Below are 57,671 nucleotides of genomic sequence, written 5' to 3' on the forward strand. Positions count from 1 at the left end.
TACGAATCTGGGGGTTAGAGGTTCAAGTCCTTTCGGGTGCACCACACAGCTTTTCCCTGAAAATCAGTGCGTAAGTTCTTCCAGAGCGCGATAGACGTCTTCCCATTCGTAAGGCTTGGGAAGAAAGGCTGTCTTTTCCGGAAGTGTTCTCTGTTCTTTCAGGAATGCGCCTGACGTCAGAACAACCCCGATCTCCGGCCAGCGTTGCACAACTGTCTCTGCCAGATCGAGCCCATTGATACGGCCCGGCATGTTCACATCAGAAAATACGAGATCCACGGTTTCGCCTTTCAGCAGAATATCCATGGCTTCATCGGCAGTGGCAGCAAGAATCGGGTTGTATCCTGCGTCTTCAAGCATGTCTGCAGCAAGAAACCGCAGCAGAGCCTGATCTTCGACGACTAACACATTCTTCCGCGCCGCCAGATAAGCACCTCCAGCATGCATGCCGCGAGACCGCCCGACAGACGTCGTTCCTTTCCCTGACATGACATACATAAAACGCGCCCTCCTGGACCAATATTGATTGGAAAAACCAAAATAAGGTGTTCCCGATCTTTCAAACGTCCGATCTGGAAGATGTTTGCAGAATTATGAAAATTCTTCTTCCTACCCCTATCGAATCAGGGGAGCAGCCAATCCGCCCGGCCCAACATCTGCCCCTACCGCAAGCGCCCCAACACCCCACGCCCCCTCGGGTGCGCGCACCAGCAAAGGGGCGCCGCTGACACCTTTGGTGGCTTCGCAGTCGTGATGCACAAGCCCACTGACCGTGACGCCGTTGATGTGGCATTCCACATCCCCGAACGGAACTTCACTTCTGTCCTGCGGATACCCCACAAGCATGGCGCTCATCCCGTCCCTCACCTCCACGGCCGGAAGCAGGTCAGCCGCGACCGCGACTGGATGATCCATGAGCAGCGTGGCACGGTCATTGCTTGCCGTTCCGGCCTCATTCGCCGGATCATATCCTGCCGGAATAACGAAACGGGCGACTTGTGCATGCTGTCGATACCCGCCGCGGGCATATCCCATGAGAACATGAATGTCTTTCGGCTGGATATAATGATGCGTTGCGGGCAGCCAGAGACAATGAGCTGCCGTCATCACAACCGTCGGGGCCACAGCGAAGCCCGTACACCTTACCCCCAGCTCTGTCTGCACACGCGCCAGAATCCGCCATGGCGCTTTGTTGACGTCTATCAGTTCCCGCCTTGCTCCGTCTCCCAGACCAGGCAGTACGGACTGTGGCCGGGCGAACGTATGTCCTGCCCCACCCAACCCCGCCAGCTCCAGGAAACTGATCAGAAGGCAGGAACGAAATTTCATCCCAGATTATCCGGACCGAAAGCGTCCGGCAGCAGGTCTGCAAGTGTTCGCGTCAGAAGAAGTTTACCCGTAGAAGAAATCATGTGAACTTTCAGATCTGGCTGCCCGAATTCCCGCAGCTTCTGCCGGCACCCTCCACAGGGTGTACAGGGTTGGTCGCCGCCACCAACAATCACGATTTCTTCAATACGCTGACCGCCGCCAAGCACCATTGCGGAAACAGCCCCGCCTTCAGCACAGGTGCCGAGCGGATAGGCTGCATTTTCTACATTGCAGCCGGAATAGATGACACCATCACAGCGCAGCGCCGCGCCCACCTGGTATCGGGAATATGGCGCGTAAGCACGGGAGCGGGCATCAAGGGCCCGGGAGATCAGTTCTTTCATCATAATTCCGACACTAGTGCCTGTGTGAACGGCTTGGAACATCCAAGCGTCCACGATACGGTAGAACCATCATGAACGCTCCCTTTTCCGCCCCCTCCCTTAATGACCTTCTGACAAGCCGCCCTCCTCTTGAGGTCAATGCCCGTGACGGTCTTCTTTTCGAAGGCGTGCCCCTGCACGTCATCGCTGCTGTTGCTGGTACGCCCTGCTGGATTACGGGGGCCGGTACGCTGCGCCGTCGCGCCAATGCGCTGAAAGCGGCTTTCGAAGCTCGCAACTTGCCAGTGCATTTCCATTTCGCCATGAAATCGCAGGATCATCAGGCGACCCTGACAATTCTCCGGGACTGCGGCTACGGCGTCGACATCGTCAGCGGCGGAGAAATGAAGCGCGCACTGCATGCCGGGATCGGGCCAGATGGAATCGTCTTTTCCGGTGTCGGGAAATCAGATCTTGAACTCCGTGAAGCTGTGGAACGCGAGATCCGTCAGATCAACGTGGAGAGCGTGGAAGAGCTTCACCGCCTGAACGAGATCGCCCGTGCCTGCGGCAAGGTGGCCCGCGCGGCCCTGCGTGTGAACCCGGATGTCGATGCACAGACGCACGACAAGATCAGTACCGGCCGTGCTGGCGACAAGTTCGGGATCGAACATCGGCGCGCCGTTGAACTTTATGCCGAAGCGGCTACCCTCGATCATGTGCAGCTTATCGGTCTGGCGGTACATCTTGGCAGCCAGATGCTGACGGCTGAGCCGTTCCGTCAGGGATACAGTCGCCTTGCCGATATGGTTCGGGAAATCCGGGCCGCCGGCCATCCGATCGAAACAATCGACTGTGGCGGCGGTCTGGGTATCCGGTACAAGGATGAAGTTGCCCCTCCCCCGGAAATGCTCGCAGGCGTTATTGCCGAAACACTGGGAGATCTCGACGTGGCGCTCAGCATTGAGCCCGGTCGCTGGCTGTCGGCCCCGACAGGCGTCCTTCTGTCCCGCGTGATCGAAACCAAGGCAGGCAATCCGGATTTCGTCGTGATTGATGCCGCCATGAACGATCTGGCCCGTCCGGCGCTGTATGATTCATGGCATGGCATCCTTCCCGTCGCCCCGGCTGCGTTCAGTGACGCTCTCAAGCCATGGGATGTGGTAGGACCTGTCTGTGAAAGCAGTGATATCTTCGCGAAGGATCGCATCCTGCCTGCGTCCCTCAAACGTGGAGATCTCGTTGCCCTTCTGGATACGGGAGCTTACGGATCCGTCATGAGTTCGACCTATAATTCCCGGCCCTTCGCCGCTCAGGTTCTGGTCGATAATGGTCGCTGGGAGATCATCCGCCAGCGCCAGACCGTGGAAGACCTGATCGCAGCAGAAACCGTTCCGGACTGGCTGCTGCCCGCCCATGGCTGATCCGATTGCCGCAACAGCTCGCCTCGTTTCCATTCGCCGTCGCGCCAGGCGCGTTCTGTGGTGGGAACGTGCCTGGCCAGCTCTGCGCTGGTCGCTGCTTCTTGCGGCATTCTATGGTCTGGCCAGTCTGGCCCGTGTGCCTCAATCCTTGCCCGACTGGCTTCATGCCCTTTTCGAACTGATTGTTCTTGGAACGGCGCTCTGGCTCGGCATCAAGGGACTGCGCTCCATTCCGCAACTTACGGAAGCACAGGTTGACCGCCGGATTGAGCGTGCCTCGCATCTCGCTTACCAGCCGCTTCTGACGCTTGCTGACCGTCCGGCTTATGCCGGCAATGGTGAGCAGGCAGCCATTTGGGCCCAGCACGTTCACCGCGTTGTCGCATCCCTTGGCCCTTTGAAGGTCGGATTTCCAAAGCCGGAAACAACAACGGGCGAAAAGCTGGGTCTTGCGTCTGTCACGGTTGCACTTGCCGCAGCTATGGCTTTAATCGGCCCTCATTCCCTCTCTCGGTTGCATTCAGGTTTTGTGCCCGGCGTGGATGATGATAGTGTTCCCCTTCCATCGGTGCAGGCATGGATTGATCGTCCGTCCTACGCACCCGGTGCGCCTGTTTTCCTCTCCCAAACGCAGCAGGCCAAACCTGTAACCGTTCCGCAAGGGGCCATCCTGAATGCGACGATTACAGGTGCGAATGGTCGCCCTATCCTGCGCGGAGCCACATCTCTCAGTCATGACCGGCTCGATGAAAAAAGCTGGAGCGAGAAGGCAACCCTTCAGCAGAGCGGAACGGTAACGCTCTCCTCACGTGGCCGGATCCTTGGCTCATGGCGCGTCACTGTCGAGCCTGATCTTCCTCCCGTGGTTTCATGGGACGGGAAGCCGGCTCCGCAGAAGGATGACTGGCGGACCAGCCTTCCCTGGCATGTTCAGCAGTCTTACGGCGTCGCATCTCTGGACGCTGAAATCAGACTTCCGGGCATTTCGAAAGGCCGCACGCTTCGTGTGCCCATTCCTCTGGACGGTCATCCCAAGGATGCCAAAGGCGAGGCCCGGCCGGACCTTTCTTCCGATCCCTTTGCGGGCATGGAGGTTGAGGGACGGCTACACGCCACCAGCGTTTCCGGCCATGAAAGCCGCAGCGACGCAATTCGTTTTCGTCTGGGTGCACGCAAGTTCTCGGACCCGCTGGCCCGCGCCATCGTGTCTCTGCGTCGTCGCCTGATGCTCGGGCAGGAACGCCCTCAGCAGGCCGCAGACGAACTGAAGCTCCTGACACAGACGACAGATGTTCTCGCCCTGCTTGCTCCACTTGGTCTGGACATTGCTTCTCTCCAGCACAACGCACCGCAGAAGGCAGCCGAGCAGGTTCCAGACCAACTCTGGGCATTGGCTCTGTATCTGGATGATCTGAGACGGGATGGTCCGGAAATCGCAGATGCAGCCGCTGCCGTTCGTGCTGCCCAACAGAGCGTGCAGCAGCAGCTCGATCATATGCAGGAACTGGGCGAAAAGGGTCATTCTCTTGCCGAACAGGAAGAGCTTCAGCGCCGGACGAAAGATCTCAAGGATGCGTTGAACCGCCGGATGCAGCTTCTGTTCCAGAAAGCGGCGCAAAGCGGCATCATGATGCCTCAGTCCGGCACCAGTTCGGCTGATCCCTGGTCCGACCAGATGCAGCGTCTTCAGAACGATGCATCCCAGGGCCATGGTGATGAGGCTCTCCGCAAGCTTCAGCAAATGGAAGACATGGCCGAGCATATGCGTCAGGCCACGCCGGAAGATCTGAAAGCCCTTGCCGCCCAGATGAAAGCGCAGGAAGAAGCCGGGGCGCAACGGGCCGCCCTGCATGATCTGGTTCATCGGGAAACGACGCTTCTTGATCACGCACAGGCCCGACTGTCCGCCGCACGCAAGGCCGCCCTGCCCCCGGATCAGCAGGATGGACATGAAGATATCAGCCAGATGTCCACAGCCGATCTTCTGCGTCAGCTTGGTATGCAGCCTCCGCCCAATATGGAACAGGCCGCTCCCGGCAAACCAGCAGCGCCGACCGATCCGGCCACCGTTGCCGCACAGTCTCCCGAGCGCCGTGCGGACCATGCGTTCCAGCGCGCTCTGGAACGCATCGACGATATTCTTGGTCGCCGCGTCAAGGATCTCACTGGCAAACCTGCGACGGCTTTCGACAAGGCCAAAGCGGACATGCAGGACGCCCGAAAAGCTCTGGCAGACCGTCATGATGATGATGCTGCGACGGCGGAACAGAAAGTGCTAGCCGACCTGTCCGAAGCCGGAAAACAAATGCGGCAGAACCAGAAATCTGGCGGATCGGGTCAGGGCAAAGGCGGAAGCCTGAGCTTCATTCCGTCCATGGGAAGTGGCGGATCTGGCCAGCAGCAGCATGGTGCAGCCGGTCAGCAGGGCGACGGCGGAGACCAGCCGGACGCGGGCGATGACGATGATGGGGATGAAGACCGCAAGGATCAGGATCCGCTGGGCCGGAAACTGGGCGAAGGCCAGAACGGCAAGGATTCCGACGCGCATATCCCGGATCGCAATGCTCGGGATCGGGCTCGGGATATTGAACGCGAACTTCGCCGACGTGCTTCGGATCGCACACGCCCTCAGGGTGAACTGGACTATCTGGAACGGCTGCTGAAGTCGTTTTAGGCCAGAAAAAAGGCGCTTAGGTGAATGACCTGAGCGCCTTTTTCATATCAGAAACAAGCTTGCCTTACGGCACGCGATAGAACGGGTTCGGCAGCAGAAAGCCCTTCTCCGCATGACCATCAGCGAGATCGGAAGGCTGATCTCCGATACTGGCAATAATGGTGTAGCCCTTGGCTTCAATCGCTGCACGCGCCGGTGCCTTGTAATGCGCAGCATAGCCATGTGAGGTCATGGGACGCAGATCCAGCCCGTCCCAGTGCTTGATCCCGGCCAGATGAAGATTGCGAGCCGTTGCCTCACGCTCGTCTTCATGACGGCCCGTGATAAAGAAAACCGCAACGTGGTTCTTCTCGGTTTCGTTGATCAAAGCCAGCGTGGACGCAAAAGCAGGCGCACGGCCACTCTTCTCCCAGGCAATGGCGCCACATGGCCCTTTGGGTAGAGCATCGCATGGGCCGTTGGGGATATAGCCAAAATTATCTGCCCGGATTTCATCCCAGTTGGACAGGGTCGTTTCGTCAATATCGAGAACGATCGCAGGCTTGTGCACCTTGGGCGCACGCTCGAAGACCCAATGACGCGCCTGGCCTATCACCGTGTCGAAATCGTGCTGATAGTCGCCGCTGTCATGATAGGCGCTGGCCGCCATGACGGCATCACCGACATTGGCAGGCTGCTCGGCGTAAGCGGCAAATGGCGTCAGAGCCGCACTGAAAAGAAGCCCGGTGGCGAGCAGAAAGGAACGGGTCATGGCGGGGCCACCTTTCGCGAGAAGAGAACAAGACCGACCCCAACGAGGGCCAGAGCCGTTCCGATAACGGAAACACCCGCATAACCCAACCCCATTGAGAGCGCGATCCCGCCAAAAGCGGCACCAATCGCGTTTCCAAGATTGAAGGCACCGATATTCACCGAGGATGCCAAAGCAGGTGCATCATGGGCGGCCTGCATAACGCGCATCTGAAGAGCAGGCATCAATGCGAATGTCGCGGCTCCCCAGACAAGCGTAGCGATCAATGCGCCCGGCACCGTTTGAGCTGCCCACGGGAACAGCAGCATGACGGCCCCCAGAATGGGAAAGAACATCAGCAGGCTACCGTCCAGAGAGCGATCTGCACTTCTGCCACCAATCGCATTGCCGATCGAAAATCCCACGCCCGTCAGCATCAGGGCAATCGTAATAACCAGCGGGCTGGCATGGGTGATGTGCTGAAGGATCGGCGCGATATAAGTGTAGAGCACAAACATTGCCCCTGCCCCGATCGCGGTCGTCACCAAGGCCAGCAGAACATTCGCGCGCAAAAGGGCCTTGAGTTCACTGCCAACGTCTGGAACAGGTCCAGCCTCCCGCGCCGGAAGCGCCCACTGTACGGCAACCATTGTCAGAAGGCCGAGGACGGCGGTCACACCAAAAGCCATGTGCCAGCCGAAGTTCATGCCAAGCCAGGTTGCCGCGGGAACACCAATGATGTTGGCGATCGTCAGGCCCATGAACATGGTCGCAACCGCACTGGCCCGGCGCTCGGGTGCAACAACAGCGGATGCTTCAACCGCTCCGAGGCCGAAGAAGGCACCATGAGCCAGGCTCGTTAGCACACGCGAGGCAAAAAGGAGTTCATAGCTTCCCGCGACTGCGGACAGCAAATTGCCAGCGACATAAATCCCCATGAGCAATGTCAGGGCGGATTTACGGCGCAGCCTTGCCAGAAGAAGCGTAATGAAAGGGGCACCAGCCATGACGCCCACGGCATAGGCCGTCACAAGGCCACCCGCCTTCGGTACCGTGACCTGAAGGCCCTGCGCGATAACAGGCAGGAGGCCCATCGGGGTAAATTCGGTCGTACCGATGGCGAATGCGCCCACGGCCAGAGCCAGCAAAGGCCAGTTCACGGGCAATCTCCGGAATAACAGGTGTTCGAGGATGATCGAACCATGCCAGTCCCGGAGCTACAGAACAAGATGAAGGGTTACATCATCCCGTTCATGTGCATGCCCGGCTCCATGCCGTCCATATGCATGGCCTTGTGCTTCGGATCGTCGATCTTGCACTTGTGGTCCTGCACTTCCTCACCAGAAGCCCGGTCCAGAGCATGAGCAACGTCATCGAGGATGACGAAGCCGCCATGATGGCCCGGCGTAACCACAATCGTGTGATCCGCCATCTCCGTATCTCCTATGAGGCGGAACGGAGATGGATCAAGCGTCTGAACAAGCCGGGCGCGGTATGGATGCCCATAGAGCGAAACAGGCGTCCAGGCCTCGCCAATCATGTACTTGTCGATCTCGGCGCGGACGTAAGGTGTCAGGCAATCAATATGAATATGAAGCTGGTCCTGCGTTCGGCCGTCACGGGAATTGATGGCAAGAGACAGGTGCTCGTCCGGCACAGGGAAGCCATACCCTGCCGGAACGCGCTGCCGCTCGGCCCAGGCTTCCGCGAAATAGTTCGGGGTTTCCGCCTGAAGCAGGGAGGCGTCCTCGATGCCGGAAACCTTCTTCGTCGGGATCAGCAGGTACTGACCATGACCATAAAGATCCTTCAGAAGCGCATAACCGTCCTGAGGATCGTAAACCGCACACGGCTGATGCTGCGCATCCTTCGCACAACGGCTTCCCACCAGCTCCCAGAGCTTGTTCCGGTCGTGCCCGGGAAGCTTGCCGCAGGCCGCGAGGCCGCCACCAATCGTGACAGCAGCCATCAGCCCCAAAGCCACTCTGGCGCCGATCTTCATCCTCAAACTCATTCTTCCCTTACCTGACACTCTAACTGCATGGCCGTAGCCAGTCTTTCAAAACGCCGACGAACTGCACTACCTGCAGCACGCACGCTGCGTGCGCCCAGAATCAGCACAAGCTGCTGGTCTTCCACCAAAAGACGACATTCTTCCAGCAACACAGTCGTCCCGGCGCAGAGTGTATAGGCCAGACGGAGAGCCAGACCCAACCTGACCGCCCGCTCGATTTCCGAACGGGACAGAAGCTGACGGGACGGCTCAATCAGGGACGCGTCCATTGCCACTTCATAACGGACTGCAAGGGTGAGCCCGATGAATGCCCGGGCTGCATGTTCGAACCCGACCCCATGGCAATGCATAACGCGCTGGTAAGTCTGCTCCGCGCGATATTCAGGATGATCGTAAGAACCAATATCCGACAATGTACAGGCCAGTTGACGCAGGCGTCGCTGCCACGGCGTCTCGTCGCGAAATAACGGTGCCGTCCATCCTGTGAGGGCATTGGACAGCGTGACACTGCGGGCAAGGCGCCCGGCCATTTCCTCAGCCAGAGCACTCATCGGGTCATCACCAGCAACTGACGATGCCACATGCTTCATGTACCAGCCTTCCCGCAGGCCATCGACACTGAAGACGACCTTGGACGGACGCACGCGCTCCATCAGGCATTTCAGAACAACGGCCGCGAAAGGGGCATCTCCCAGGCGTTTGCGAGGCGCATTCGGAAGTTTTTCAAGCGTGCGCTTGGACGCCCCAATCACCCAATCCGACATCTCCCGCGCTTCCCCTTCAGAGAGCGTGAAAAGATGCACCAGATTGAGCGGATACTGCGTGCGGGCAATCTGCAGGCGGGCCAGAGCCCGGAAAGCCCCACCTACCAGATACAGAGGCCGACCCGTCATGCCGGGAAGCCAGTTGACCTCCTGTAGCAGCTCCGAGGCGATTTCGGCAGCACGTTCAATACTACCCTTGGCGCGGTCCTGAAGGCGGATAACGCCGAGCTTGGTCGTCAGAGCCTCGTAATACTGACTGTCAGCCACGTGGATCAGTTCGAGCGAGCCGCCGCCAATGTCAGCGACAAGACCGTTGGCGTCCGGCAGTCCGCACAGCACACCACGAGCCGCGTAATCCGCTTCTTCCGTACCCTCAAGAACACGGATGGGAACGCCCGGCATCCTTGCCCGTATAGCGGATACAAAATCCGGACCATTCGACGCGTCCCGGACAGCCGCAGTCGCCAGAACTTCGAAGGGGTCCGCTCCCATGGCCCGGGCGACCGTATGAAAACGTCCCAGCACGTCCATTGCCAGCGCAACACCTTCGTCATTCAGGCGACCTGTTGCATCCAGACCGCGCCCCAGCTTGAGGGTGACCTTCTCGTTGAAGATGGGCAGCGGATTACGCGCAACGCCTTCAAAAACCACAAGCCTGACTGAATTGGACCCGAGATCGACAATGGCGGAACGCTGTGCAGATGATGACATGAGGTTCAGTCTTCCAGAATCCGGTCAGGCCGCTCGCGTGGGCGATGGGCCTCCGGAAGAGCTTTCTCCCGTGCGGCCGAACCCCGGCCGGACAGGGATGGATTATTCATGAAGTATTCGTGGGCAGAAAACGGATGAGCGCCAGGGGCAACCCGATGCCAGCGGCCGTCTTTCAACAGCGTCCAGCTCTGAAGGGTGTCCTTGATGTTCATCGTCATGATCTGGCCGAGAATCTGGGCATGAACGGTTGGATTGGTAATGGGCACCATTGCTTCTACCCTCCAATCCATGTTCCGCACCATCCAGTCCGCGGAAGAAATGAAAACTTTTGCCTTATGGGACGGCATTCGATGGCCATTTCCGAATGCAAAAACGCGCGCATGCTCCAGAAACCGCCCGACGATGGACTTGATGTCGATATTCTCCGAGAGCCCCGGAACACCGGGACGGAGACAGCAGATCCCACGGATGATGCCAACGATCTTCACGCCTGCCTGAGAGGCCTCATAAAGCAGATCAATGAGTTCTGCATCAACAAGGCTGTTCATTTTCAACCAGATGCGAGCCGGACGACCGGCCTTGGCGTGTGCGATTTCATCCCGGATCAGTTGCTCGATTGTCGGCCGGATCGTGATCGGAGAGAATGCGAGGGCATCCATTTTCTCCGGTGTGGCGTAGCCGGTCATATAATTAAACAGCTTGGCTGAATCGGAAGCCAGCTTCGGATCGCACGTGAAGAAGGACAGATCCGTGTAAACCCGCGCCGTGATCGGATGGTAATTACCCGTTCCGAAGTGAGCGTAGGACCGCAGCGTCCCGCCCTCGCGACGGACCACAAGGCTGAGTTTCGCGTGTGTTTTCAGGTGCGCAAAACCGAAAACAACCTGCACGCCAGCTGATTCAAGCGCCCGTGACAGACGAATATTGGCTTCCTCGTCAAACCGTGCCCGCAGTTCGACCATGGCTGTGACGGATTTGCCTGCTTCAGCCGCCTCGATCAGGGCCTGAACAATCGGGCTGTCACGTGATGTACGGTACAGTGTCTGCTTGATGGCCAGAACATTCGGGTCCAAGGCAGCCTGACGCAGGAACTGAACCACCACGTCGAAGCTTTCGAAGGGGTGGTGAACGACAATATCCTTCGCACGGATGGCCGCGAAGCAGTCCCCGTCATAATCCAGAATGCGCTCCGGAAAGCGCGGTGTATAAGGCGGGAACACGAGATCCGGACGATCGTCGACAATCAGCTGCTTGAGATCGACGACGCCGACGAAACTTGGAAGAACGAGCACATCTTCTTCGTTGACTCCTAGCTCCTCGCCCATTTCACGACCAAGCGTTTCTGGCAGTTTCTGATCGAGCGCAAGATGAATGCCCACGCCACGGCGACGCTGTTTCAATGCGGTCTCGTAGGAGCGGACAAGATCTTCTGCTTCGTCTTCGAATTCCACGTCCGTATCGCGGATTATCCGCAGGACACCCGCTGCACCGATGGAGAGTCCGGGGAACAGACGATCAGCGAAAAGCTGGACCAGATCTTCCAGCAGTACAAAACGGATCTCGCCGGACGCATCTCCGCCCGACCCGACTTTGGACGGCAGACGCAGGAAGCGCGGAACCTGTGCCGGTAACAGGATCAGACCATCCATGACGTGCTTTGCGGTTGTCGGATCTTTCAGACGCATGACAAGCGCCAGACCCATATTCGGGATGAACGGCAACGGATGAGACGGATCAACAGCCAGCGGCGTCAGAACCGGGAAGACGCGCTCCTGGAACAGTGTTGCAAGCTGTGCGAGGTCAGCATCATCAAGACCATCCGTTGGCAGGATGGAAATCCCAGCATTTTTCAGTTCGGCTTCAAGCTGGCGCCAGACGCGCTGCTGCTCTTCCAGAAGAAAACGCGCTTTCTGACGGACTGCGGCAAGCTGCTGAACAGGCGTCGCGCCGTCAGGACTACGCACCACCATGCCTTCGCGAACCTGCCCGACGAGGCCGGCCACGCGAACAGAATAGAATTCGTCCAGATTGCTCGCACTGATGGACAGGAAACGGACCCGTTCAAGAAGTGGATTACGTGGGCTTTCGGCCTCTTCAATGACGCGCTGGTTGAAATCGAGCCAAGACAGTTCGCGATTGATGAACCGCTCCGGCGAGGTCGGCATGTCCGCATAATCCTTGGCCGTCGGAACAACCATCCGCCGACGCCTCGCCCGGGTGACAGCCGGGGTCATGCTGCCTTCACGAGGCTGGCGGGAAGTGCGGCGGCGCGGAGTCGGTTTCTTATCTTCAGTCGTCACGATGGTCTCTTCCGGGAAGCTCGAACCAAAATCCCGATCAGGATCGGGACTCGGAAGAAGCGTGTCAAACGTCGGTTTTGTGTCATTCGTCCGAATGCTCGGACATCAGGAGATCGGGAAGCATTTCCAGCGCCAGTGCGCGGGTGATGGCCGTGCCACGCGCAAGCGCCGCATCATCCAGGCGCTCAACAGCAGAAACCAGCGCACTTCCGGTCCGGGGAAGATGACGCCACAACCAGTCCGTCACGGGTTGGGACACCACGAGTTGCCGATGCGCCAGAAGCGAAAGGAGCAGCGTTGCCCGCAGATCATCTTCCGGCTCGCCCGTCGCCGTGGTGGCGGTGGCCCGCAGACGACTGGCGAGATCTGCAAGAGCGAAATGACTACGCGATGGCGGCAGCCGCCCAACCATCAGAACGCGATCACCCTGCGCCAGAGCATCATTCAGAAGATGAAGCAGGGTGGCCTCATCCCCCGGCGAATCGGCGTTATCAATGGCGAGATTACCCTGTACGCGGATGCGCCCCCCTGAAGAGGAGCGGGAAAACAGGCGCGCATCTAGAACGGTTGCGTCATATTCCTGCGCCCAGACAGACAGAAGATGGGTTTTACCCGTGCCCGCAGGCCCCCAGAGCCACAGCCGTCCGTCCGGCCATCCCTTGCGGGACAACCACGCTCTCGCAGCCGCATTGGACGGACTCGTAATGAAACGCTCGGCTGTAAATGCCGCCGGCCTCCTTAAGGGAAAAGCCATCTGCGGGCCGCTATCCCCTGCCGCGGGTACCGTCTGTCCGTCCGGTTTTGTCATGCCAGCCCTTTTTCCGTGTCGTTCCGCTCTCAAATAGCGTTCCGCCCGTGCGCAGGATGCTCTAGAACGGCGTCACGTCAACCAGCGGGAAGCTTTCATGATGACCAATCAGCCCGACACCCCTCAGGGCGCCAGCTATGCACAGGCTGGCGTGGACATTGCCGCAGGCGACGCTCTGGTCGATGCCATCAAGCCGGCAGCCAAAGCAACGAACCGTCCGGGAACAATGGGCGGCCTCGGTGGTTTCGGCGCTTTGTTTGATCTGAAAGCCGCTGGTTTCACGGATCCTGTCCTCGTCAGTTGCACGGATGGCGTCGGCACCAAGCTCATGGTCGCCATCGAGGCCGGCAAGCATGATGAGGTCGGTGTGGATCTCGTAGCCATGTGCGTGAACGATCTGGTCGTACAGGGTGCGACGCCACTGTTTTTCCTCGATTATCTCGCAACCGGCAAGCTGTCCGTTGAAGATGCCGCCACCGTTGTGAAAGGCATTGCACGCGGCTGTGCGGAATCCGGCTGTGCCCTGGTTGGTGGAGAAACGGCAGAAATGCCCGGTATGTACGCACCGGGACATTATGATCTTGCGGGCTTCAGTGTTGGTGCGGCAGAGAGGGATAACCTGCTTCCCGCCGGTATCCGTGAAGGTGACGCGCTGATCGGTCTCCCTTCTTCTGGCGTGCACTCCAACGGCTTTTCGCTGGTTCGCGAGATCGTTCGGCGGTCCGGTCTGGGCTGGAACGCGCCCGCACCTTTTGCAGAAGGGCATACGCTCGCAGAAGCCCTTCTGACACCCACGAAGCTTTATGTGCGTACGGTTCTGGACCTGCACGCCAAGGGTCTGCTGCGTGGATGCGCGCACATTACAGGCGGCGGCCTTCCCGGTAACCTTCCGCGCGTTCTGCCCGAAGGACTTGGCGTTCGCATTGATGGCTCGTCCTGGACCATCCCGTCAGTTTTCCGCTGGATGGCGAAGGTTGGTAACGTAGCGCCTGATGAGATGCTTCGGGTCTTCAACTGCGGCATCGGCATGGTTCTGGTCACCCCTGAGCCAGAGCGAGTTCTGACGGAACTGGAAGCTCGCGGAGAAAGCGCCTTCCTGATTGGTGAAATTGTTCGTTCCGATGAAAATTATGCGCTGACAGCGCCGGTTTCCTTTTCATGATTCAAAAGACGCCAATTGCCGTTCTGATCAGTGGTCGCGGAAGCAATATGCGCGCCCTGATCGAAGCCTGCGAACGGCCTGATTATCCCGCTCGTATCGCGCTAGTTCTGAGTAACCGGCCAGATGCGGTGGGTCTTGAAGTCGCCCGTGCTGCGGGCCTTCAGACCATAGCCATTGACCACAAGCCTTTTGGAAAAGATCGGGAAGCGCACGAACGGAAAGTCGATGCAGCCATTCGTGCTTCCGGCGCTCAGATTGTCTGCCTTGCAGGCTATATGCGTGTTTTGACACCATTTCTGGTCAACTCATGGGAAGGACGGATGCTGAACATTCATCCGAGCCTCCTCCCGGCGTTTCCCGGACTTCATACGCACGAGGCGGCCCTGACGGCGGGTGCCAAAGAACATGGATGCACCGTGCATCTGGTCACGGCCGGAGTGGACGAAGGGCCTATCCTTGGACAGGCTGCCGTACCGGTTCTTGCTGATGATACTCCAGACACGCTGGCGGCTCGCGTTCTGGAACAGGAACACGTGCTTTATCCTTCTATTCTCTCCAAATTTATCAGTGATCAGTAGTTACCATCTATGGGAAGATAAAATTATTATTTCTGCTCCATTTCTCCCATAGTCTTAAAAATATCTTCCACCAAAAGAGATAAATTTACCTTATTTCTTGTTTAGTGAACGTTCCCGATTTTTTTCATGTCGGCTATATAGAATAAAATTGTAACACCCAGAGATATAAGCGTCGTAGTTCCCAAGCAATATCTTCCTGGCTTTCCTAAAGGACGGTTATCATGAGTGATTTGAAAATTGCTGTTCTGATACCTTGTTATAATGAAGAAGTAGCGATCGCTCAGGTTGTTTCAGAATTTAAATCGTACCTACCTGAAGCCCAGATCTACGTTTACGACAACAATTCTTCAGATGGCACTGTTGATTCCGCTCGTCGGGCAGGCGCAATTGTTCGTTCTGAAACAATGCAGGGAAAGGGACATGTTGTAAGGCGCATGTTCTCTGACATTGAAGCTGATTACTACGTATTGGTCGACGGAGATGCGACCTACGAAACTGCTGCAGCGCGACGTATGGTCGAGAGAGCGTCCAGCGAAGGCCTGGATATGGTGAATGGCGTTCGTGTGACGGATCGCACTGCTGCCTATCGTCCAGGCCACGTTCTAGGCAACAAAATGCTGACTGGCCTTGTGATGTCGATCTTTGGACGCCGTACAACAGATCTTTTATCCGGTTATCGGGTATTTTCCAGACGTTTCGTCAAATCATTTCCAGTTATGTCAGCAGGATTTGAGATCGAAACAGAGTTCAGCGTTCATGCATTGGAACTCAATATGCCGATCGCCGAAGAGCCAACCCTCTATGTTGAGCGTCCTGTAGGATCGACGTCAAAATTAAATACATATCAGGATGGATTCCGTATCCTCTTAACCATTCTCATGCTTGTCCAACGAGAAAAGCCTGTTCTTTTTTACTTTTCCTCAGGTCTTGCTCTTTTCGTGGTCGGCCTTCTAGTCGGAGCACCGGTAGTCCTTGAGTATACCCGAACCGGCTTGGTCCCTCGATTACCTTCCGCAGTTCTTGCTACTGGCCTCGTCATCCTCTCAGCGCTTTGTATTCTCTGTGGAATTGTCATGAACGGCATCAAACACGGTCGCCAAGAAATGAAGAGACTATCCTATCTGTCTTATGCAATTAGAATTGAGCAATAATTAATTCGTGCAGCAGACAGGTTTGTATCTTGAGAGAAATTCCAGGAAAATCACATTATGAATTATATTAATAATTTTCTTATATTTCTAAAAAGAAATCTAAGGCCGATTGAGGTAATTTATCTTACCTCAATACTTATTATAGGAATTTTTCTTGTTTACAGAGTTACTCCTGTCAGTGGAATAGACGAAGAATTTCATTTTTATCGTGCTCAGCAAATTTCTCAGGGTGACCTGTTTGCGCAACGCTATCCCAATCATATGTTTGGTGGCGGCCTTGATGCGCACATCCTCACTTGGGTTCATTATTTCAATTCAAATAGAGACCGTCATCAGCCCTCTGAAATGAATGTCGCGGCTCAGATTGCAGAAGATGTCCAAAACGCTCCGAAACATCAGGATGTTGTCGTTTTTCCTTCTACTGCTTCTTATTCTCCAATAATGTATATTCCGTCTGCTACAGGTCTACTCTTGGCAAAATTACTTCACAGTAAAGTAGATACAAAATATTACGCAGGAAGATTGGGAAATCTGATCGGGTATATATTACTACTATCTATTGTTGTAGCAATATTACCCGTAGGTCGACTTTATTTTCTTGCAATAATGTCAACACCAACCGCCCTTCATCTAGCAACGACCTATAGCGCCGATCCAGTAACCAACTTGGGGTCCCTTCTATTCCTTGCCTGCTGCCTGAAAATACGCACAGTTACACCTGAAGAACGAAAAATCTGGCTTCGGCTCATCATTGCACTCTCCGTTCCGCTTGGCCTTTTCAAATTAACATGCAGCCTCCTAAGCTTTGGATGTCTATTAGTTCCAATCAGCTATTTCGAAACGCCTAAGAAATATGCGCGTTTCTGCTTCACAGTTGTAGGGTTAAGTATTCTATCCGCCGTCGTCTGGAATGGAATATATCCTTTTAATCCTGCCCATTACTGGAACACAGGAGGAGACCCAAAGATCCAAATCCACACCATGCTCACTAACCCTTTGTCATTCCTACACGAAATTACTGAAACCTATCGTGTTGGACTACATTGGTGGGGAGAAGATGCATGGGGGCGCTTCGGCGGTGGACCCGCTCCTCTATTCTTTAAGATAGGTGAAAAAACCGGCGTCATCGCAGTTGCTCTGATCGTTTTACTGGCATTCTTTGACAAGAGAGGCGTTTCTGGCCGCTTCCCAGCTATGATTTTAATAGCGCTAGGATTATCTTACTCTCTATTCACGATTTTAGCATTTTATGTAGGCTTTACTCATTTCGGCGAGCCTACGGTCAGCGGTCTTCAGGGGCGTTATTTCTTCCTCAGTGCTGCCACCATTTTAGGAGGCATAACAATGCTGCTCCCTAAAACAAAAAACATTCCAGAAAAATTGAATACAATTTTTCTAGGGCTTTATTTTTTATGTGTAATGCACGTCTGCATTGAGGCCACGGGGATCTACGCACACCTCTGGAACTAATGAAAAATTGGATGGTTTATAAGATTTTTCGCGTTAACGCTTGAGCTATGCTTCCATACTTTTCCGGCTTGGAGTTGGGAAAGTATGGAATGAAACAGCCTGCTTTTTTTGGCCCAGGATTGCCTGCCCCCTGAACGAATATGGATGGTCAGCTTGAGATACTTTCCCAGACTGTGACGTTTTGGGGCTTCTCAGGCGAAGTTAAAGAAGTCTCTGGCGCATTCGAAAGGCGTCAAAAACAGCCTTCCTCTTATCGGCCCTTGTTTCTGATGTACAAAATTTGAAAACAGCAGACAGCACATCGTGTCCCCAAGAGAGGTTCCCGCTGCCATTTGCATGCTTCTTAACTAAATCTCAGAGAAATTGAACACTCAGAACTTTCAAGAGGATTGAATAAGATCAGAAATAAAAATCTTGAGGAATATCCTGATTATTAATAATAACCAACCAGATATATTTTTCTTTAAATAACAAAAAATCAGGAAAGCACGATTAATGTGCTTTCCTGATTTGTAATATCTTCCTTACGGAAGAATTTCCGTCTCAGCGAAGAAGAATGCGATTTCGTTCTTTGCATTCTCAAGGCTGTCGGAGCCGTGTACGGAGTTGGCTTCGATGCTCTCTGCGTACAGCTTGCGAACAGTGCCTTCAGCAGCGTCAGCCGGGTTCGTAGCACCCATGACTTCACGATGCTTGGCAACAGCGTTCTCAGCCTGCAGAACCTGCACGACAACCGGCTCGGCAATCATGGAGGACACGAGGCTGCCGTAGAACGGACGCTCCTTGTGAACAGCGTAGAAGGCACCAGCCTGCTTTTCGGTCAGCTGAATGCGCTTCTGGGCGACGATGCGCAGACCGGCTTCTTCGAACACGGCATTGATCTTGCCGGTCAGGTTACGCTTCGTAGCGTCGGGCTTGATGATTGAAAGCGTGCGCTCGAGAGCCATCTTTCTTCTCCTGTTGGACAAAGGGGTAAATCCCGCCGTTCCACTAGAGCAAATTCATCGTTCCTGATAGGTCTGTCGCGGTTTTTTCACTCTTCCCGACTGATCGAGGCGCCTGTGAGCCTGCTCACCATCACTGACCTGACACTCCGCATCGCTGGCCGCACTCTGCTGGACGGCGCATCGCTGACTGTCGACCCCGGTCGGAAAATCGGCCTTATCGGAAAGAACGGTGCCGGAAAATCAACGCTCCTCGGCGCTATTGCAGGTGATATTGCCCCCGATGGCGGTACGATCACACTCGCCAACCGCGCGACAATGGGGCGCGTGAAGCAGGAAACGCCATCTGGTGAGACATCCCTGATCGATACGGTTCTGGAAGGCGATATCGAGCGCGCAAAGCTCCTTGCCGAAGCAGAAACTGCCACAGATCCTGAGCGAATTGCGGACGTTCATGAACGCCTGATCGCCATTGACGCCTACACAGCCCCTGCCCGTGCTGGCGCCATCCTGTCCGGCCTCGGGTTCGATCAGGACGCTCAGCTCCGCTCTGTTTCGGATTTCTCCGGTGGTTGGCGGATGCGCGTTTCCCTTGCTACAGCGCTATTCCTGAGCCCGGATCTGCTGCTGCTGGATGAACCGACCAACCATCTTGATATCGAAGCCACCCTCTGGCTCGAATCCTGGCTGGCCAAATTCCCTGGTGCAGCCATCATCGTCAGCCATGACCGCTCGCTGCTCGACAACACCGTCGATGCCATTGCTCACCTTGATCACCAGAAGCTCAGCCTGACACCAGGCGGCTACGACAATTTTGTGCGTATCCGCACGGAGCAGGCCCTTCAGCAGAATCGCATGGCAGAGCGCATCGCGACCCAGCGCGCTCACATGCAATCCTTTGTAGATCGCTTTCGTGCCAAAGCCACCAAGGCCAAGCAGGCCCAGGCCCGACTGAAAGCGCTGGAACGCCTGCCCCAGATCGACAGTGTCGTGGAAGATACACCAACGCGCTTTTCCTTCCCGGAGCCGCAGCCCCTGCCGCCACCCATGATCACGCTCGACAATGTCAGCATCGGTTATGACGGCCGCGTGGTTCTCAAGGGGCTGAACCAGCGTCTGGATATGGAAGACCGAATCGCGCTTCTGGGTCAGAACGGGCGTGGCAAATCAACCTTCGCCAAACTCCTGGCGGGTCGGCTTGAGCCAATGGTCGGCTCTTACAACCATTCTTCCAAGCTCAGGATCGGATATTTCGCGCAGCATCAGGCGGATGAACTCGTCCTTTCCGAAACTCCAATCGATCACATGGCACGTGCCATGCCTGATGCTACGCCTGTGGCTGTCCGGTCTCAGTTGGCGCGATTTGGTCTGGACGTGAACCGGGCGGAAACACGCGTTTCGGAACTGTCAGGCGGTGAAAAAGCGCGACTTCTTCTGGCGCTCTCCACTCGTGATGCCCCTCACCTCCTGATCCTCGATGAACCGACCAACCACCTGGATCTGGATGCCCGCGATGCCCTGATCCGTGCCCTCTCAGAATTTGAAGGAGCCGTGATCCTGATCAGTCATGACAGCCATCTGGTTGAATCCGTGGCAGACCGGTTCTGGCTGGTAGAAGACGGTACGATCTCTCCCTTCGAAGGAGATATGGCTGAATATAAGGAGTGGCTGGTCGAGCGCGCCCGGAAGGCCCGTGCCGAAAATACCGAACGCACGAAAAGCGCGAGCCGCTCTTCTTCTCAGGATACTCCACAGCCTTCTGCCAGCCAGAAGAGAGTAGATCGTAAAGAACTGACGCGCGCGTTGGCTCCGCTCAGAAGGAAAATTCGTGATGCAGAGGCAAAACTCGCTCAAATCACGAAAGAAAAAGAAAAAATCGAGGCTAAACTTGCAGATCCCACACTGTATCAGTCGGGGAACCCCGGGGAAATTGCGTCTCTGAACGCACATCTCTCTGCGCTCAACGCAACGCAGGAACAGACCGAAGAGCTATGGCTGGAGGCTCAGGCCGAACTTGAAGACGCATCAGCCTGAAAGCAAAATTTCACAAACAGCGACGTGAAAATTAAGGAGTTTGTTTACTTTTGATCCGTAGATTTCTGTCTGGATCTTAAAACAAGAGGCAACTGGCACTCCCAGGGCTGCCTTCAAGTACAGACAGGATGCCTGCGTGCCTCAGAAAACCTCACACGGCTCTAATGCATCTCGCGTCAGATCCTCAAGGCACTTTTCTTCTCACAGTTCATCCGGCAGTCCTCACACTTCGCCTTCTGCACGCCATAATGGCTACAACCACCACCATACCGCCTCACAGCGCCACCATGACAAGCATCCAGCTGCGTGCTCCCCTTCCAGAAGAGCAAAAGAACCAACACACCCCGCAGCCTCGGAGAATTTCACGGAGGCCTGCTTTCTTCCCGGAAGCCTGATTGCCACACCAGAGGGTGAGCGTCGTGTGGAGTCCCTGGCCATCAATGACCTTGTCCTGACCTCTGAAGGGTTACCGGAGAAACTGGTATGGGTCGGGAAAAGTCAGTGTACCGTTCGACCTGATCTTGCCGACGATCTGGCAGGATGGCCAATCCGTATCCGTACGGGCGCGATCGCCGACCATCTGCCTCATACCGATCTGCTTGTTACAGCTGAGCACTGCATTTTCCTGAATGGTGGACTCATTCCAGCACGAATGCTGGTCAATGGAATTTCCATTATGTGGGATAGAAGCATTCGCTCATACGAGTACTTTCATATTGAAACTGAACCACATGCCCTTATCTCTGCCAACGGACTACTGACTGAAAGTTACTTCGATACGGGTGACAGGAAGGTTTTTCAGCAGGCAGGGCAGATTGCAGCGCTTCGTTCAATTCAGAAAGACTGGGAAAAAGACGCCGCTGCCCCGCTTATGACATCCCGTTCCCAAACGGAGGAAGTTTGGAAAGCCATCGCCGCACGGGCTGGTGTCGAAGGGTTCGAGGCCTGCACGACGACAGATCCTTCGCTGCATCTGATTCTTCCTGACAGCACCCGTCTTTATCCAAGCCGTGAGAGCGGCGGATATGTCATTTTTACGTTGCCTCATGCGGTCAGGAGCCTTCGGCTTGTTTCCCGCGCAGCCCGTCCCTGTGATGTAACAGGGCCTTTCATTGATGACCGACGCACTCTTGGCGTCCTGATCCGGGACATCATTCTTTTTGATGCCTCCAGAACCCGAAAAGTTACTGACCACCTTATGCCCCCGGAACCAACCTCTGGGTGGATGGCTGACGAGCCCCCAGGTCAGGGCTGGACTGATGGAGATGCGGCCCTGCATATCAATACAGAAGGTCCAAGCACCCTGGCGCTCGAAATTATCGGCGGTGGTCCCTACATTCTTTCTGAACCCCGCTCGCAGATCCGCCACACTGCATAACCTCTGGTTTCCCTCCAAAGTAAAACACCCGATTGACCCGCCACCCCGAAGTCCATAAGCCGATGCTGGCTTACAGATTCAGGATGGACCGGCTGATGCCTATTTCGTTTTCCGACACGAAGGACCACGACGAAAAGGAGCCGCGGGCGCGCGAGCTTTCCCGGATCGCAGGGCTGATCCGCATAGCCTTAGCCGTTACGTTAATCCTGCTCGCTGTCTGGCTCATGAAAGACGTACTCGCTGTTGTCTTCGCCTCGGCCTTGATGGCTGTGGTGTTGCACGGTCTGGCCCGGATAGTTCGGCGGCACGTCACATTTATCCCCTATCAGGCCGCTGTGGCACTTGTAACTGTTGTGATCCTCCTGGCCGTAGCCGGCCTGGTATGGAGCAGCGGTCCGGCTATCGGGGACCAGTTCATTCGCCTCAAACAGGCACTTGTCCAGCAGTCCGGAGACCTCAAGTCTCATCTTTCCGGATCCACATTGGGCCAGATGGTTCTTGACCATTTGCCAACTGCTGTAGGCGGCAATGATGCGACCTCCGGCAGCCTAGGCTCACTGGGATCAGGCCTCGCCGGGTCTGTCACGGGCATTCTAAGCAGTGCCTTTGGTGTTCTCGGTACGCTGGCAGTGATCTTGATTGCAGGGCTCTATTTTGCCCTGTCCCCAGCCATTTACATTGATGGTTTTCTGCGCCTCTTCCCGACCCAGCATCGCGGTTCAGCCCGCACGCTACTGATGGCTGCCGGGACCACACTCTGGGCATGGACTGCCGGACAGGCTCTGGACATGCTTGTTGTCGGCATTCTGTCAGGGATTGGTCTTTCGCTAATTGGCGTGCCACTCGCGCTGGCTCTTGGTGTCGTTGCGGGACTCTGCAACTTCATCCCTTATATCGGAGCAATCATGGGTGCCGTTCCGGCAATATTGCTAGGTCTCTCCATGGGGACCAAGGAAGCGCTTTTCGTGGCCATTCTCTATAGCGTTATCCAGTTCTTCGAAGGCAACGTTCTCGCCCCGCTGATTCAGCGTCGTGCTGTGCACATGCCGCCAGCAGTCGCCATCCTGTCCCAGACCGTTTTCAGCTCGATTCTTGGTATTCCAGGGCTGATCCTTGCCTCTCCGATCACGGCAGCCCTTCTCGCAATGGGCGACAAGGCCACGGCTCCTCTTGAAGACGAAGATCAGACCAAGCGGGATGTCGGAGAAATTTTTGAAGACCAGGCTCGCAAAGAGTAAATTTTCCTCTTGCTCCTGACGTAACGTCATCATGACAGATAGGGCGTCAGGAGGAAGACCCATGAAACCGCAAACCCTGACCATTGGGGAACTGGCCAAGGCCAGCGCAACCACACCCCGGACGCTTCGACATTTCGAAGCCATGGGGCTTATCAAACCCATCCGCGCAGAAAACGGCAGAAGAGTTTACGATCTGTCTGCCATCAGTGCGCTCGCCCATGTCCTGCTTCTGAAACGCATGGGATTCAGTCTTTCAGAAATCAGAAACATGGAGCGCAGGCCAACGGCTCCAGACGCCATCATAGATGCCCAGTTGGCACTTCTCTCTGTCCGCAAGACCGCGCTGGAACGAACGATCAATCAGCTCAGCGCAACACGCCTACTGCTGAAAGGGAGCGAGGTCTGTAATGGTGCCGTGGATCTTGCTGCGTTCTGCCTACTGCTCCGTGAGGGAGAAGCTGCTCTTCAATGGGAAAACACCCAGCCGGTTTTTGAGCAATATTTCACACCGTCCGAGCAACACACATGGCAGAAGCAGATGGACACTCATTTCGGCTGTGAAGACGAAAAAACGTTCTATCAGATCCGATGGGTAAAACTGATTGCCACTTGCGAAGAAGCCATCGGCCGCAACGTCGCACCTTCAAGCCAGGAGGCGCAACAACTCGTCAATGAGTGGCTGGAGTTGCAAAAACCCTTACAGGACGCCGTAGGGCCAGACCTGTGGCGCAAGGCTGCAACCATGTACGAACATCTTCAGGACTGGCAGACACCCGAACGGCAGGCGCCCTTCAGCCCTGAAGTTTTTAACTTCATCCGTGAGGCTGCAGCTCAGCGGGCTGTAGCGCCTTGAGTGACGCATCTTCAAAGGCGTTCATGCGGTAAGGACCATCATCCTCGAGCTGAATGCCAACGATGTCGGCTTCGTGCTTGTGCTTCCAGATGGAGACGATAACCGGGTGATTTGCGGCGTTGCTCAGACGAAGAATGACCTGCCCTTTCGTCGGCGGCTTTTCGCCACTCGGTCCCCATCCCGTCGTATGGGACTGAAGCCAGAGATTGACGTCATTGACTTCCGCAGATGTCAGATCCCGGCTGACGGGCGCCACAATCTTTCCCTCTGTGACGGGAGGGAATTTCCAGGCATGGATCAACGGCCATGCGACAAACCAGACGATGCCCACGGGAATGAAAACCAGTGCACAAAAGGCCAGAAGCAGCTTTTGTTCGCGCCTCATGCGTTCTCTCCTGCCCAGCTTTTCAGGGCATCAGTAATGCGGGTGACTTCATCATCAGTCAGCTCTGGATGAATGGGGAGTGCTAGCACCCGTGCGCCAAGCCCTTCGGACACGGGCAGTAAAGCACCATCATGATGCTCGCTATAGGCAGGCTGATGATGCAGTGGCTTGGGGTAATAGATCGCCGTTGGGATGCCGGCGACCTTCAGATGCATCTGAAGCGAATCCCGCGCAGCAACGTTCGGCAGCAGAACTGTGTAAATGGCCCAGGCACTCTCACTATCCGCAACACGAGCTGGGGCCTGAATACCCTCTGGCATGGCAGCATCATACGCATCGGCAATGGCATCCCGGCGCTTCAGCTCATCTTCAAAGGCATCCAGCTTTGCAATCAGAACGGCCGCCTGAATGGTGTCGAGACGACCATTGATCCCAATCCGCTCGACTTCATAACGGGTCTTGCCCTCTCCATGGGTGCGAAGTGAGCGGTAGAGAGCCGCCAGATCTGCATCATCCGTCAGGATCGCGCCGCCGTCCCCGTAGCCACCCAGCGGCTTGGATGGAAAGAACGAAAGCGTCGTGGCTCTGGCTTCATGACCGAGGCGACGCCCATGATACGAGGCGCCAAAAGACTGGGCGCAATCTGCAATCAACGTCAGATCTTCCTGGGCTGCTAAAGTTTTCAGCTCATCCCAAGGCGCAGGCTGACCAAACAGATCAACACCGATAACGGCTCGTGGCTCCAGTTCACCGGCTGCTCGGACAGCTGCCAGACGCTCCGCCAGAGACGCCATGCTGATCTGGAACGTATCCGGCTCCACGTCCACAAAGACGGGGGTCGCGCCGAGAAGAAGAACAACTTCCGCCGTCGCCGTATAGGTGAAGGCCGGGAGGAAGACGGCATCTCCTGGCCCGATTTCCTCACCCATCAACACCATCAGAAGCGCGTCCGTCCCGGAAGAGACGCCAATCGCATACTTTGCGCCCCCGAACTCCGCGAGGCGCTGCTCCAGTTCCTCGACTTCCGGCCCCATGACAAAGCGGCAATGCTCGAAAACCGTCTTTACCCGACGGTCGATTGCATCCTTGAGACGGGCCTGCTGTTTCGGAAGATCCAGAAAGGCAATCGGATCAGTCATGCAATCGTCTCCACATCGGGCTGGGAATGGTCTGTCCGGGACGGTGTCTTTCCATCCCGGTTATGATTGAATTCCGGCACAAGCCGTTGAAAAATCGCCATGATGGCAGGAAGGTCTTCGCGCAGGCAGGCTGCTTCAAGCGCATCCATGGCTTCTGCTGCCACATCGAAATCGACCGTGCGAGGAGAGGCCATGCGCAAGCCTGGCGCATCCGTAGGAACAGGCGCTTCACGACCGTGGAACAGCTCTTCAAACAGCTTTTCACCTGGCCTGAGACCCGTAATCTGGATCTCCACATCCGTCTCTGGTTTCAGCCCCGCCAGACGAATCATCTGACAGGCCAGATCCATGATACGAACGGGGTCCCCCATATCGAGTACAAAGATACCACCCTGACGCAGCTTCTGGTCCGTGGTGTCTTCGCCTGACGCTTCCTGTGTTCCACGGACTGCCGCCTGAAGAACAAGACCAACGGCTTCAGGAATGGTCATGAAATACCGGGTCATGTCCGGATGAGTGACCGTAAGAGGGCCACCCTGCTCCAGCTGCCTGCGGAACAGTGGCACAACAGATCCGGTAGAACCCAGCACGTTACCAAACCGCACGGTCACGCAACGCAAACCGCCGTTTCCCGCTCGGGCACGCATATCCAGGGCCTGACCGTAGACCTCGGCACACCGCTTGCTCGCGCCCATCAGGCTGGACGGATTGACGGCCTTGTCTGTTGAAATCATGACCATGGCCTGAGCACCGGAGCGCTCTGCTTCATCCAATACGATACGCGTCCCGATCACGTTGGTCAGAACCCCTTCAATCGGATTGGACTCAACGATAGGGACATGCTTCAGCGCCGCGGCATGGAAGACCAGCGCTGGTCGATACTGATTGAAGACTTCCGCAATCCGGCGTCGATCACGCACATCAGCGACGATCTGATAGCGGGGCACATCGGGATACCGGTCTGACAAATCGAGATTGATCTGCCAGAGGGCATATTCGCTGTTTTCGATCAGCAAAATGGCCTGAGGCGAAAACGAGGCGATCTGACGGGCGAGTTCCGAACCAATACTGCCCCCGGCCCCCGTCACCGCAACCACCTGCCCGGCAATCAGGCGACTCATGCCTTGGGAATTCAAAGCAACCTGAGGACGGTTCAGCAGATCTTCGATCGCAACAGGACGAAGTTCAACGCTTTCCGCGGGCTTCAGGTCTGTCAGGGAAGGTGTTCTCTGTACGTCGAGATGATGCAGACGCGCGACTTCAAGCACACGGGAGAGCGGAGCACCGCGCAATTCTGACGTGGTGATCACCAGCGTATCGGGCAGACGACCGGCTGCGGCCATCTGGTTCAGGATTTCCGGTGTCTCGTCAATGGTTCCCAGAATGGGGCAGCTGTGAATACGCCGTCCCGCCTGCTGGGTGCCGCCTGTCAGCAACCCGACAACCCGACGTCCTGCCTCCTGATCGCGCTCCATCGCACGAATGAAGAGATCTGCCTCATGGTCCGCCCCGAGCAGAAGAACGCGTTCCCGCCCAGCCACCATCAGGCGACGACGTGCGCTCAGCCGCCAGACCATGCGGATGGAGCCGAGGAATGTCAGCAGAACCAGCGCATGGATAAAGGGAAACGTCGGACTAGGGAGCGGATAACCCGCCAGATGCAGCAATGTTGAAAACAGGACGGCACTCAGCGCAGAGGCACAGGCGATATTGAAAAGGTCCGAGAGCCCGGAAAACCGCCAGTACTGCTGGGCCATCCGAAACGGCAACCCGCTGACCAGCAGCGTAATGCCGCCACCTGCGAGAAACCACAGCGGATGAAGCCATCCACCATGCGGGTCTGCCAGCCAGCGGGCCACAGGTGCGGCCAGAGCTGAAACGACTCCGTCCAGCACAACATTGAGAGCAATACGCCTTGCCTGCACGGTGGTACGACCAGTGCGGCTGACGGAAGAAGACTGGGCCGGAAAATGAGGGCCGGAAGGTGGTGTGACTGTCACGCCTCCCTTATAGCGCCAAAACACCTGTTCCCATAAAGTCGATCCATGCCCTTTTCTTTACAATCTCTTCTCTCGGGCTTCACGCTGCCTGACCTTCCCGCTGCACTTCTGTGCATGGTGCTTGTTGCACTCATGATCCGTGCAGGCGTCATGGATCATCCGGTTCATCGAAGCTCCCATACACGACCGATTCCAAAAGGAGGCGGCATCGGCATTATCGGGGCTTTCCTGCTCTGCCTTCCCCCTGCTCTTTACCTGACGCATCAGTCGTTTTTCACGGGGCCTATTCTTGGATTGATAGGTGGCGTCGTCCTTCTGGCAACGGTTTCATGGCTGGATGATCTCTATTCCTTCCCTGCGCGCTACAAGCTGGCAGCACAGTTTGTAGCAGCAGCATTGGCAGCGTTCGGGAGTGGAGCATCGCTTCCCCTGACCGTCCTGTTCGTCCTGGGTGCCGTTTTCATTACAAATGCACTGAACTTCATTGATGGAATCAACGGCCTGGCGTCTGGCGTCATGGCCCTGTCAGCGCTGTTTCTGGCCGCATCTGGAATTCAGCCTGTCGTCTTCGTTTTATTCGCGATCTGCCTGTTAGTGTTCCTTCCATGGAACTTCCCGAAAGCACGCATTTTCATGGGAGACGTCGGCAGCCAGTCGGGTGCCCTGATCATAGCCTGGGGTGCCATGCAGCCTCATCCTCTCGCAGGAACGCTGACGCTGGCACTTCTGTCAGGCGTTTTGTGGGACGTGCTGTTTACTCTGGCGCGCCGTGCACGGGCGGGAGACCATCTGGCGCAGGCGCATCGCGGGCATCTCTATCAACTGGCCGTCCGCTCCGGGATGCCAATGCCGCTGGTCACAGTCATTTATTGGGGATTTGTGCTCTGGGGAGCCATAGCCTGCATCGCAGGACAGCCATGGGAAACAGGGCTGCTTGTTCTTCTGCCTCAGCTCTGCTGGACAGGATATGTCTGCACGCGAGCCAAAGCCCGCGTGCAGGATCACTGGTGATTAGCCAGCACGACGTGTAGTGATACGCTCGACAGAAGCGGAAGCGCGCTCAGCACGTGCAGGACGCGTGCCGGAAGCTTCAGCCATGACAGCGCGCATTTCACGAAGGAAGGAAGACCCCTTCAGCGTGCGCTGAACCAGCACGGAACGACGATCCAGCGGATCGACCTTGCGGCGGGCCAGATCGAGTTCGCCGAGACGGTCCAGAGCGCGCGTGATGGCAGGCTTGGAAACCTTCAGTTCCGATGCCAGACCACGAACGGTGTGCGCACCGTCCCGCAGGTAGCAGGTCAGGAACACGGCAAGCTGGCGGGCAGACAGATCCGGACCGTCACGGCGCACCATGGAAACGACGGTGTCGCACAGAAGGTGAAGCATCTGGTCGTTGTTAGCCTGAGGCATTTCTCTCTCCTTACGGTCTGCCCCCCTGTTACCTGATCAGGTAACAGGGAAAAGAACAATCGAGCCATTCAGACCCGACGGGGTTATGTATGTCGCTCAGCCCGGCATGGGTCTGAACCTTGGTCTTCTACATCTGGTGTTTTGAAACGCATCCGCAAGTATGCGGGTTTCAAAACGATTTATGCTGCGGGTGGCAGCTTTCGAACATGGAAGGCCGTATGCCCTATCAGACGCAGATTTACACCCCATAGTTTTAAGACAATCATATTACGGTTCGTTAAGGATCGTCCCGCAGTCTGGTTGTTCACTTCACGAAGACCTGCCCAGTCTTGCAATCATTTTAAGAAGCGCACGAAGCGCGAGGGTCTCTCCCCCTTCCGGACGACCTGGTGAATTCGCGTCATTCCAGGCGTAAGTGTCTATATGGAGCCATTTTTGTCCGTCCGGAACGAACCGCTGAAGGTAGAGAGCAGCCGTAATCGCCCCTGCCATCGGTTTTGACGTTATATTTCCGAGATCCGCTATTTTACTATCAAGCCATGCGTCATAGCCATGCCAGAGCGGCAATCTCCACAAAGCATCCGCAGTATCCAGACCCGATTCGAGCAGTAATTGAGCAAATTCATCACTGTTGCTGAACACGGCTGGAAGGTCGGGACCAAGAGCTACGCGCGCAGCGCCGGTCAGGGTTGCGGCATCCACAATGTAATCTGGAACACTTTCAGCAGCTTCCGTTATCAGATCACACAACACCAGACGCCCTTCCGCATCCGTATTCCCGATCTCCACGAACTTGCCACTGCGCGTCTTCAGAACATCTCCCGGGCGCATGGCGTGACCCGACACACTGTTCTCGACACAACCCAGTCGAAGCTCCAGATCAATATCGAGCTTCAGATCAATCGCCGCGCACATGACAGCAAGCATCAGGGCCGCCCCGCCCATGTCCTTTTTCATGCGCAGCATTCCGGCCGCAGGCTTCAGGTCATACCCGCCCGTATCAAAGCAGACCCCTTTCCCGACCAGTGACAGGCGCGGCGCACCCTCCCGCGCCGTCCAACGAGCAACGACAACAGCCGGTTTGCGCTCAGATCCCTCGCCGACTTCAGCCAGACAGGGGTAAGCTGCTTTCAGATCATCTCCTTCAACAATCCGAACTTCAGCGCCTCGCCCATCCAGAGCCCGGTAAGCAGACTGCGCGAGATCCTGTGGGCCAAGAAGATTGGCTGGCGTATTGATGAGGTCACGACCGAACCAGTTCGCCTTTGCAATGGCACTTGCCGCTTCAACGGTATCAGGAACCACCATGCGGGTCGCAGCGTCCTGATCCTGACCCACACGATAGCAATAGGCTCCCATCGCGAACCCAAGGAGCGCGGTCTCCTGAACGCCATCTTCAACCCCGTGCAGGACAGCCAGCCAGTCACCGGCGGGAAGAGCGGTTCCCAACAGACCGAAGGCCGTCGGATCATTCAGTCGCGCCGCATCGACACACAGCAACGCCGCACCAGCTCCGTTTTCACCCGGAAGCAGCGTGAAAGCGCCGTTTCGGGACGAAAAGCCCTGCGTCTTCAGAAAAGCACCATGTTCCCCCAGCAGACGATCAATCGTCTCCGTGTCCTGAGAGCGCACCAGATGGACAGTCCGGGGTGCAGGCGCATCAGAAACAGACACAAAAGGGAGTTGAATATGAAAACTCATGAACCTCTTTCCTGAAAAGTGTCGAACCTAGAGGCCCGAACGCTTGCTTTTGTTCCGCAGGCACCCGACCATTCAGGCATGAAGGGTGCACACCGCGGTAACCATTCCGCTCATCATATCATGCCGGCAAGCGTCCGTGCGGCGCTGGGTCCAACCAATACCGGCAAGACGCATTATGCCCTCACGCGCATGATGGCTCATTCCTCCGGCATCATCGGCTTTCCGCTGCGGCTGCTGGCGCGGGAGAACTATGAGCGGCTGGTGAAAGCCAAGGGAGAGCGGTCCGTCGCGCTCATCACCGGTGAGGAAAAAATCGTTCCTCCCGGTGCCCGCTGGTTTGCCTGCACGGTGGAAGCCATGCCGCTGGACCGGAAAGCCGAGTTCGTCGCCGTCGATGAAATCCAGCTCGCATCCGACCCGGACCGTGGACATATCTTCACGGACCGACTCCTGCATGCCCGCGGCACGGTGGAAACGCTCTTTCTTGGCGCTGAAACCATCCGACCGCTTCTTCAGAAGCTGGTTCCCGGCATCGAAATCGACACCCGGACGCGCCTGTCCAGCCTGGTCAGCACCGGCCCAACCAAACTGTCACGCCTGCCACCCCGCTCCGCGATCGTCGCGTTCTCCATGGCTGAGGTTTACGCGCTAGCTGAGGTCATCCGCCGCCGCAGGGGCGGCTGTGCCGTCATCATGGGGCAGTTAAGCCCCCGCACCCGAAACGCACAGGTTGAACTCTACCAAAACCGGGAAGTCGATTATCTCGTCGCCACGGATGCGATCGGCATGGGTCTGAACATGGATGTGGACCATGTTGCCCTTGCCCAGCTCTCGAAGTTTGACGGCACCTCTCCGCGTCCGCTGTTTCCGCAGGAGATTGCGCAGATCGCCGGACGTGCTGGCCGTGGCATGAAGGATGGAACCTTCGGCACCACGGCGGACTGCCCGCCCATGTCTGCTTCCACCATAGAAGCCGTAGAGCAGCATCGCTTCGATCCGATCCAAAGACTCTACTGGCGAAACCACGAGCTGGATTTCACCAACCCGCGCGCCCTCCTTGCCAGCCTGACAGTCGCGCCCCCCTTCCGTGGCCTGACCGCAGGCCGGATGGCATCAGACGTTACAACCCTCGAATCCCTCGTCCTCGATCCGGAGATCCGGGAGGTCGCAAAAGGACGTCGCGCCACATCCCTGCTCTGGGAAGTGTGCCAGATCCCGGATTTCCGGAAACTCGGGGACGACAGCCACACCAGACTCTGCGCGCGCCTTTTCCTTCATATTCTCAAGGAAGGCGCTGTCCCGGCCAACTGGATGGAAGGTCACATCAAGGGCTTTGCACGCGTTGACGGGGACATCGACACCCTGATGCACCGCCTGACCGGTGTGCGCGTGTGCTCCTACGTCGCCGCCAGAACGGAATGGAGCCGTCATTCCGCCACCTGGCAACAACGGGCCCGCGAAGTGGAAGACCTTCTTTCGGACGCCCTTCACGAGCGTCTGACAGCACGATTCGTGGACAGGCGGGCGACCTCCCTGCTTCGCCGCCTTGATGCAGAGACAGATCGGAACATTCTTTCTGCCGTCACAGCGGATGGAGATGTGATCGTTGAAGGCCACAGCATCGGAAAAATCCGGGGCTTTGCGTTACAGACCGATACGACAAGCGGCCCCGATCACCAGATTATCATGCGCGCGGGGCGGAAGGCCCTCCTTCAGGAAATCCCCCGCCGCGTTCGCCTGTTTCAGGATGCTCCCGACAGTGCACTATCTCTGGATAGTGACACAGGCACCCTCTTCTGGGAGGGAGTTGCGCTTGGAAAGCTGATTGCAGGGAAGACATTCCTTCAACCTGCCGTCCGTCTGTTTTCCGGGGAATTCGCGGATATCAATCAGCGCACTCAGGTTGAAAACAGGCTGCTGCGTTATATCCGAACGATGATCGAACGGGACATGGCCGTTCTCTTCAAGGCAGAACAGACTGTTACGAACCAGCCTGAACTCAGAGGTATCGTTCATCGTCTCCATGAAGATGGCGGGATCACAAGCCTTCTCCCCACTGACAGGACGCTGCCACAGCAAGTCAGACGATCTCTGCGCAAGGTTGGCGTGGAAGTCGGGCGCTTTGCCATTTTCTTCCCTGCGCTTCTGCGTCCTCGCCCTCTTGGACTGATGACACTCCTGACGCAGCTTCGCCTGGGCGAGTCCCTCACCATACCTGCTCCCGGCCGGGTCTCGCTTCCCTGGGATCTTGTGGCAGGTGTGCCAGGCTGGCTGCAGGCTGGGCAGACCGGGATCAGACTTGATATTGCGGAACGCTGTGTCGCTGAACTGGCGCATCTGACCCGCAAACAGGATCATCCTGCGCCGTTGAGTCTCGCCTCCCGGTTTGGTGTGAAGACAGACATGCTCTCGGAAATTCTCACCGCTCTCGGGATTGCTCATCGGCCGCCCTCCGCTGTCAGCCCATCTCATGCAGGGCCGCCTGCCCCACTCATGATCCTCTCGGATCGGCGTACCCGTGCGGGCCGCAGGAGGCCCAAGGCTTCTGGTCAGCGCACCAGCCGACCTACGGCTGTACGGCAGGATAGCCCTTTTGCAGCGCTTGCTATTTTAAGAGAACGGTCTACCCCATGAGTGATGACTACCAACGCCTGGATCAATGGCTGTATTACGCACGGGTCGCTAAAACACGCCCTCTCTGTGCAACGATCGTCAGTAAGGGGCGTATTCGCGTGAACCGGCAGCCGACCAGCAAGCCTCATGCCAAACTTCGTGTGGGAGATGTGCTGACTCTTCCGCCTGCGAACCCCACTGAAGACGTGCGTGTCTGGCGTATTCTGGACCTCGGGGAGCGTCGCGGTCCCGCGAAAGAAGCATCCCTGCTATACGAGATCGTTAAAGAAGAGCCTAAGAAGCTTGCTTCCTAGGCCAATCCTTCGCATATCATCCCGCACAATTGAAAAATGGGCCGCACAGCCGGGCCCGAATGAGGATCGGAGACACCAATGAGCTATGTGGTCACGGAAAACTGCATCAAGTGCAAGTTCATGGACTGCGTGGAAGTTTGCCCCGTAGACTGCTTCTATGCCGGGGAAAATTTCCTCGTCATCAATCCGGACGAATGCATTGACTGCGGCGTGTGCGAACCTGAATGCCCGGCTGAAGCCATCTTCCCGGATAGCGACAACCGTGCAACTCCGTGGATCGAGATCAACTCCAAGTTTTCTGCCCAGTGGCCGAACATCACCCGCAAGGGCGAGCAGCCAGCTGATGCGGAAGAATGGAAAGATAAGCCAGGCAAGGCTGCCATGCTCTCCGAAGCTCCTCACAAGGACTGAACCTTCTCCTCATTTGAAGGCTCGAAGCCCGGCACACTGTGTCGGGCTTTTTTTATGCCGTTGCGGCTGGATTGGTGGATCGAGACGAGGACTGTCTATCTTTCATAGTGTGGTGGCTCAAAGCCGATCACCTTCAAAAGTGATACCCTACCTACTTCACACCCGAACGCATTCGCTGGCTGCATCACTGCTCTCCAAAATTTTTGGCGATTGAATGTCAGGAAGTCTGGGGAGGAGATTATTTCTCCCGAACGGACTGGAGTTACGCACACTCCCCAAGATGCTTCCCCTCTCTCTCTGGATTGGAGAGAATTTTCGGAAAGCCATTCAGTCCAGCGAGTATTTTACCAAGCTTACAGAAGACCCTCCTGCAGACCCTATAAATTCGCAGGGAAATGGAAGAAGCATCCAACAAACTTCGAATAGCGTTCTGGAACGAGGTTGCCGCCACCTACGGCTACAAAAACCGTGAACAGGTGGATCATGCTGCAACATGGTTTTTGTCGGCTGGCACTATCTTGTCGATGATTTTGTCATTCTTGAACCCAGCCAGCGCAGCACCACTTTGCCTGGCTGGCGAATACCAAGCAGAACGAAGAAGAAATCATGAACGTGCCGTTATCAATCTCAGATGAGGAACTCGGTCTGGCTGTTCATGGAAGCATTCTCTGGATGTGAAATTTCGAAGCGGCAAACGGTTAATATGCACAGGGCCTAAGTGTCCTCGTTATTACACGACTGGATCATAAAACATCCTTCGCTCTGCGCTTCAGGCATCCGAAAGGACGCCGGAAGTCGCCGTATCTTCAAACCTACCAGAAGACAACCGGACACAAAAAAACCGGCAGGATTTCTCCTGCCGGTTTCTTCAACCTTGATCCGGAAAGGATCTTAGCGGGACATCATGTTGATGGCCGTGTCATGCATGATGAACAGCGTGCCGCCGACAATAATGATCACTGATGCTGCTGCGAAGATGAAGCACATCAGGTTCCAGCTCTGCTCGTTGCTGGTGTTCAGATGAAGGAAGAACACCAGATGCACGACGATCTGAACGACCGCCAGAACACCAAGAGCTGCAAGTGCCATCCCGGGAGCCAGTGCGTGGGTCATGACTGCTGCGAAAGACGCAACAGTCAGGACGACCGCAAGAACGAACCCGATGATGTAGGACTGATAGGAGCCGTGGCTACCATCGTGGGTTGTATGTGCCTGGGCCATTACATCACACCTGCGAGATAGACGAAGGAGAAAACACAGATCCAGACGATGTCCAGAAAGTGCCAGAACAGGCTGAGGCAGGTCAGCTTGTCCATCATCCGCTGGGACAGATCCTGCGGGCCCATCATCTGGACCATCAGAACCGCCATCCAGATCAGACCACAGGTCACGTGCAGACCGTGCGTTCCAACCAGCGTGAAGAACGCGGAAAGGAATGCAGAGCGGTCAGGACCGTTACCTTCGGCGATCATGTGTGAGAACTCGCTCACTTCAAGACCAACGAAGGACAGACCCAGCACGAAGGTGATGGCCAGCCAGACCAGCACCATGGTCTTGTTCTTTGCCAGCGCGCTAAGCGAGGCAAAGCCATAGGTAATGGACGAGAACAGCAGGATTGCCGTTTCGATCCCTACATTCGTCAGGTCGAACAGTTCCTTGCCCGAAGGGCCCCCGGCAAACTGGTTCCGGAGGACTGCGAACGCAGCAAAGATCGAACCGAACAGAATGCAGTCCGTCATCAGGTAGAGCCAGAAACCGAAAACATTCGGCGTCTCGTGATGATGATCGTGACCGTGGTCGTCAGCGTGTGCCAGAGGCGACATGGTTGCTTCGTGAGCCATTGACTATGCCCCCCTTACTCTGCTGCCTGCGCAGCGGCGATACGACGGGAATAGACTTCCTCGTTGTGCTCGATTTCGCTGACAGGGACGTAGTAGTCGACGTCACGGTTTGCACTGCGCATGATCATCGTAACGGCGATACCGATCAGGCCAAGACCTGCCATCCACCAGATATACCAGACGGCACCAAAGCCGAGGATGAACGAGAACGCACCGATGATGGCACCCGCAGCCGTGTTCTTCGGCATGTGGATCGGAGCCAGCGGCTTGTTGTGTGCACGACGGCCAAGCTGCTTCTCGGTGTGGAACGTGTCCAGACCGTGGATGTCCGGGATAACTGCGAAGTTATAAGCCGGCGGCGGAGAGGAAATGGACCACTCCAGCGTACGGCCACCCCACGGATCGCCCGTCAGGTCCAGGTTTTCCGGCAGGTTACGGTCACGGATGGAGACGTAAAGCTGCGTGAGCTGGCAGACGATACCCAGAGCGATAACAATCGCACCAGCTTCTGCAATCAGCAGCCACGGACGCCAGTCCGGATTGTCGTAGTGGTTCATACGACGCGTCATGCCTTCGAGACCGAGGACATAGAGCGGAACGAAGGCAAGATAGAAGCCAACGAACCAGCACCAGAACGCGCGCTTGCCCCAGGCTTCGTTCAACTTGAAGCCGAAAGCCTTCGGGAACCAGAAACCCATACCTGCAATGTAACCGAAGTACACACCACCAATGATGACGTTGTGGAAGTGGGCAATGAGGAACAGGGAGTTGTGAAGGATCCAGTCAGCAGCCGGCATGGCCATCATGACGCCCGTCATGCCACCGATGGAGAAGGTAATCATGAAGCCGATCGTCCAGTACATCGGAGCCGTGAATTCAACACGTCCCTTATACATGGTGAACAGCCAGTTGAAGATCTTCACGCCAGTCGGAACTGCAATGACCATCGTCATGATACCGAAGAAGGTATTGACGTTGGCGCCTGCGCCCATGGTGAAGAAGTGATGCACCCACACGACGAACGACAGCACCATGATGGAGCACGTAGCGTAAACCATCGTGTTGTAGCCGAAGAGCGGCTTGCGGGAAAATGTTGAAGTGACTTCAGAGAACACGCCGAAAGCCGGGATAACCAGAATGTAAACTTCCGGATGGCCCCAGGTCCAGATCATGCTCAGATACAGCATGACGTTGCCGCCGGCATCATTCGTAAAGAAGTGCATGCCGAGGTAACGGTCGAGGCTGAGCAGAGCCAGCGTCACGGTCAGAACCGGGAACGAAGCCATGATCAGAACGGTCGTGCAGAAAGCAGTCCAGGTGAAGACCGGCATCTGCATCCAGCCCATGCCAGGAGCGCGCATCTTCACGATGGTGGTGAAGAAGTTCACACCCGTCAGAAGCGTACCGACACCGGAGATCTGAACGGCCCAGATGTAGTAGTCAACGCCAACGCCCGGGCTGAACTGCATCTCGGACAGAGGCGGGTAAACCAGCCAGCCGCACTGAGCAAACTCACCGATGAACAGCGAGATGTTGATCAGAAGGGCACCGACCAGCGTCATGTAGAAGCTGAGCGAGTTCAGGAACGGGAACGCAACGTCGCGCGCACCGATCTGAAGAGGCACCACCAGGTTGAGCAGACCCGTCATGAACGCCATGGCCATGAAGAAAATCATGATCGTGCCGTGAGCGGAGAAGACCTGGTCGTAATGGTGCGGCGGAAGGTAACCGGGATTACCGGCATAGGCCAGCGCAAGCTGGGTACGCATCATGATGGCATCCGCGAAACCACGGAACAGCATGACAATTGCCAGGATGATGTACATCACGGCAAGGCGTTTATGGTCGACTGTCGTCAGCCATTCACGCCACAGGTAACCCCACTTACCGAAGTAAGTAACGGCACCCAGCACGGCAAGGCCGATAACAACCACACCCAGGAATGTGCCGACAAGGATCGGCACATCAAAGGGTATGGCTGAAAGGGAGAGTTTTCCGAGCATCTGTCGGTTATTCCTTCATGCCAGTGTCGGACGGTGCAGCGCTGGAAGCGGACTGCATATGCATGACCTTGCCCGTCGTCTTCTCAACCATCATGCCATTGTTGTACTTGGCGACGATGCCGTCGAAGAGATCCGGCTGGACATGCGCGAAATACTGAACCGGCGCAGCTTCCTGCGGGGCGGCGTACTTCGGATAAGTCGTGTCATCGAGGTTTTCGCTGCCGTTCTTCACCTTCTCGACCCAGGCGCTGAATTCTTCAGGTGCCATGGCGAGGGTGCGGAACTTCATGTCAGAGAAACCGCGACCACTGAACTGGGAAGCTTCACCCAGATAGTCACCCGACTCAGTTGCAAGAAGATGCAGCTGTGTCTGCTGACCCGGCATGGAGTAGATCATTGATCCCAGACGCGGGATGAAGAACGACGTCATGACAGTGTCAGAGGTGATCTGGAAGTTCAGCGGCGTGTTCGTGGGCACATCCAGCTGGTTGATCGTGGCGATCCCCAGATCCGGATAGATGAACAGCCATTTCCAGTCGAGAGAGACCACCTGAACGTTCAGCGGCTTGACGTTGTCAGCCGTCTGGATCGGGCGGTACGGGTCATAAGCATGGGTGCTGTACCAGCTGATCGCGCCGAGAGCGACGATGATCAGGGAAGGAATGCCCCAGATGACATATTCGATCTTCGTTGAGTGATCCCAGGTCGGCAGATATTCGGCCTGGGTATTGGAAGCGCGATACTTCCAAGCAAAATAAAGCGTTGCGATACAGGTCGGAACCACAATCGCCATCATGATGGCAAATTCTGCCACCATAACGTCGCGGTTCATTTCTGCGATCGGACCGCGCGGCTGAAGCAGATCAACCGTGCAACCCGATAGCATCAGCGCCGGCAACGCTGGGAGATATCGCCAGAGTTTTTTCATCGGTCCTGCTTTCATCATCCGTTCCGGCATGGAGTATTCGCCGGGAAACGGTTTGACACGATAAGGGTCGCATCAGAGCTGCCGAACGCTGCCATAGTCTGCTGCCTTTCTCGTTCGTATCCTGACGTCAGGAACCGGATCAAAGATCCGACCCTGAAATTCATTCAGCATGGGACACGACTGTCCCGGTTCCTCAGGTTTTTTCTGCCTGAATCGCCCGGAAGACAAGGCTTATCACGGATTTCGTGAGGAACAGGGCATATCCCCCACACCCCCATAAATGGCTGTTTTTCGCCATATTTGATTTAATTACGGCTTTCATTAAGTACGAAAATTACATTTTTTTAATGTAAACCAATTCGAATAAGCGGAAAATAATTCCAGACCTTTTTAGTCCAAAAACAAGAAAGGGAGCGACATTAACTGTCGCTCCCTCAGAAACATCAACAATACTTGATAGGTAATATCAGTCGCTATTACTGGAGCGAACACCAGTGAACTGAATAAGAAACTGAAACAGGTTCACGAAATTGAGATACATGGTCAGCGCATCGTAGATGCTGAGCTTCCCAATATCGTCCTGTGAAGCAAAAGACATATATTGCTGGTAGTTAATCTTGATGCGCTGCGTGTCATAGGCTGCAAGACCTGTGAAAAGAGCGACACCGATTAGAGAAACAAGCATTGCCAATGGTGCGCTGTGGAGAAAAATGTTCACAACCATCGCAATCATGATGCCGATCAGCCCCATGAACAGGAAGGAACCGAGTCGAAGGAGGTTCGCTCCCGTGGTGTATCCCCACAGAGCCATTCCACCGAACATCACAGCACTGATGAAGAACGTTCTGGCGACAGAAACGCCAGTGTAGCTTAGCAGCAGACTGGACATGCTTGCGCCCATTGCTGCGCTGAACAGCAGAAAAATCGCCTGAACTGCAGAACGTGAAAGACGATTGATCCCGAAGGACAGTACCATCACGAAAGCCAGCGGGGCAAAAATCGCTACCCCACCCAGAAAGGTGGGGCGCAGAACAAACGCGCCGTTCGGCGTTTCTGCCAGATGAAAGAAGAGCGCGCGCAGAGAGGTCTCTGCCACGCCATACGCAACAAGCCCCGTCACGACGAGGCCGATCGCCATCCAGTTGAAGACACGGCACATATAGGAGCGAAGACCAGCGTCAAGACTGCCGACCCCTGCCTGTGTACCGGCCCTGCCGAAATTGGAATTGAAAGCCATGATACCTTTTCCAGTAAAAGGCCCTTTCAAAAAGGGCGCTTGACGAACCTTGCAAGCTCGCCCGTACTTTCCCTGAATGTGGGGCTTTTCACTGCACGGTCAAGAAGACCCTTCATATCTGTGTTCCATTTACCCGGGAAACGAGCCTCTTGAGACTTTTTGTCGCACTCGACCTCTCCCCCGCCCAGCGCGAAGCGCTTGCTCTTCTCAGAGGTTCACTGCCGGGCGTGCAGTGGGTTCCTTCCGAGAACTATCATCTGACCCTCCGTTTTATCGGTGAGATTACCGATCGCTACGTGATGGAAGAGATTGATCTTGCTCTTTCGCGGCTGGCCTGGAAGCCATTCGATGTCTCTTTCCACGGCGCAGACCTCCGCGAAGGCATGACTGCTGACAGCCTCATGATCGGCACTGAACGATCCGAAGCACTCACTACACTTCAGACGCAGGTTGAAAGCGTTCTACGCAAAGCCGGATGCGCACCTGCAAAACGCCGTTTTCAGCCCAGCGTAACTCTTGGGCACCTTGCAACGACCCAACGTGCCGATGCAGCCCGCTGGGTTCAGAGGCATAATCTTTTCAGAAGTGAGCCAATGCCCGTTCACCACGTTACGCTCTTTGAGAGCCTGCGTGGGTACGATCAGCATGTCTATGTTGCCCGCGCAGAATATGCCTGGCACCCGGACATGCCACTTCTTCCTGAGGATGAATGATTTCCAATCCCACTACGCAGGATCGACTGAATGCTCTGGTTCAGGAGGTCCGCTCCTGCCGTGTCTGTGAAGACCACCTTCCTCTTGGCGCGAGGCCGCTGATCCATGTTTCAGCAACGTCCCGGCTACTGATTGCCAGTCAGGCGCCGGGAACCAAAGCCCATTTCAAAAATACATCTTTCAAAGATCCATCAGGCGTTCGGCTGAGGCAATGGCTCGGCCTGACAGAAGACGTGTTCTATGACACCCGTCACGTCGCCATTTTGCCAATGGGCCTCTGCTACCCCGGTCGCTTACCCAAGGGCGGAGATTGCCCTCCCCGACCCGAATGCGCGCCCATCTGGCGAAAACGGGTTCTCTCGCTGATGCCAGCCCTCCGGCTCACCCTGCTGGTCGGCAGCTATTCACAACATCACGTATTAGGAAAAGGCTCGGTCACGGAACGGGTCAGGAATTTCCGGGACTACCTGCCTGACAACTATTTCCCCCTGCCCCACCCGTCATGGAGAACAGGGGTATGGGAGAAGAAAGCGCCCTGGTTTCAGGAAGAAGTCATTCCTGCCCTTCGCGAAAAGGTGCAGGCCATTCTGGCTCTCAGTGATGAGCAAGCCTCAGGGTCTCAACCAGAAAACCCTGAACACCGGAAATCAGGATCTGGATTCCGATAGCCAGAAGGATAAGTGCAGCCAAACGGCTGACAATCCGCGCACCGGTAACACCCAGCATGGAAACGATGCGTTCCGCATAAGCATAGGCAACCGCCACAACAATCCCCATAGCCGTTGCCGCCGCAGATACCCCCATGAAATAATCCGGTGCCGGCATATGCGGAGGGCAGGATGAACTCAGGGCAATCGCGACTGAAATACTGCCCGGCCCCACCGTAAAAGGCATGGCCAGCGGGAAAAACGCACGCTCTTTCAAATCCGGCGCCGCAACAGTACGGCCGCCCTGCAAAGCCTGCTTTTCCTTGCGGGCCTCACTTGTTTCCGGCTGCTGAAGCATGACCCAGGCACGGGATGCCACAACCAGCCCACCCGTAATGCGCAGGGCATTCATACTGATGCCAAAAAAGCTGAGAATCCAGCTTCCGAACCATATGGAAACAAGAAGGATGGCGAGCGAATTCAGGGCGACCAGTCGCGCCAGCTCGATCACCTCTTTGCGCGTCCGCCCCTGTGTTGCCTGAGCGAAAATAAGGGATGCACCAAGAGGATTGATGATCGAGAACAGTGCCGGGAATGCAATCAGCGAGCTATTGATCGCATTTCCCAGGCTGGGCGGCAAACTCATGAACCTGTGGCACCTGAAACGGTTTCGGAACGCCCCGCCGCACGCTTCTTGCGAGCCTGCCGTTCTTCTCCACTCAGGAAAGCCCGGATCATACGATAATCCTCAGAAAAACAGCAGATGGTCCCAGCCTTTCCGTCCGGACAGACCGTCAATCCAAGATCATTATAGACTGCCATAAGGGACTGACCAACACGGACAAACGCAAGTTTGCGTCCTTCCTGAAGGGCAAGGTCCCTCAACCGCCATATCGCGGCAATGCAGTTCCGCTCCGAACCAGCCGGATCGCCCAGACCAATGATAAACTGACCCGTACGAAGGAATGGAATGGCCGCGCGACCAGCTTCATCATGCAGCAGGCCGCTGGGCCGACGACGCCCAAGCTCCTGCAAGGCATGTGGGAGGCTACGATACAGCTGTTCATTTTCTGAATTCCACGCTTCGAAGCGGATACGTGTCCGGCGCATTCCAAACCAAAGCGCAAAAAGTCCACAAAGCGCAGAAATAGCCAAGAACCAGCGCCCGATCGCCGTGTGTGCATCGTAGATCATCGAACGCCACCAGATGGGTCCAAGATGACGTTGCAGCGCCACCCACCCCACACCGAGCAAGCCCAATGCCCAAAGTGACACCGGAGCGAGCATGGCAGGCGTCAGAGGCGCGACGAGGATCTGCGCGCGACGATAATAGCAGTTCCGGAACGGCGCGATCAGCAGCATCACCAGCGCGAGTGCAACCGGAGCCTCCCAGGGTGCATGACGCAGGACCAGCAGAACAACCGAAGCCCCCAGAACACCCAGCGAAACTTTCCAGGCCAGAGCCACGCGCTGCGATAGCCCTAGAGCCAGACCAACCAGCGCAACACCACTAACTGTCAGGAAAAGATCAGCGATCTGCGACACAGCCGCGCCCAGTGACGTCCGCAGCGGCGGCAGTTCAGCAGCCAGCGCATAAAGCACCAGAAGAATGCCCGCGACAGCCTGTACGCTCGTTGCAACCGTGACGGAGAAATCGGCTTCCGATTCCCGCACCACCTGGCTCGGCCGGATGCGACGCGGTGCCTGCCCTGCTGACATGAGCGCCTGTTCACCCCGCAGAAACAGCTCATGTCCTGCAAACATCAAACCAGCCAGTACGAGTGGAATGATGTAGTAAAAGAGGCGAAAGACCAGAATGGCGCTCATGATTTCCGGAACCGGAAGATATGGGCGCAAAGCCAGCAACATGGCACTGTCAAACACACCGAGACCACCAGGCACGCTGGCAACCAGACCCGCCGTATATGACGCGATGTAGATGGCCAGAAACGTGCCGAAGCCGAAATGCGCTTCTGGCGGCAGGGGCGGAAGAACACCGTATGCGATCAGAGCCGTTGCAGCCATATCCGCAGCGCTGACGGCAATCTGGGAAATGGCAATGCCTGTCCGGGGAATTTCGATGGTGTAGCGCCAGATCCTGACATGACGGCGGACACGGGACAAAACGATATAAGCCGCCAGAACACCCCAACATCCTAACCCTGCCAGCCTCAGAAGGATGGAAGGGAGATGAGACAATATGGGAATGGCGTGCGGCTCAAGGGTCAGTATTCCTCCCACAAGCGCCGTGGTTCCAAGCAGATAAGTTGCCGAACAGAAAGCAATAATCTGGGCTATATCGCCCGGTGCGACCCCCCAGCTCCGATAAAGCCTGAACCTGACGGCGGCCCCTGAAATCGCGGCACACCCGAGATTATGAGACAGAACGTAGGAGCAAAAAGCCGCAAAGGCCGAGCGCTGAAAGGACACCTTCGCACGGACATGCAGGCAGGCCAGTCGGTCGTAAAACGACAGGATGAAATACGACAGGAACGTCGCACCTGCCCCCGCCAGCAGTGCGCCTGAGGGAATAGCCCCAAGACTTTTGATAATGTCGTGTAAGGACAAATGGCGCAGTTCGCGCCAGATCACGACAACAGCAGCCACCAGAAGCACGAGCCCGACAACAGCGGGCGCACGCGTCAGCAGAAGCTGCCAGCGATTCTTGACGCACTCGCCCTCGTCTTCAAGATCGAGAGCGAGACTGTCATCGTGCCAGTCGTCTTCCCTGTGAGGGCACATCGGCGTCAGGCCTGAACTGTCCCGGATGCCGGGCGGGCCAGTGCGCCCCGAATAAGGGCAACCGTTTCCGGCAAACCGAAGAGCGAAGCAAAAATTCCGAACCGCGGTCCTTCGCTCTGCCCAAGCAGAACCTCATAGAGGCAGCCGAACCAAGACCGAAGCTCGGATTTTTCAAAGTAGCGCTTGCCCACTTCGAACACGACATCCTGAACTTCAACCGGCGGCGTATGAACCGGAAGTTTTGCCAGTTCCGTCGCCAGATCCTCAAGGCCCTTACGCTCTGTTTCAGACGGATCACGGTAAGTCTTGTTGGGGTAAACCTGCTCCTGGAAATAGGTCAGAGCGCAGCGGACGAGTTTGTCCACATACGGATGCGTTTCCGGCGACAGCGTCTCGTCATAACGACGCAGGAACTTCCAGAGTGTTTCCGGATTGTCCGCATTCGCGACGTTCGCAAGGTTAAGAAGCGCCGTATAGGATACTGGGCTAGTCTCTTCCGAACGCACCGTTCCGCCATGAATGAACCAGACCGGATTGGCCATCAGGTCCATCGGCTCCTGCGTTTCAGCCTTCTGAACCAGCGTCAGATAATCATCCGTTGCACGGGGAATGACATCAAAGAACAAACGCTTGGCGCGCGTAGGCTGCTGGTACATGTACTGCCCGAGGCTTTCCGGCGTGCCGTAACGCAGCCATTCCTCGACAGACAGACCATTGCCCTTGGATTTGCTGATCTTCTGCCCCTGTGCATCAAGAAACAGCTCATAGGTCAGTCCAGCAGGCGGTTGCTTGCCCAGAATGCGGCAGATCTTTGAGGACAGCTTCACACTGTCAATCAGATCCTTGCCAGACATTTCATAGTCGACACCAAGAGCATACCAGCGCATGGCCCAGTCGGCCTTCCACTGCATCTTGGCATGCCCACCCAGAACGGACGTTTCGAACGTCTTTCCGGCTTCATCCTTCCAGACAACCGTTCCGGCGTCCGGATCAACCTTGATGATCGGAACCTGCATCACCTGCCCTGTTTCAGGGTGGATCGGCAGAACCGGGGAATATGTTGCACGACGCTCAGGGCCAAGCGTCGGAATAATGGTCGCAACAACTTCGTCATGCACTTCAAGCATGCGACGAAGAGCGGCATCGAATGTCCCGCCGGTATAATAATCCGTCGCGGAAGCAAATTCGTAGTCAAAACCAAAGCTGTCCAGAAACTGGCGCAGACGGGCATTATTATGGGCGGCGAAGCTTTCATACTCGCCAAAAGGATCCGGAATACGCGTCAGCGGCAGGCCAAGATACTTCGCAAGCATCTCTTGCTGCGGCACATTCGTCGGAACCTTGCGCAGGGCATCCATATCATCCGAAAACGCCAGCAGGCGTGTCGGGCGGCCAGTCAGTGCCTCAAAGGCCTGACGAACCCATGTCGTCCGTGCGACTTCGCCAAACGTGCCGATATGCGGCAGCCCGGACGGCCCGTACCCTGTTTCAAGCAGGGCCGGGATTTTCGGATCGCGCTCACCCACATGCGCGGCGATTTTTTTCGCTTCTTCGAATGGCCATGCTTTTGGCAACGGCGCATCAGGTGCGAGGGACGGAAAGGTTTGTGTTCTGGAATTGTGCATGATTGCTGGAAAACGTAGGCAGACACGTATCCCGGGTCAAGCAATACGAGAGTGTACGAAGTTTCTCCGAACGCCCTAAATAATTACGAAATATGTCAAATACCTGTTGCCAGAAACACGAACACCGCAGCAGACCTGCCTTTTCACGATCTGTTCCAAAAGCTCTCGCCCCTTTCCCCCCTTCCCGCTAGACTGAACAGAATGCCACCAGCTCCCTCTTTTCCGTCGCCATTTGATGCTCCCGCCCTGATTGCGCGGCGCGGCCTGTCGTCTCTTCTGACGCCAGACGGAGAACTTCTGGATCTGTCAGCCGAAGAGGCACGGGAAAAATTATCGCAGCTTCCCCCACCCCTTCTGGTGCACGGGCCGGCGGCTCTCCGGGCACTGGACCTGACACCCCTTTCACAGCCTGTTCCTTGGTTCGATCTTCTGGACCTGTTCCTGTTTGTCCTTCCAGCGACAACCGTGGCCCCAACTCCGCGGGGACTGGCCATCGCGCTCGGGCTAACGCCCCCCGAAGACATTACTGCCGATCTTCTGCCCCTGCTGTGCGAAAATCTTCTTGGCCGATTGCGCGCCAAAGCGGACACGCCAGAAGGCACGCGCCTTCGTGCGCTCCTGCTTCCCCTTACTCGCGCAGGCTGGATCTGGAGTGGCGAAGTCGCAGATGCCATTGGCTCCGCCTCAGACCCGGGAAGTGCACATCCTTTCGATGCCGTGCGCATCTGGAGACGCTTGCCTCGCTGGGAGGAAACAGCTCCCCGCCCGGCTCCCAGCAGCCAGCCCGTTTCGTCACGTGCCGCACGCGAAAGACTGCGCCAAATTCTTGGTGAAGGTGCAGAAGAACGACCGGGACAGGCCGACTTTGCATCTGTCGCAACGGCCGCTTTTGAGCCGCGAGAAACGCTCGGTTCACCCAATGTCGTTTTAGCGGAAGCCGGAACCGGGACTGGCAAGACACTGGGTTACATCGCCCCATCCAGCCTCTGGGCCGAACAGAATGACGGTGCCGTCTGGGTCAGCACCTATACGCGCCATCTTCAGCGGCAGATCGAACAGGAACTCCACCGCCTTTATCCGGACGAAGCCACTCTTCGACAGAAGGTGGTCGTCCGCAAAGGCCGGGAAAACTATCTGTGCCTCCTGAACATGGAGGATCTTCTCAATACCGCCACCTCCCGTGGAAATGACAGTGCAGCAGCACTGCTGCCTCTGGCCCTCCTGGCACGTTGGGCAGAGGCGAGCCGGGATGGCGACCTGATGGGTGGCGATCTGCCAGGCTGGTTTGGAGAACTTTTCGGGCATGGCACGCTCTATGGCGTGGCCGATCGACGCGGCGAGTGCATCCATGCCGCCTGCCCACATTATCAGGCCTGCTTTGTAGAACACGGCATCCGCCGGGCGCGACAGGCCGATCTTGTTGTGGCCAATCATGCTCTCGTCATGTCCCAGGCAGCCTGGGCCTCCCTCGCCCCCCCGGGTCTACCGGACGAAGACGCAGCCCCCACTCGCTATGTGTTTGACGAAGGCCACCACGTCCCCGAAGCCGCCGATAGTGCCTTCGCAACAGTTCTATCCGGACTTGAAGCCGCTGAACTGAGACGATGGCTTCTAGGCGCAGAAGGCAGCCGGTCACGTGCGAGAGGCCTCTTGCGGCGTCTCGATGACCTAGTCGAACGCATTCCTTCCATTGATGCACCACTTCATGCCGTCTTACAGGCCGCACGCGCTCTTCCAGCCCCCGGCTGGAGCACGCGTCTCAAAGGATCAGACGCACCTGCTGCTGAAGAAGACACTTCATCCCTTCTTCCGCTAGAGGAACCAGAACTCGACAATCCCTCAGAGCTGTTCCTTCAAGCCCTGGATCAACAGTTAAAGGCGCGTCGATCTCAGAACCCACAGCATGAGACTGGATATATTTCCACGGAGTGCGATCTTCATCCGACGACTGATACCGTCAGGAAAACTGCCGAGGATCTTTCACGCGCCCTCCGCCGCCTGCAGGATCCACTGCTTCTTCTGACCAAGCGCCTTGAAGCCCAGGTCGAAGATGATCCCGAAATGGAAGCCCCAACGCGCCAGCGTATCGAAGCCTTCATCCGCACGCTCCATCGGCGCGCCATCAGCCGTGTTACGGGATGGGTTGGAATGCTGGATGCGCTGCAAACACCGCCAGAACCCGGCATCACACCGGTCCATATCGACTTTATCCGCACCGAACGACTACCCAGAACACGCGGCACGCAGGGAGATCATGACGTCGGCCTGTATCGGCACTGGCTCGACCCGACCATCCCATTCGCATCCACTATCCAGACGCCCGCTCACGGCCTTCTGCTGACCTCCGCCACCCTCCGCGATCAAACAGGTCCTGAGGACGGGGAAGAAAGCTGGCACGCCGCCGAACTTCGCTTGGGCGCTACCCATTTCATGAAGCCGCCGATCCGGGCGTCTCTCATGAGTCCGTTCAACTACGCAAAACAGACACGCGCTTACGTGGTCACGGATGTCTCTGTAGAAATCGCTTCTCTGGCCCATGCATTCCGTGCGCTGTTTGAAGCCGCTGGCGGGGGCGCACTTGGACTATTTACAGCCATCCGCAGGTTGCGCGAAGTGCATCGGCGCATTAACGAGCCACTGGAAGCACAGGGTTTCCCCGTATACGCCCAGCATGTGGATGCGATGGACAATGCAACACTGGTGGACGTATTCCGTACCGAGACCCATAGCTGCCTGCTTGGAACAGACGCCATGCGCGATGGCGTGGACGTTCCCGGAGAGGCCCTCCGAATGGTCGTGTTTGAAAAGACGCCCTGGCCTCGCCCCGACATTCTCCACCGGGAACGCCGACGTCTGCTCTCGGAAGGTCGCCCTGGCGACTATGACGACCGCATTACCCGAATGCGTCTTAGACAGGCTTTCGGGCGCCTCATCCGAAGGGGCGATGACAGAGGCGTTTTCGTCATGCTGGATCGCCGCATGCCCTCCCGCCTCCTTTCGGCTTTCCCCGAAGGAGTCGAAGTCCGACGCCTCAGCCTTGCCGAGACATTGAAGGATATTGAGGAATTTCTGGCCCCCTCTTCTCCGGTTTCCTCGGAAAACTGAAATCAATCAGAGCACAAAAAAAGGCGGTGGAATTTCCACCGCCTTTTCCGTCTCCTCTGGCAAAGCCAAAGATCAGAAGTTCACGCCTGCCTGCAGGAAGACGTTACGTCCCATGTAAAGGTTGCCATAAAGGGCAGCCGCGCTGTTGTCTGTCCCACCAGAAACAAAGGGAGGCTTCTTGTCGAGCAGGTTGTTCACACCAGCTTCGAAGTTCCACTTTTTCCAACGATAAGTCACCGTAACATCATGAGAGAAGATGCCAGGCGTCTTGATGCGGCCCGAAGCTGAACGGGTCACATCAGTTTCCGAGTCGTTCCAACGCATACCACCCATATAGCTCATCATATATGTGACGCCAATTGCACCATGCTGCCAGCCAACGGTCGCATAATCACGAACGCGGGGGTTGCCAGTACCGTTTTGGTAGAACATGCGACCTGCATAATTGTACCACTTTCCGCCGAGCTCGTTCTGCTGAAGATAGCTCACAAGTTGCTGAAAGTTGTTGGACAATGTCAGAACGTCGCGAGATGTAACGCGGATACGGTAGTCAAGGTCAAAGTCGATGCCGCTCGTCTTCAGTCCACCGATGTTGCCATACAGAGCTGTCACGGAGTTTAGCTGGTTCGTGCTGCCAACGCGGGTAATGTCATTGCAATATGACGTGTTTGCACCCGTGTAGCACTGGTTCATGATGTACTGACTGCTCAGGTACGAAATCATGTTCTTGAGCGTGTAATGCCAGTATTCCACGGAAGCCGAGAGGCCTGGAATCCAACGCGGCGTGACCGTTGTACCAAACGTGTAGGTACGGCCAGTTTCAGGCTTCAGCTTGGGATTGCCACCAAACAGGGTCGGAACCTGACTGGAGGAAGCAGACACGAAATTACTGCTGTTAATCCCCTGCTTGGCGCAATTGGCCGCCACAATTGGCGTCAGACTGCCATATGTGCCGACCTGCCCGCTGTCGCATGGGTCAGTTGCTGATGCATAGCCGAGAGACTGACCGCCATACAGCTCATAGACGTTAGGCTGACGGTAGGACGTGCCAAGCGTTGCACGGAAGCGGATGTCCTGAACCGGTGCCCAGTTGATGGACGCCTTCCAGTTCTTCGTGCTGCCGAACGTGTTGTAAGACGAGTAACGGCCCTGACCGTCAATCGTCAGATCCTTGGCAAGGAATGCATTGTGCAGCAGCGTGGCTTTACCTTCGAGGTAGCCTTCCGTGACGTTGAATCCACCACCCGTGTAGGAAGCAGAGTTCGTCAGCGTCTGGCCAGATTCAACGAGGGCATCCGGATGATAGGCAAGCTGCTCACCACGATGCTCCATACCCAGCGCGATACCTAGATCGCCACCGTTCTTCCACGGCATGTGAACAACATGGTTATTGTTAATACGCAGGTTCAGATCACGCAGCTGATAGTAGTAGTGATCGTGCGACGTGTAGTTCGAGTAATCAGCCGCTTGCGGCGAAAGCTTGTTGAAAGGGTTGGACAGTGTGCAGCCAGCCGCTGCAGTGCAGATCGACGGGTTGTAAACCAGCGCACTGTCAGGATTGCCCGGCTCTTCAGCGGATAGACCGTAGCTCTGAAGCAGCTTGGAATAATTACCAACGCCAGAAGTCTGGGACATGACCTGGTTCCACCCGTAGGTATAGGACAGGTCATATTTCCAACCGTGGGTGATATCACCCGAAGCGCCAATCTTTGCCGTGTATGTGTCGGTAGCAGTCTGACTGACGCGATCACCCCATTCACCCATACGCTTGTACATCGTGGCATCTTCGCCAAGCGAATTGTACGGCGCACTTCCTGGAATGGTGATGGCTACCGGCAGAGTGGATGGATAGATGCTACCAGACACCGGAATCGGCGCCATCTGCGTATTAGAGTTACGATGCGAATACAGGAAGTTGCCATACGGCGTGAAATGACGGTTCACATCGTAATGTGCATCGAACGACAGCGTGGCATCCTGCAAGGAGTTCGTCAGGCTCTGATCATTACCGTAGTTGTAGCGATCTTTCTTGCTGAAATTGTGGAACGATCCATCACCATTGGGAACATTATCCGCAGTATCAGTGATGAAACGACCCGCCGTCGGGATGGACGATCCGTAAGTCGGCGAACCACCCGGTGCAATCAGACCAGACACAACCGGGTTGGCCCAGTCACGGCTGTTCTGACGGATCCCGCTCTGGGTCATGTAAGATCCGGAGACCGTCACGTTGCCGCGGCCATGATCAAAATTCCAGCCCTTGTAGCCAGAAATCATGCCGGACTGGCCATCTCCACGGTCAGTGATGCCTCCACGAACCGTCAGGTTCGCGTCATCCAGATTGTGTTTGAGCTTGATGTTGATGACACCGGAAACGGCATCAGCACCATACAGCTCAGAACCACCATCCTTGAGGATTTCGACACTCGCCACCTGGTGAATATTGATCGTGTTCAGATCAAAGCAGCTTGACGAGCCGTCAATTGCTGCACGCTTGCCATCAATCAGAACCAGAACACGGCTTTTGCCAAGGTTACGGATATCCGTGCAAGAAACACCCGCCGTATTGTTGGTTTGGCTGTTCGTCGTACCCGAAGAACCGACAGACGGCAGGCGCTGCAGGTAATCACCCAGAGTGTTGATGCCAGTCTGCTCGATCTGCTTGCTGGTCACGATTTGGACCGGGTTCGCGTTCTGATTGTTAGACGTGCTCAGAGCAGACCCCGTGACCACAACGCTTTCCTGCGTTCCGGAATCAATGGAACGAACGGCATGGGACCGGTTGACCGCTACAGGTGCAGAAAACTGCGGAGCTGCCACCGGACGAGCCACCGAGACCGGAGCTGTTATTGCAGGCGTCGCAGCAGAACGCACCGGACCATGAGTCACAGTCTTGTGGCGCACATGTGAGGACGTGTGAGTGCTTTCGGTTGCCGCATGAGCAACACTCGAAAGCGCCCCCATCCCCAGCACCGATGCGCAAAGTAACGTATTGCGACGCGATACGATCATAGTGAAACGAAATCCTTCTAAAGGCGGTGAAGTCCTTTAGACGGGTCGTTACGCGCATGTCACCCCAAGTTACCGTGGTTACGGTGGTTACATGATAGTTCTGCGACAGGCGTTGCATAAGGGTCACATATGCATCCTGCACATACCAAAAAAAAGGCCGTTCCACCTGCGTGAAACGGCCTTTTTGCAATCTTTCGACGCAATTTCCGGCTCTGAAACGAGCCGGAAATCAGGTGCAACCGGATCAGAAATCCATATCGCCCATGCCGCCCATTCCACCCGGAGCGGCCGGAGCCTTCTTCTCTGGGCGCTCTGCAACCATGGCTTCCGTTGTGATCAGCAGACCACCAACCGAAGCGGCATCCTGCAGAGCCGTACGAACAACCTTCGTCGGGTCGATGATACCAGCAGCAACAAGGTCCTTGTACTCAGCGTTCTGAGCATCAAAACCGAAGTTGTAGGTGTCGTTCTCGAGCACCTTGCCAGCGATCACGGCGCCGTCTTCACCAGCGTTCTCAGCGATCTGACGCAGCGGCGTCTGGAGAGCCTTGCGAACGATCTCGCCACCAATGCGCTGATCATCGTTGTCGAAGGTCAGCCCCTTCAGAGCAACCGAAGCACGGGCCAGAGCCGTACCACCACCCGGAACGATGCCTTCTTCAACAGCAGCACGGGTTGCGTGCAGCGCATCGTCAACGCGATCCTTGCGCTCCTTCACCTCAACCTCGGTGCTACCACCGACGCGGATGACGGCAACGCCACCAGCCAGCTTGGCCAGACGCTCCTGGAGCTTCTCACGGTCGTAGTCAGATGTGGTTTCTTCGACCTGTGCGCGGATCTGGTTGCAACGACCCTTGATGTCTTCGCTGTTGCCAGCACCTTCGACGATCGTGGTGTTTTCCTTCTCGATGTGAACCTTCTTGGCGCGGCCCAGCATGTCGAGGGTAACGGACTCCAGCTTGATCCCGATGTCTTCGGAGATAACCTGGCCACCCGTCAGGATCGCGATGTCTTCCAGCATGGCCTTGCGGCGATCACCGAAGCCCGGAGCCTTGACGGCAGCGATCTTCAGACCACCGCGCAGCTTGTTTACGACTAGCGTAGCAAGGGCTTCGCCATCAACGTCTTCCGCGATGATCATCAGCGGACGACCGGACTGCACAACGCTCTCAAGCAGCGGCAGCATCGGCTGAAGCGAAGACAGCTTCTTCTCGTGGATCAAGATGTACGGCGCATCGAGATCGGCCGTCATCTTCTCCGGGTTCGTCACGAAGTACGGGGAAATGTAGCCGCGGTCGAACTGCATGCCCTCGACCACGTCGAGTTCCGTGTGCAGACCCTTGGCTTCTTCAACCGTGATGACACCCTCGGAGCCGACCTTCTGCATGGCAGAAGAGATCATCTCACCGATTTCGCGCTCACCGTTGGAAGAGATCGTACCGACCTGAGCGATTTCCTCCGGGGAGGTCATCTTCTTGCTGTTCTTCTTCAGCTCTTCAACGACAACACCAACAGCCTTGTCGATGCCGCGCTTCAGATCCATCGGGTTCATGCCAGCGGCAACAGCCTTGGCACCTTCACGAATGATAGCCTGCGCGAGAACCGTGGAGGTCGTCGTGCCGTCACCGGCGAGGTCGTTCGTTTTGGATGCGACTTCGCGCACCATCTGAGCGCCCATGTTCTCGAACTTGTCAGCCAGTTCGATTTCCTTGGCGACAGAGACACCGTCCTTGGTGATGCGCGGTGCGCCGAAGCTCTTGTCGAGAACAACGTTACGACCCTTCGGGCCCAGCGTTACCTTGACGGCATTTGCAAGAATATCAACGCCACGCAGCATACGGTCGCGGGCATCGGCACCAAACTTTACGTCCTTGGCAGCCATGTTCTTATCTCCTGTTGAGGTCTTTTAATGAGAGGAAACGGGGACGGCTGTTCAGCCGATCACACCCATGATGTCGCTCTCTTTCATGATCAGCAGCTCTTCGCCGTCGATCTTCACCTCGGTGCCGGACCACTTGCCGAACAGCACCTTGTCACCAGCCTTGACGTCGAGAGCCACGATCAGGCCCTGCTCGTTCCGGGCGCCTGGGCCTACGGAAACGACTTCGCCTTCGGTCGGCTTGTCCTTGGCGGTGTCAGGGATGATGATGCCGCCAGCGGTCTTCTCTTCACCGGTCAGGCGACGGACCACAACGCGGTCATGCAGGGGACGAAAAGTCGTCATGGATCGCTCCATTTTAGGCCGTGCCCTTCTCAAAAGCGACGCGGCCGGGTTACGCGCTCAATGACTGCAGCGCAGTTAGCACTCCCGTATCGAGAGTGCCAAGAGAGGTAGTCCCAACGACCGGTTTCGTCAAGAACCATCGTCCTTCAGGGAAAAAATATTCTTGCCGTCCAGAAGGGTTTTGAGACGCTGTTTCTCAAGAGAATCTGCCATTTTTTGCCCTTTAGTCCGACCAAAGAGACGACGATTGGTTTCAGCGTCCTTCGCATCCTCAACAGACTTGCGGCGTTTGCGTTCCCGACGGAGATTGATGACGTCGCTCATGGCACCTGCCTTTCCGGCGTTACAGAGACTGGACAGAAATCAATGGACCACAAGCATTCCCAAGAGAAGACCAAGGGTCACATGATCCGCCTCAGGGCGACTGACGGGCATGAATTTGAAGCATGGGAAACCGGCTCCCCCGAGTCCCCACGGTCAATCGTTGTTGTGCAGGAAATCTTCGGCCTGACCGGGCATATCCGGGAAGTCTGTTCGGAACTGGCGCAACAAGGCTTTCATGTTCTCGCCCCCGCCCTTTTCGATCGGGTCAAACCCCATACGGTTCTTGCCTATAATGAAGCGGGCCTGAAGGAAGGTCTGGAGTTCCGCAGCGGAATTTCGCCGGACCTGATCCAGCAGGACCTCGCAGCCTGCGCTGAAAAACTTCGCGAAAATGACGACCAGCGCCCTGTGGGGGTCCTTGGCTTCTGCTGGGGCGGATTGATCGCCTGGCTGGCAGCAACACGAACGCATCATTTCAATGCAGCGGTCGGCTGGTATGGCGGCGGCATTGCCAATCATTGCGATACGGCTCCCCATTGCCCGACACAGCTTCACTTTGGCGGTGAAGACGCATCAATCCCACCAGGTGACGTCCAGAAGATCCGGGCCGAACGCCCAGAAGTTGAGGTCTTCCTCTACGATCAGGCAGGTCATGGTTTCGGCTGCCCTGAACGGTCCAGTTTCAATCAGGATGCACGTGACCTCGCCTGGAGCCGCAGCACGGCATTCCTGAAACACCACCTCAAAAGAACATGAGGCCTCATCATGGAAGGCATTGCAGGAAAAATCGTCCTCATCACCGGCGGTAGCAGTGGTCTTGGTGAGGCAACTGCGCGCTACCTCGCGGCCCGTGGCGCCTATGTCGCCATCGCCGCCCGACGCCGGGATCGGTTGGACGAAATCGTCTCCGAGCTTGAAGCGCTGGGTCAGACTGCTCGTGCCTATACGCTGGACGTCACAAACCGGCTGCAGGTGTCTCAGGTTGTCGAAGCCGTCGAGCGCGAATTCGGTCGCCTGGACGTCATCATCAACAATGCAGGCCTGATGGCAATCGCCCCCATAAAACGACTGATGGTCGATGAATGGGACCGGATGATCGACATCAACATCAAAGGCGTTCTCTACGGTATCGCTGCGGCTCTCCCAATCTTTGAACGCCAGCGTTCGGGGCACATCATCAACCTGTCCTCGGTTGCTGGAATCAAGGTTTTTGCCCCCGGTGGAAGTGTATATTCAGGAACAAAATTCGCGATCCGTGCCATCAGCGACGGCCTGCGCCAGGAAGCAGGTAATACTCTCCGCGTGACGTGCATTGAACCCGGTGCCGTTGAAAGCGAACTCAAGGCCGGAAGTGGCGACAAAGAAAGCCGCAAGGCAGTGGAACAGTTCTACAACATCGCTATTCCGGCAGAGTCCGTAGCCCGTGCCATCGCCTTCGCTATCTCCCAACCTGACGACGTGGACATTAACGAGATTGTCCTGCGCCCAACCCTTCAGGAGTTTTAATCATGAGTAGCAATCCACTCGAAACCGCCCCCAAACGTGATGCAGCCATCCGCCATGAAGCCCGGCTTCTCTGGGAAGCAGATGGCAAGCCTGACGGAGGACCGGAAGCCTATCTTGAAAAGGCGACGGACCTGATCTCCATCAAAGGCGTCCCTGAAGGCACCCCCGTTGAGGATCTCCCTCCGCCGGAACTGGCAGATGTTCAGATCGAAGATCCGCGCCTTCAGGAAAATCTTGGAGAGTTTCCCGAGCGCAGCACGGATCAGGGTGATCAGCGTCACTTCCCCGTAGCTGACCGCAAGGAAGAGCGCGAACTGATGAACGATCCCAGCACCGATGCCGGTCAGCCGGGTTACGCCCAGATCGATGAGAAACAGGAAGGGCCCTGATAGCCCTTCCCTATTGCCGCCCGCGTTTACACGGGCGGCAAGTGCATCAGGCCTTGTTCAGAACACGACCTGCAACGGCATCAAGCTTGGCAACAAGTGCCGGATCGCGCTTCTCAGGTGCGGTGATGATCGCAAAGTCGAGCGCACGCTCCGCAGACAGATCCGGTGGACGCTTCTGCCCCAGAACCGGGATCACAGCTTTCACGAGACGGCGGGCGTTATCCGCATTCCCCTTCATAACCTTCACGACGGCCTCAACCGTGACGCTGTCATGTTCGGTGTGCCAGCAGTCATAATCCGTGACCATGGCGACCGTCGCATAGGTCATCTCGGCTTCACGGGCGAGTTTGGCTTCCGGCATATTGGTCATGCCAACGACCGAGCAACCCCATGACCGATAGAGCTCACTCTCGGCACGCGTTGAAAACTGCGGGCCTTCCATGACGATATAGGTTCCGCCACGCGTCACCGGAATATCAAGCTTGCGGGACTCCGCTTCCAGCACATCCAGCAGACGGCCGGATACCGGATCGGCCATACCGACATGCGCCACACATCCCGTTTCGAAGAAGCTCTTTTCGCGTGCAAAGCTGCGATCAATAAACTGGTCAACGAGCACGAAACGACCCGGTGGCAGCTCTTCCTTCAAAGAGCCCACGGCTGAGAGCGACAGAATATCCGTCACCCCCGAGCGCTTGAGAGCATCAATGTTTGCACGAAAATTGAGGCGTGACGGCGGGATCGGATGCCCACGGCCATGACGCGGCAGGAAGACGCACTTTACGCCCTCGAACGTCCCAAAAAGGAGTTCGTCAGACGTCTCACCCCAAGGCGTTTCAACCCGACGCCATTCCTTGTTTTCCAGACCGTCAATGTCATACAGGCCGGAGCCGCCGATAACGCCGATAACCGGCTGAATTTCTGTTTCCGAAGACATGGGTGTTCCATCCGCCCCTGATGAACATGTTTGAGGATCGTTCAGGAACACGAGACAGAAGCCAGGCGCAAGCCTCTGCTTGTCAGCCCGCTGCAAAAAACGGTTTCATCTTTACAAAGCAGAAAGGCACTCTCTGCCATCATCGCGCCACAGAGCGGCAGCAGACATGCAACCAACCAACTGTTCGTATCAAGTGCGATTTGCTAGGACATTCCGCGTAACGCGATTTTGTTCCTAGGATGGTAGGGGAGAGAAAAATGGACCAGATCAGCCCCGATTTTGCTGAACTCGTTCGCCCGGATGTGCCTCATGATACGCTGAAGCGTGAGGCGAAGGCCTGGTTTGCATCTCTCCGGGACCGGATCTGCGCGTCCTACGAGCAGCTTGAAGATGAAGCTGTCGAGGGAGGCTCGCAGGTTCTGCGAGACCGCACTGAAGCCGGCCGCTTTACCCGTACCGCATGGAGCAGGCCGGAAGGCGGCGGTGGCGTCATGTCGGTCATGCGCGGACGCGTATTCGAGAAGGTTGGCGTCAA

The 57,671-nt window shown here is 56.4% G+C and carries 50 protein-coding genes (1 of these 50 running past the window's edge); 22 read left to right on the forward strand and 28 right to left on the reverse strand.

What is annotated here, in order from left to right:
* Nucleotides 1-63: 63 nt before the first annotated feature.
* The 3 genes from B7444_RS04130 to B7444_RS04140 all read right to left on the reverse strand — a co-directional run bounded on the left by B7444_RS04130 (nt 64) and on the right by B7444_RS04140 (nt 1,718).
* Nucleotides 64-498, reverse strand: a complete 435-nt coding sequence (locus B7444_RS04130) for a response regulator (RefSeq protein ID WP_007282318.1) — start codon at nt 496-498, stop codon at nt 64-66.
* 117 nt (nt 499-615) lie between these two features.
* Nucleotides 616-1,329: a trypsin-like serine peptidase gene (locus B7444_RS04135; RefSeq protein WP_007282319.1), complete on the reverse strand. Its 714-nt coding sequence runs from the start codon at nt 1,327-1,329 to the stop codon at nt 616-618.
* Complete coding sequence (locus B7444_RS04140) at nt 1,326-1,718, reverse strand: cytidine deaminase (RefSeq protein WP_007282320.1); 393 nt, start codon at nt 1,716-1,718, stop codon at nt 1,326-1,328. The genes B7444_RS04135 and B7444_RS04140 overlap by 4 nt, the downstream gene beginning before the upstream one ends.
* Nucleotides 1,719-1,786: 68 nt before the next feature.
* Here B7444_RS04140 and lysA point away from each other — a divergent pair, with 68 nt between their 5' ends.
* On the forward strand, nt 1,787-3,118 hold the full coding sequence (lysA, locus tag B7444_RS04145) for a diaminopimelate decarboxylase (protein WP_007282321.1): 1,332 nt from the start codon (nt 1,787-1,789) through the stop codon (nt 3,116-3,118).
* Nucleotides 3,111-5,792: a DUF4175 domain-containing protein gene (locus B7444_RS04150; protein WP_007282322.1), complete on the forward strand. Its 2,682-nt coding sequence runs from the start codon at nt 3,111-3,113 to the stop codon at nt 5,790-5,792. Before lysA ends, B7444_RS04150 begins: the two co-directional genes overlap by 8 nt.
* 64 nt (nt 5,793-5,856) lie before the next feature.
* Here B7444_RS04150 and B7444_RS04155 read toward each other — a convergent pair whose 3' ends face one another.
* The 6 genes from B7444_RS04155 to B7444_RS04180 all read right to left on the reverse strand — a co-directional run bounded on the left by B7444_RS04155 (nt 5,857) and on the right by B7444_RS04180 (nt 13,119).
* Nucleotides 5,857-6,543, reverse strand: a complete 687-nt coding sequence (locus tag B7444_RS04155; RefSeq protein WP_007282323.1) for an HAD family acid phosphatase — start codon at nt 6,541-6,543, stop codon at nt 5,857-5,859.
* Nucleotides 6,540-7,682, reverse strand: a complete 1,143-nt coding sequence (locus B7444_RS04160; protein WP_007282324.1) for an MFS transporter — start codon at nt 7,680-7,682, stop codon at nt 6,540-6,542. Before B7444_RS04160 ends, B7444_RS04155 begins: the two co-directional genes overlap by 4 nt.
* A gap of 77 nt (nt 7,683-7,759) precedes the next feature.
* Entirely contained in the window at nt 7,760-8,524 is a 765-nt protein-coding gene (locus tag B7444_RS04165) for a CDP-diacylglycerol diphosphatase (RefSeq protein ID WP_007282325.1), read from the reverse strand.
* 8 nt (nt 8,525-8,532) lie between these two features.
* The gene (locus tag B7444_RS04170) at nt 8,533-10,011 is read right to left on the reverse strand and encodes a Ppx/GppA family phosphatase (RefSeq protein WP_007282326.1); all 1,479 of its coding nucleotides are present in this window, start codon (nt 10,009-10,011) and stop codon (nt 8,533-8,535) included.
* Between the two features lie 5 nt (nt 10,012-10,016).
* Nucleotides 10,017-12,209: an RNA degradosome polyphosphate kinase gene (locus tag B7444_RS04175; RefSeq protein WP_007282327.1), complete on the reverse strand. Its 2,193-nt coding sequence runs from the start codon at nt 12,207-12,209 to the stop codon at nt 10,017-10,019.
* A 184-nt stretch (nt 12,210-12,393) separates the two neighbouring features.
* Nucleotides 12,394-13,119, reverse strand: coding sequence for a DnaA/Hda family protein (locus B7444_RS04180; protein WP_035730068.1), 726 nt, complete (start codon nt 13,117-13,119; stop codon nt 12,394-12,396).
* A 100-nt stretch (nt 13,120-13,219) separates the two neighbouring features.
* Here B7444_RS04180 and purM point away from each other — a divergent pair, with 100 nt between their 5' ends.
* The 4 genes from purM to B7444_RS04200 all read left to right on the forward strand — a co-directional run bounded on the left by purM (nt 13,220) and on the right by B7444_RS04200 (nt 17,480).
* Nucleotides 13,220-14,281: a phosphoribosylformylglycinamidine cyclo-ligase gene (gene purM / locus B7444_RS04185; protein WP_035730078.1), complete on the forward strand. Its 1,062-nt coding sequence runs from the start codon at nt 13,220-13,222 to the stop codon at nt 14,279-14,281.
* A complete protein-coding gene (gene purN / locus B7444_RS04190) occupies nt 14,278-14,859 on the forward strand; it encodes a phosphoribosylglycinamide formyltransferase (RefSeq protein ID WP_007282330.1) in 582 nt (193 codons plus the stop codon). Before purM ends, purN begins: the two co-directional genes overlap by 4 nt.
* Before the next feature lie 221 nt (nt 14,860-15,080).
* Nucleotides 15,081-16,010 (forward strand): glycosyltransferase family 2 protein, encoded by a 930-nt coding sequence (locus B7444_RS04195; RefSeq protein WP_007282331.1) that lies wholly within the window; start codon nt 15,081-15,083, stop codon nt 16,008-16,010.
* A gap of 57 nt (nt 16,011-16,067) precedes the next feature.
* Entirely contained in the window at nt 16,068-17,480 is a 1,413-nt protein-coding gene (locus tag B7444_RS04200) for a DUF2142 domain-containing protein (protein WP_007282332.1), read from the forward strand.
* A 524-nt stretch (nt 17,481-18,004) separates the two neighbouring features.
* Here the strand turns inward: B7444_RS04200 and ndk are convergent.
* Nucleotides 18,005-18,427, reverse strand: a complete 423-nt coding sequence (gene ndk, locus B7444_RS04205) for a nucleoside-diphosphate kinase (protein WP_007282334.1) — start codon at nt 18,425-18,427, stop codon at nt 18,005-18,007.
* Nucleotides 18,428-18,541: 114 nt separating this feature from the next.
* Here ndk and B7444_RS04210 point away from each other — a divergent pair, with 114 nt between their 5' ends.
* The 4 genes from B7444_RS04210 to B7444_RS04225 all read left to right on the forward strand — a co-directional run bounded on the left by B7444_RS04210 (nt 18,542) and on the right by B7444_RS04225 (nt 23,927).
* Nucleotides 18,542-20,458 carry an ABC-F family ATP-binding cassette domain-containing protein gene (locus B7444_RS04210; protein WP_007282335.1) on the forward strand — a complete coding sequence of 639 codons (1,917 nt, stop codon included), beginning with the start codon at nt 18,542-18,544 and terminating at the stop codon, nt 20,456-20,458.
* A gap of 136 nt (nt 20,459-20,594) precedes the next feature.
* Nucleotides 20,595-21,836, forward strand: a complete 1,242-nt coding sequence (locus tag B7444_RS04215) for a Hint domain-containing protein (RefSeq protein ID WP_035730065.1) — start codon at nt 20,595-20,597, stop codon at nt 21,834-21,836.
* 62 nt (nt 21,837-21,898) lie between these two features.
* On the forward strand, nt 21,899-23,074 hold the full coding sequence (locus B7444_RS04220; protein ID WP_007282337.1) for an AI-2E family transporter: 1,176 nt from the start codon (nt 21,899-21,901) through the stop codon (nt 23,072-23,074).
* A gap of 61 nt (nt 23,075-23,135) precedes the next feature.
* The gene (locus B7444_RS04225) at nt 23,136-23,927 is read left to right on the forward strand and encodes a MerR family transcriptional regulator (RefSeq protein ID WP_007282338.1); all 792 of its coding nucleotides are present in this window, start codon (nt 23,136-23,138) and stop codon (nt 23,925-23,927) included.
* On the opposite strand, the gene B7444_RS04230 is transcribed toward B7444_RS04225, so the two are convergent.
* From B7444_RS04230 to B7444_RS04240, 3 genes are read right to left on the reverse strand one after another with little or no spacing between them, the layout of a single operon-like run.
* Nucleotides 23,887-24,312 (reverse strand): hypothetical protein, encoded by a 426-nt coding sequence (locus B7444_RS04230; protein WP_007282339.1) that lies wholly within the window; start codon nt 24,310-24,312, stop codon nt 23,887-23,889. The two genes, B7444_RS04225 and B7444_RS04230, sit on opposite strands and share 41 nt — an antisense overlap.
* Nucleotides 24,309-25,451, reverse strand: coding sequence for a DegT/DnrJ/EryC1/StrS family aminotransferase (locus B7444_RS04235; protein ID WP_007282340.1), 1,143 nt, complete (start codon nt 25,449-25,451; stop codon nt 24,309-24,311). The genes B7444_RS04230 and B7444_RS04235 overlap by 4 nt, the downstream gene beginning before the upstream one ends.
* Nucleotides 25,448-27,451 carry a polysaccharide biosynthesis protein gene (locus tag B7444_RS04240; protein WP_007282341.1) on the reverse strand — a complete coding sequence of 668 codons (2,004 nt, stop codon included), beginning with the start codon at nt 27,449-27,451 and terminating at the stop codon, nt 25,448-25,450. The genes B7444_RS04235 and B7444_RS04240 overlap by 4 nt, the downstream gene beginning before the upstream one ends.
* A 45-nt stretch (nt 27,452-27,496) precedes the next feature.
* On the opposite strand from B7444_RS04240, the gene B7444_RS04245 reads away from it, so the two are divergent.
* Complete coding sequence (locus tag B7444_RS04245; RefSeq protein ID WP_007282342.1) at nt 27,497-28,462, forward strand: glycosyltransferase family 4 protein; 966 nt, start codon at nt 27,497-27,499, stop codon at nt 28,460-28,462.
* Here the strand turns inward: B7444_RS04245 and B7444_RS04250 are convergent, their stop codons facing one another.
* Together B7444_RS04250 and B7444_RS04255 are read right to left on the reverse strand one after the other, a co-directional pair.
* Nucleotides 28,463-28,864 carry a MarR family transcriptional regulator gene (locus B7444_RS04250; RefSeq protein WP_007282343.1) on the reverse strand — a complete coding sequence of 134 codons (402 nt, stop codon included), beginning with the start codon at nt 28,862-28,864 and terminating at the stop codon, nt 28,463-28,465.
* Nucleotides 28,865-29,173: 309 nt separating this feature from the next.
* Complete coding sequence (locus B7444_RS04255; protein ID WP_007282344.1) at nt 29,174-30,565, reverse strand: M17 family metallopeptidase; 1,392 nt, start codon at nt 30,563-30,565, stop codon at nt 29,174-29,176.
* An 18-nt stretch (nt 30,566-30,583) separates the two neighbouring features.
* Here B7444_RS04255 and B7444_RS04260 point away from each other — a divergent pair, with 18 nt between their 5' ends.
* From B7444_RS04260 to B7444_RS16725, 4 genes are all read left to right on the forward strand, one after another.
* Nucleotides 30,584-33,199, forward strand: a complete 2,616-nt coding sequence (locus tag B7444_RS04260) for a helicase-related protein (protein WP_007282345.1) — start codon at nt 30,584-30,586, stop codon at nt 33,197-33,199.
* Nucleotides 33,196-33,492, forward strand: coding sequence for an RNA-binding S4 domain-containing protein (locus B7444_RS04265; protein WP_007282346.1), 297 nt, complete (start codon nt 33,196-33,198; stop codon nt 33,490-33,492). Before B7444_RS04260 ends, B7444_RS04265 begins: the two co-directional genes overlap by 4 nt.
* Nucleotides 33,493-33,570: 78 nt before the next feature.
* On the forward strand, nt 33,571-33,903 hold the full coding sequence (gene fdxA / locus B7444_RS04270; RefSeq protein WP_007282347.1) for a ferredoxin FdxA: 333 nt from the start codon (nt 33,571-33,573) through the stop codon (nt 33,901-33,903).
* Between the two features lie 395 nt (nt 33,904-34,298).
* Complete coding sequence (locus B7444_RS16725; protein ID WP_035730062.1) at nt 34,299-34,538, forward strand: hypothetical protein; 240 nt, start codon at nt 34,299-34,301, stop codon at nt 34,536-34,538.
* 256 nt (nt 34,539-34,794) lie between these two features.
* Here B7444_RS16725 and cyoD read toward each other — a convergent pair whose 3' ends face one another.
* The 5 genes from cyoD to B7444_RS04295 form a co-directional block, all read right to left on the reverse strand.
* Complete coding sequence (gene cyoD / locus B7444_RS04275; protein ID WP_007282349.1) at nt 34,795-35,124, reverse strand: cytochrome o ubiquinol oxidase subunit IV; 330 nt, start codon at nt 35,122-35,124, stop codon at nt 34,795-34,797.
* Nucleotides 35,124-35,744 (reverse strand): cytochrome o ubiquinol oxidase subunit III, encoded by a 621-nt coding sequence (cyoC, locus tag B7444_RS04280; RefSeq protein ID WP_007282350.1) that lies wholly within the window; start codon nt 35,742-35,744, stop codon nt 35,124-35,126. Before cyoC ends, cyoD begins: the two co-directional genes overlap by 1 nt.
* A gap of 14 nt (nt 35,745-35,758) precedes the next feature.
* Nucleotides 35,759-37,747 (reverse strand): cytochrome o ubiquinol oxidase subunit I, encoded by a 1,989-nt coding sequence (gene cyoB / locus B7444_RS04285; protein WP_007282351.1) that lies wholly within the window; start codon nt 37,745-37,747, stop codon nt 35,759-35,761.
* A 7-nt stretch (nt 37,748-37,754) separates the two neighbouring features.
* Nucleotides 37,755-38,693, reverse strand: coding sequence for a ubiquinol oxidase subunit II (cyoA, locus tag B7444_RS04290; protein ID WP_035730060.1), 939 nt, complete (start codon nt 38,691-38,693; stop codon nt 37,755-37,757).
* Between the two features lie 448 nt (nt 38,694-39,141).
* Entirely contained in the window at nt 39,142-39,912 is a 771-nt protein-coding gene (locus tag B7444_RS04295) for a Bax inhibitor-1/YccA family protein (protein WP_007282354.1), read from the reverse strand.
* A 149-nt stretch (nt 39,913-40,061) separates the two neighbouring features.
* Here B7444_RS04295 and thpR point away from each other — a divergent pair, with 149 nt between their 5' ends.
* Together thpR and B7444_RS04305 are read left to right on the forward strand one after the other, a co-directional pair.
* Nucleotides 40,062-40,625, forward strand: coding sequence for an RNA 2',3'-cyclic phosphodiesterase (gene thpR / locus B7444_RS04300; RefSeq protein ID WP_007282355.1), 564 nt, complete (start codon nt 40,062-40,064; stop codon nt 40,623-40,625).
* Nucleotides 40,622-41,293: a uracil-DNA glycosylase family protein gene (locus B7444_RS04305; RefSeq protein WP_016737732.1), complete on the forward strand. Its 672-nt coding sequence runs from the start codon at nt 40,622-40,624 to the stop codon at nt 41,291-41,293. Before thpR ends, B7444_RS04305 begins: the two co-directional genes overlap by 4 nt.
* Here the strand turns inward: B7444_RS04305 and B7444_RS04310 are convergent.
* Genes B7444_RS04310 through B7444_RS04320 form a run of 3 tightly spaced genes read right to left on the reverse strand, consistent with a single transcriptional unit; the run spans nt 41,220 to nt 45,639 of the window.
* Nucleotides 41,220-41,918 carry a MarC family protein gene (locus B7444_RS04310; protein ID WP_007282357.1) on the reverse strand — a complete coding sequence of 233 codons (699 nt, stop codon included), beginning with the start codon at nt 41,916-41,918 and terminating at the stop codon, nt 41,220-41,222. The genes B7444_RS04305 and B7444_RS04310 overlap by 74 nt on opposite strands.
* Entirely contained in the window at nt 41,915-44,014 is a 2,100-nt protein-coding gene (locus B7444_RS04315) for a lysylphosphatidylglycerol synthase domain-containing protein (RefSeq protein ID WP_007282358.1), read from the reverse strand. The genes B7444_RS04310 and B7444_RS04315 overlap by 4 nt, the downstream gene beginning before the upstream one ends.
* 5 nt (nt 44,015-44,019) lie before the next feature.
* Nucleotides 44,020-45,639, reverse strand: coding sequence for a lysine--tRNA ligase (locus tag B7444_RS04320; protein WP_007282359.1), 1,620 nt, complete (start codon nt 45,637-45,639; stop codon nt 44,020-44,022).
* Nucleotides 45,640-45,840: 201 nt separating this feature from the next.
* Between B7444_RS04320 and B7444_RS04325 the strand changes: the two genes are divergently transcribed.
* Nucleotides 45,841-48,744, forward strand: coding sequence for an ATP-dependent DNA helicase (locus B7444_RS04325; protein WP_007282360.1), 2,904 nt, complete (start codon nt 45,841-45,843; stop codon nt 48,742-48,744).
* Between the two features lie 72 nt (nt 48,745-48,816).
* Here B7444_RS04325 and B7444_RS04330 read toward each other — a convergent pair whose 3' ends face one another.
* The 4 genes from B7444_RS04330 to B7444_RS04345 all read right to left on the reverse strand — a co-directional run bounded on the left by B7444_RS04330 (nt 48,817) and on the right by B7444_RS04345 (nt 54,304).
* Nucleotides 48,817-51,756: a TonB-dependent receptor domain-containing protein gene (locus B7444_RS04330; protein WP_048855120.1), complete on the reverse strand. Its 2,940-nt coding sequence runs from the start codon at nt 51,754-51,756 to the stop codon at nt 48,817-48,819.
* Between the two features lie 244 nt (nt 51,757-52,000).
* Complete coding sequence (gene groL / locus B7444_RS04335) at nt 52,001-53,638, reverse strand: chaperonin GroEL (RefSeq protein WP_007282363.1); 1,638 nt, start codon at nt 53,636-53,638, stop codon at nt 52,001-52,003.
* Between the two features lie 51 nt (nt 53,639-53,689).
* Nucleotides 53,690-53,980 carry a co-chaperone GroES gene (locus tag B7444_RS04340; protein WP_035730058.1) on the reverse strand — a complete coding sequence of 97 codons (291 nt, stop codon included), beginning with the start codon at nt 53,978-53,980 and terminating at the stop codon, nt 53,690-53,692.
* A 129-nt stretch (nt 53,981-54,109) separates the two neighbouring features.
* Entirely contained in the window at nt 54,110-54,304 is a 195-nt protein-coding gene (locus B7444_RS04345) for a DUF4169 family protein (RefSeq protein ID WP_007282365.1), read from the reverse strand.
* A gap of 42 nt (nt 54,305-54,346) precedes the next feature.
* On the opposite strand from B7444_RS04345, the gene B7444_RS04350 reads away from it, so the two are divergent.
* Genes B7444_RS04350 through B7444_RS04360 form a run of 3 tightly spaced genes read left to right on the forward strand, consistent with a single transcriptional unit; the run spans nt 54,347 to nt 56,199 of the window.
* A complete protein-coding gene (locus tag B7444_RS04350; protein ID WP_015072140.1) occupies nt 54,347-55,060 on the forward strand; it encodes a dienelactone hydrolase family protein in 714 nt (237 codons plus the stop codon).
* A 9-nt stretch (nt 55,061-55,069) separates the two neighbouring features.
* The gene (locus B7444_RS04355) at nt 55,070-55,810 is read left to right on the forward strand and encodes an SDR family oxidoreductase (protein WP_007282367.1); all 741 of its coding nucleotides are present in this window, start codon (nt 55,070-55,072) and stop codon (nt 55,808-55,810) included.
* A 2-nt stretch (nt 55,811-55,812) separates the two neighbouring features.
* Entirely contained in the window at nt 55,813-56,199 is a 387-nt protein-coding gene (locus B7444_RS04360) for a DUF2934 domain-containing protein (protein WP_007282368.1), read from the forward strand.
* Between the two features lie 46 nt (nt 56,200-56,245).
* On the opposite strand, the gene B7444_RS04365 is transcribed toward B7444_RS04360, so the two are convergent.
* The gene (locus tag B7444_RS04365) at nt 56,246-57,136 is read right to left on the reverse strand and encodes an S-methyl-5'-thioadenosine phosphorylase (protein WP_029495691.1); all 891 of its coding nucleotides are present in this window, start codon (nt 57,134-57,136) and stop codon (nt 56,246-56,248) included.
* Between the two features lie 257 nt (nt 57,137-57,393).
* Between B7444_RS04365 and hemF the strand changes: the two genes are divergently transcribed.
* Nucleotides 57,394-57,671: the 5' portion of an oxygen-dependent coproporphyrinogen oxidase gene (hemF, locus tag B7444_RS04370; protein ID WP_007282370.1), read on the forward strand. 640 nt of this gene lie beyond the right edge of the window; only the first 278 of its 918 coding nucleotides appear in the window; its start codon is at nt 57,394-57,396; its stop codon lies off the right edge, out of view.

This window comes from Gluconobacter thailandicus F149-1 = NBRC 100600 (assembly GCF_000964465.1).
In the GTDB taxonomy this organism is placed as follows: Bacteria; Pseudomonadota; Alphaproteobacteria; order Acetobacterales; family Acetobacteraceae; genus Gluconobacter; species Gluconobacter thailandicus.

What these genes read in the sequence shown, in the direction of transcription:
- B7444_RS04255 (WP_007282344.1), bottom strand. Translation starts at nt 30,565, where the DNA reads ATGAGTTTTCATATTCAACTCCCTTTTGTGTCTGTTTCTGATGCGCCT.
- B7444_RS04130 (WP_007282318.1), bottom strand. Translation starts at nt 498, where the DNA reads ATGTATGTCATGTCAGGGAAAGGAACGACGTCTGTCGGGCGGTCTCGC.
- B7444_RS04135 (WP_007282319.1), bottom strand. Translation starts at nt 1,329, where the DNA reads ATGAAATTTCGTTCCTGCCTTCTGATCAGTTTCCTGGAGCTGGCGGGG.
- B7444_RS04225 (WP_007282338.1), top strand. Translation starts at nt 23,136, where the DNA reads ATGAAACCGCAAACCCTGACCATTGGGGAACTGGCCAAGGCCAGCGCA.
- cyoD (WP_007282349.1), bottom strand. Translation starts at nt 35,124, where the DNA reads ATGGCCCAGGCACATACAACCCACGATGGTAGCCACGGCTCCTATCAG.
- lysA (WP_007282321.1), top strand. Translation starts at nt 1,787, where the DNA reads ATGAACGCTCCCTTTTCCGCCCCCTCCCTTAATGACCTTCTGACAAGC.
- B7444_RS04360 (WP_007282368.1), top strand. Translation starts at nt 55,813, where the DNA reads ATGAGTAGCAATCCACTCGAAACCGCCCCCAAACGTGATGCAGCCATC.
- cyoA (WP_035730060.1), bottom strand. Translation starts at nt 38,693, where the DNA reads ATGATGAAAGCAGGACCGATGAAAAAACTCTGGCGATATCTCCCAGCG.
- B7444_RS04310 (WP_007282357.1), bottom strand. Translation starts at nt 41,918, where the DNA reads ATGAGTTTGCCGCCCAGCCTGGGAAATGCGATCAATAGCTCGCTGATT.
- B7444_RS04265 (WP_007282346.1), top strand. Translation starts at nt 33,196, where the DNA reads ATGAGTGATGACTACCAACGCCTGGATCAATGGCTGTATTACGCACGG.
- groL (WP_007282363.1), bottom strand. Translation starts at nt 53,638, where the DNA reads ATGGCTGCCAAGGACGTAAAGTTTGGTGCCGATGCCCGCGACCGTATG.
- B7444_RS04340 (WP_035730058.1), bottom strand. Translation starts at nt 53,980, where the DNA reads ATGACGACTTTTCGTCCCCTGCATGACCGCGTTGTGGTCCGTCGCCTG.
- purN (WP_007282330.1), top strand. Translation starts at nt 14,278, where the DNA reads ATGATTCAAAAGACGCCAATTGCCGTTCTGATCAGTGGTCGCGGAAGC.
- B7444_RS04365 (WP_029495691.1), bottom strand. Translation starts at nt 57,136, where the DNA reads ATGTCTTCGGAAACAGAAATTCAGCCGGTTATCGGCGTTATCGGCGGC.
- B7444_RS04305 (WP_016737732.1), top strand. Translation starts at nt 40,622, where the DNA reads ATGATTTCCAATCCCACTACGCAGGATCGACTGAATGCTCTGGTTCAG.
- B7444_RS04345 (WP_007282365.1), bottom strand. Translation starts at nt 54,304, where the DNA reads ATGAGCGACGTCATCAATCTCCGTCGGGAACGCAAACGCCGCAAGTCT.
- B7444_RS16725 (WP_035730062.1), top strand. Translation starts at nt 34,299, where the DNA reads ATGGAAGAAGCATCCAACAAACTTCGAATAGCGTTCTGGAACGAGGTT.
- B7444_RS04175 (WP_007282327.1), bottom strand. Translation starts at nt 12,209, where the DNA reads ATGGTTGTTCCGACGGCCAAGGATTATGCGGACATGCCGACCTCGCCG.
- fdxA (WP_007282347.1), top strand. Translation starts at nt 33,571, where the DNA reads ATGAGCTATGTGGTCACGGAAAACTGCATCAAGTGCAAGTTCATGGAC.
- cyoB (WP_007282351.1), bottom strand. Translation starts at nt 37,747, where the DNA reads ATGCTCGGAAAACTCTCCCTTTCAGCCATACCCTTTGATGTGCCGATC.
- B7444_RS04155 (WP_007282323.1), bottom strand. Translation starts at nt 6,543, where the DNA reads ATGACCCGTTCCTTTCTGCTCGCCACCGGGCTTCTTTTCAGTGCGGCT.
- B7444_RS04250 (WP_007282343.1), bottom strand. Translation starts at nt 28,864, where the DNA reads ATGCCTCAGGCTAACAACGACCAGATGCTTCACCTTCTGTGCGACACC.
- B7444_RS04320 (WP_007282359.1), bottom strand. Translation starts at nt 45,639, where the DNA reads ATGCACAATTCCAGAACACAAACCTTTCCGTCCCTCGCACCTGATGCG.
- B7444_RS04325 (WP_007282360.1), top strand. Translation starts at nt 45,841, where the DNA reads ATGCCACCAGCTCCCTCTTTTCCGTCGCCATTTGATGCTCCCGCCCTG.
- B7444_RS04245 (WP_007282342.1), top strand. Translation starts at nt 27,497, where the DNA reads ATGCCCTTTTCTTTACAATCTCTTCTCTCGGGCTTCACGCTGCCTGAC.
- ndk (WP_007282334.1), bottom strand. Translation starts at nt 18,427, where the DNA reads ATGGCTCTCGAGCGCACGCTTTCAATCATCAAGCCCGACGCTACGAAG.
- B7444_RS04330 (WP_048855120.1), bottom strand. Translation starts at nt 51,756, where the DNA reads ATGATCGTATCGCGTCGCAATACGTTACTTTGCGCATCGGTGCTGGGG.
- B7444_RS04350 (WP_015072140.1), top strand. Translation starts at nt 54,347, where the DNA reads ATGGACCACAAGCATTCCCAAGAGAAGACCAAGGGTCACATGATCCGC.
- B7444_RS04230 (WP_007282339.1), bottom strand. Translation starts at nt 24,312, where the DNA reads ATGAGGCGCGAACAAAAGCTGCTTCTGGCCTTTTGTGCACTGGTTTTC.
- cyoC (WP_007282350.1), bottom strand. Translation starts at nt 35,744, where the DNA reads ATGGCTCACGAAGCAACCATGTCGCCTCTGGCACACGCTGACGACCAC.
- B7444_RS04180 (WP_035730068.1), bottom strand. Translation starts at nt 13,119, where the DNA reads ATGACAAAACCGGACGGACAGACGGTACCCGCGGCAGGGGATAGCGGC.
- B7444_RS04295 (WP_007282354.1), bottom strand. Translation starts at nt 39,912, where the DNA reads ATGGCTTTCAATTCCAATTTCGGCAGGGCCGGTACACAGGCAGGGGTC.
- purM (WP_035730078.1), top strand. Translation starts at nt 13,220, where the DNA reads ATGACCAATCAGCCCGACACCCCTCAGGGCGCCAGCTATGCACAGGCT.
- B7444_RS04355 (WP_007282367.1), top strand. Translation starts at nt 55,070, where the DNA reads ATGGAAGGCATTGCAGGAAAAATCGTCCTCATCACCGGCGGTAGCAGT.
- B7444_RS04200 (WP_007282332.1), top strand. Translation starts at nt 16,068, where the DNA reads ATGAATTATATTAATAATTTTCTTATATTTCTAAAAAGAAATCTAAGG.
- B7444_RS04235 (WP_007282340.1), bottom strand. Translation starts at nt 25,451, where the DNA reads ATGACTGATCCGATTGCCTTTCTGGATCTTCCGAAACAGCAGGCCCGT.
- B7444_RS04195 (WP_007282331.1), top strand. Translation starts at nt 15,081, where the DNA reads ATGAGTGATTTGAAAATTGCTGTTCTGATACCTTGTTATAATGAAGAA.
- B7444_RS04220 (WP_007282337.1), top strand. Translation starts at nt 21,899, where the DNA reads ATGCTGGCTTACAGATTCAGGATGGACCGGCTGATGCCTATTTCGTTT.
- B7444_RS04170 (WP_007282326.1), bottom strand. Translation starts at nt 10,011, where the DNA reads ATGTCATCATCTGCACAGCGTTCCGCCATTGTCGATCTCGGGTCCAAT.
- B7444_RS04165 (WP_007282325.1), bottom strand. Translation starts at nt 8,524, where the DNA reads ATGAAGATCGGCGCCAGAGTGGCTTTGGGGCTGATGGCTGCTGTCACG.
- B7444_RS04140 (WP_007282320.1), bottom strand. Translation starts at nt 1,718, where the DNA reads ATGATGAAAGAACTGATCTCCCGGGCCCTTGATGCCCGCTCCCGTGCT.
- B7444_RS04150 (WP_007282322.1), top strand. Translation starts at nt 3,111, where the DNA reads ATGGCTGATCCGATTGCCGCAACAGCTCGCCTCGTTTCCATTCGCCGT.
- B7444_RS04315 (WP_007282358.1), bottom strand. Translation starts at nt 44,014, where the DNA reads ATGTGCCCTCACAGGGAAGACGACTGGCACGATGACAGTCTCGCTCTC.